Below are 55926 nucleotides of genomic sequence, written 5' to 3'. Positions count from 1 at the left end.
GGGAAAGAAGAATGGTGCTTGCGGCGTTCACGGGCGGCTGTCCTGGGTAAACCTGGGAGTGTGGGCGGATTGACATGCGCCCGTTTGAGGATAATGTCTTTTATCGTGAAAAAACATTTTTGCGTCAATTGTTTTTTCATCGCGCGCCGCGCGCCGTTGAGTGCATGGCCGCCCGTTTGGTAAAGCCGGCGAAATTCGTTCCGCATTTCGGAGGCTTGCGCTAGGAACACCGATCATATTGCGCTTTCGGCCGGCTGCCGCAAGCGTTGGGGATACGGGGCATGTCGAAGAGCAACAACGTCTACAAGGACGCCTTCAACCGCGGACTGCGGCTGCTCGACGAAACCAGGAGCCTGCCGTCCGAGCCCGAGCTCGGAACGCTGCTCGGCGTCAGCCGCACCACGGTGCGCAGCATTCTTTCGCGCATGGAAGAAACCGGGCTGATCGCCTGGAACAAGCGCAACAAAACGGTGCTGCGGGCGCCGAAGGCGGAAGATTTCTTCCCCGAGGAAGAGACCGACTCGCTGGCCGAGATCATCGAGCGCTCCTTCATGCGCCGGCTGCTCGCCGGCGGCGCGGAAGCAGGCATGCAGATCAACGAGCTCGAGCTGGCGCGCGAGATCGGCGTCGGCACCACCAGCGTGCGCGAATTCCTGATCCGCTTCTCGCGCTTCGGTTTGATCGAGAAGCGGCGCAACAGCCACTGGGTGCTCAAGGGCTTCACCCGCGCCTTCGCGCTTGAGCTGACTGAGATCCGCGAGATGTTCGAGCTGCGTTCGGCGGCTGCCTTCGTCGCGCTGCCGCAGGAAAGCGCGGTCTGGGCCGATCTTGACCGGCTGGAGATCGAACATCGCCAACTGGCGAGCGAGATCGCGACGCGCTTCAACGAATTCTCCGAGCTCGATGAGCGCTTCCACCGGCTGATCCACCGCGCCTCGCACAACCGCTTCATCGTCGATTTCTACGATGTGATCGCGATGATCTTCCACTACCACTACCAATGGAACAAGGCGCAGGAACGCGAGCGCAACGAGGTCGCGGTCCAGGAGCATCTCGCCTATATCGCGGCGCTGAAATCGCGCGATCCCGCCAAGGTGGACGCCGCCTGCCGCAAGCATCTGAAGTCGGCGCGCCAGACGCTGTTGAGCTCCATTCCGGAAGGGCGGCAGGTGCAGCCCGCCTGATCAGGCGCGTCGCGCCGCGTTGCCGCAGCCCGGTTTTGCCGATTTTCCGGCCGCCGCCCCCATGCTAGGCTCGGTCGAATTGCTGGAAAGAGGCAGGTCATTTGAATATCCGGCTGAGACGATGGAGCATGCCGGCCGCGTTCGTCGCGGCGCTGCTGCTGTTGCTTCAGTCGGCGCTTGGCGCCTTCGCCTTTGGCGCGCCTTCAAAGCTCGATGCCTTCGGCAACGTCATCTGCACGCATGACGGGGCGGTCAAGCTTCCGGGTAACGATCCGCACCGGCAGCACATGCCGGCCTGCTGCCTGGCTGGCTGCAGCATGGTTTCGCCGGCGCATCTGCCGCCGCCGGATACCCGTGCGCCCGCCAGGGTGCTGGTGTTCGACGCGGTCGCTTTCCCGCCTTTGGCCTTCCGGCATCTCGATTTTGCCCGCGACCGCTCTCCGGCCAATCCGCGCGCGCCGCCGGCCGCAGTCTGACAAAAACCCGCGAAACCTTTCGCGGGCGCATTCATCCAAGATCAGACTGCTCGCGGCCGGATCACGGCGCGATCCCATACTCATGGAGCAACCATGTCCAATCTTCTTCCCGCATCGCGAGCGCAAGCTCGTCCGCGCGGTTTCGAACGGCTCGGCCTTGCCGTGTTCGCTCTTCTTCTGTTCGCATGCGTTCCCGGCGCCCAGGCGCATGAATTCAAGGCCGGTGACCTGGAAGTCGGACACCCGTGGTCCCGCGCAACGCCGCCCGGCGCCAAGGTGGCCGGCGGCTATTTCACCGTCACTAACAAGGGCGGCTCGCCCGACCGGCTGCTGTCGGTTTCCTCCGACATCTCCGACAAGGCCGAATTGCATGAGATGAGTGTCAAGGACGGCGTCATGACTATGCGGCCGGTGAGCGGCGGGCTCGTGATCCCGGCCGGCGGCAAGGTCGCACTGAAGCCGGGTGGCTATCACCTGATGTTCATCGGCCTGAAGCGACAGCCCAAGCAGGGCGAGAAATTCCCTGCCACGCTGACCTTCGAGAAGGCCGGCAGCATCAAAGTCGAGTTCGCCGTCGAGGGCATGGGCGAGATGGGCAGCATGGACGATCACGCCGAGTGATCATTTCGAAATTAGAGGGACAATTCATGAAGAAGTATCTTTTGGCGGTGGGCGCGGTTCTGGCGCTCGGAACAAACGCCGCGCTTGCGCACATCACGCTCGAAACCCAGGAAGCGGCCGTCGGCTCGACCTATAAGGCCGTCCTGCGCGTGCCGCATGGCTGCGAGGGCAAGGCGACGACCGCGGTGCGCGTGCAGATTCCGGAAGGCGTCATTTCGGTCAAGCCGATGCCAAAGCCCGGCTGGACGCTGCAGACCAAGAAAGGCCGATACGAGAAATCCTACCAGCTCTATGGCGAGACGCTGACCACCGGCGTCAAGGAAGTCGACTGGAGCGGCGGCAACCTGCCGGACGAATTCTATGACGAGTTCATTTTCCGTGCTTCGCTCGCCGCCGATCTTCCGGCCGGCCAGATGCTCTATTTCCCGGTGGTCCAGGAATGCGGCGATGCCGCCGATCGCTGGATCGAGATTCCGGCGGCGGGACAGGATGAGGATGCACTGGAAAATCCGGCGCCCGGCATCAAATTGCTGCCGAAGAAATGATCTCTCGATGGCGCGTCCCATTCGGGCGCGCCGTCCCTTCTCGAAAGACCGCATGAACGCAGCAGCAACTTTCCCAATCCGCCTGACGGGCATGCGCATCGGGCCAGTCGCCAGCGGCCTGTTCGCGGCTTTCGTACTCGTGCTGCTGCTGGTGCTACCCGGCCGCGCCCTCGCGCATGCGGCCTTGGTCGCGACCGATCCGCCCGATGGTGCGGTGCTGTCGCAGAGTCTGGCGCGGTTCTCGCTGACCTTCAGCGAGCCGGTTTCGCCCCTGGTGCTCACTCTGGTGCGGCCGGACGGCACGCAACTTTCGCTGACCTCCTTCCGGCTCAACGATCAGACCGTCGAGATCGATAATCCGGAGACGCTCAAATCCGGCACGCATGTGCTGAGCTGGCGGGTGATTTCGGAGGACGGCCATCCGGTCGGCGGCTCGGCGCTGTTTTCCGTCGGCGCGCCAAGTGCTGCGCCGGTAGCGGGCGACGCCGTCGATTTGTCGCTGCGCACGGCAATCTGGATCGGCAAGCTCCTTCTCTATGCCGGGCTGTTCCTCGGCGCCGGCGGCGCCTTCGCGCTCGCCTGGCTCGCTGGAGACTGTCGCTGCGGCCAGGGTTTCGTTATCGGCGCTCTTCTGTGCGGACTGGCCGCCGCCCCGTTCTCGCTCGGATTTCAGGGGTTGGACGCGCTCGGCGCGCCGCTCGCCCGGTTTGCGGCGCCCACCGTGTGGGAGACCGCGCTTGCCACCAGCTTCGGCTGGACGGTGCTTGCCGCCCTGATTGCACTCGGCCTTGCCTTGCTGTCCCTCGCCGGACCGCGCGCTCTTGGCAAGCTGCTTGCGCTCGCCGGGCTCGTCGGTGTGGGCACGGCGCTTGCGGCAAGCGGCCACGCCAGCGCCGCCGAGCCGCAATGGCTGACGCGGCCGCTCGTTTTCCTGCATGGCACAGCCATCGCCTTCTGGAGCGGCGCGCTCGCGCCGCTCGGCCTTGCGTTGCGCTATCAGCCGGCGGAGGCCAAAATCTTCTTGCGCCGGTTTTCGCGCGCGATCCTGCCCGTGGTTGCCGTGCTTGCGATAAGCGGCATCGTGCTGGCGATCATCCAAGTGCGCGAACCGGCAGCGCTCATCAACACCGCCTATGGCCGCCTGCTGCTGCTGAAACTGGCCCTGCTTTTGTTCCTGTTCACCCTTGCCTCCGTAAACCGATGGACGCTGACCGCGCCGGCCGAAACGGGCGACACGGAAGTGCAGCGGCGGCTGGTGCGTTCGATCGGCATCGAGACGCTGATCGTGCTTGCCATCTTCGGCGTCGCCGCCGGCTGGCGCTTCACGCCGCCGCCACGCGCGCTGGCGATCGCCGCAGCGCAGCCGGCCTCGATCCACATCCACACCCTGCAGGCGATGGCCGATCTCAGCATCACGCCCGGCCATGCCGGCCAGGTTGCCGCCTCGATGGTGATCATGACCGGCGATTTCGGCCCGATGGATGCCAAGCAGGTGACCCTGGTGCTGTCGAAGCCGGATTCCGGCATCGAGCCGATCAAACGGCCGGCGACGAAACGCGGCGACGGCACCTGGCGCGTCGAGAATCTCGTCATCCCGCTGCCCGGCCGCTGGAACGCCCGGCTCGACATCCTGGTTTCCGATTTCGAGATGGTGAAGATTGAAGCGCCAATTGATATCAGAGCCGACTGACCTAGCAGGCTGTTGAAGAAGTGCATTTGCGGGCGATGAAATTAGCATCGTCGCCGTTGTGGAAGCAGATTTGGCCCATGATCGAGCCGTCAGGTTGGATTTCGGCCCAGCCGTCGCCCTGAGCTTCGTCCATCTCGTCGTTGCCTTGCCAGGAGAATGCGACATGATTGCCGTCGGCCCCATCGAATATCTGCCCGGTGACGCAGCCGAAGGCGAATTCGCCGGAGCCATCTGCCGCGAACTCGATGTAGGCGGGCTCCATCATGTCGGCATAGTCCTCGACATAATCGGGCATTTCAACAATCCGCCAGCGGCCTGCGATGCTCATGCCGGCGCTGCCAGAAGCTTTGGCAAGCGGACCAGATTGTAGGCCGCAAGGTTCAGGGTGAAGGCCGCGCCCACACGGGCGCATCCTCGCAGCTTGACCTTGGCCTTGCCAGCAGAGGCTTTGATCCAACCGAACACTTCCTCGATCCGCTTTCGGCGGCGCTGGCTGACGGCATAGCCGGCGTGACAGCGCGTGCGGCCGTCGATAGCCGTTACGCGCGGCTTGCCGGTCTTGCTCAAATGGCCGTCGACGGCGATGTGCGGCGTGACCTTGCGCTCGCGCAGGTCCTTGACGAACTGGATTACATCATAGGCCTTCTCGGCCCCGAGCGTGATGCGCCGCCGCGATGGTCTGCGGTCCAACATGGCGAGCGCGGCCTCGCGCTCGGCTGTACCCGTGGCCTGGGTAATGCTGCCATCGACCGCCAGCCCGTGACGGTTCTCCATCAGCGCATGTCCCAGATAGCAGAGCTTCGCCGGCTGCCCGTCGCCCTTCTTGTAGAGCCGCGCCTGCGGATCGCTCGTGCTCTGGTGCGTGTCGTTGGAGCGCTTCTCCTTATGAAAGCCACGCTCGGCGTTACGGCCCATTCCATCCGGATCGTTGTCGCTGCCGTCCTTGCGGCGAAAGCTCTTGATCGAAGCCCAGGCCTCGATCAGCGTCCCGTCCACCGAGAAGTGATCCGACGACAACAGCCGCTTCACCCTTGGTTGCGCCAGCACCGCGCGCAGAAACTTCGCCGCGATCTCTCCTTCCAGCAGCCGATCACGGTTCTTGGTGAAGCTCGAATGATCCCAGGCGGGCTCGTCAACGCCCAGCCCAACAAACCAGCGGAACAGAAGATCAAACTCCATCCGCTCCATCAGCTGACGCTCCGAGCGAATGCCATAAAAGGCCTGCAACAGCATCGCACGCAGCAATCGTTCCGGCGCGATCGAGGGCCGGCCGAGCCCAGGCGGATAAAGCACCGCAAAATCGCTGTCCATCTCTACGAGAGCCGCGTTCACAATCTCCCGTATCACCCGAAGCGGATGATCCCGCCGAACCCGCTCCTCAAGGTTCACATAGGAAAACAGTGAACCTGTCCGTTCGTCCAATCCCCGCATCCACGGTCCCCAAATCATCAGGGCAACCAGTGAATCACGCTCCAAACAACCGCGCCAGAACTTCTTCAACAGCCTGCTAGACCGCGACACAATTCGGCGAGGCGGTTGACGCCGTCGCGAAGGCCCGTCAATCATCCGTCCAAAACGCGGCTTCAACAAAAGTTCGAAAGCAGGGAAGAAACGATGGAAAAAGCCGAAATCGGCCTGATCGGCCTTGGCACGATGGGCTCCAACCTGGCGCTCAACATCGCCGAGCACGGGCACCGCATCGCCGTCTTCAACCGCACGCCGTCGCGCACCGGCGCCTTCGTCGAAAACGCCGGTCCGCTGAAGGACATGGTTGTGCCCTGCTACAGCCTGGAGGAACTCGCCGCAGCGATCCGGCCGCCTCGGCCGATCATCATCATGGTGCTGGCCGGCAAGCCGGTCGACGAGCAGATCGCGGCGCTGCGCGGCGTGCTCTCCGACAACGACATCGTCATCGATGCCGGCAATGCCAATTTCCGCGACACGATGCGGCGCTTCTCCGAGCTGTCGGGCTCCGGCCTGACGTTTATCGGCATGGGCGTGTCGGGCGGCGAGGAGGGCGCGCGCCACGGGCCGTCGATCATGGTTGGGGGCACGGAAGACTCCTGGAAGCGTGTCGAGAAAGTGCTGATGGCGATCTCCGCCCAGTTCAAGGACGAGCCTTGCGCCGCCTGGCTCGGCACCGACGGCGCCGGCCATTTCGTCAAAACCATCCACAACGGCATCGAATATGCCGATATGCAGATGATCGCCGAGATCTACGGCATCCTTCGCGACGGCTTAGGCATGGGGCCGAAGGAGATCGGCAAGGTCTTCGACGGCTGGAACCAGGGTCGGCTCAACTCCTACCTGATCGAGATCACCGCCAAGGTTCTCGCAGCCGACGATCCCAAGACCGGCAAGCCGGTGGTCGACGTCATCCTCGACCGCGCCGGCCAGAAGGGCACCGGCAAATGGTCGGTCATCGAAGCGCAGCAGCTCGGCATTCCGGCGACGGCCATCGAGGCTGCCGTAGCGGCGCGCGTGCTGTCGTCGATCAAGGACGAACGGCAGGCGGCGGAAAAGGCCTACGGCAATATCGGCGTCGAGAAGATTTCCGGCGACAAGGCGGCGCTGCTGAAGGATCTCGAGCTGGCGCTGTTTGCCGGCAAGATCGCGGCTTACGCGCAAGGTTTTGCTGTGATGAGCGGCGCCTCAAAGGAATTCAACTGGAACCTGCCGATGCCGACCATCGCCAAGATATGGCGTGCCGGGTGCATCATCCGCTCGCAGATGCTGGACACGATTGCGGAGGCCTTCGGCTCAGGCGGCGCCTCGACCAATCTCCTGATGGCGCCGGCCTTCATCGCCATGATGAAGGAGGCGCATCCGTCGCTCAGGCGCATCGTGGCGCGGGCCTCCGAGGCCGGCTCACCGGTGCCGGCGCTGTCCTCGGCGCTCGCCTATTTCGACAGCTATCGCCAGGGCCGCGGCACGTCGAACCTGATCCAGGCGCAGCGCGATTTCTTCGGCGCGCACGGTTTCGAGCGCATCGGCGAGGAGGGGGCGTTCCATGGGCCGTGGGGAAGCGGCGCCGCCTAGAGTCAGGTTATGCCAGGGTGCAAAGGCGGCTTCCTGCGCTCTCGGTGCTACTCAAGCACGCTTCCGGTTCTCTGAAGCCGCCAACTCAGCCTGACCTGACTCTCAAGTCGCGCCAGTTCAACCCCGATAGGGCAGGACCTCGCTCGGTTTGCTCAGCGATTGCAGCGAGCCAGGTTCCTTGCCGCCGATCCAGCCGAGCACGGCGCGGGCAAGCTCGGAGCCGGCGAGCCGGAAATTCTCGTTCACGACCAGCAGTTCGCGCCGGAACAAATGCAGCAGTTCCGAGGACTGTTTCGACACCACGTCGACATCGCGGCCGAGTTTCAAGCCGGCGTCCTCGATGCCTGCAACAACGGCGAGCGTAGCGGCGGCGGCGCTGCTGACGATGCCGTCCGGACGGCTCTCGCGGCGCATGAGCTGCGCGGTTCGCATCCTGATCTGCTCGATCGTGTGGTCGATGGAGACGGTGTTGAACGGCACCTCGCTGGCGCCGACCTCGCTCAGCGCATCGGCAAAACCGTTCACCGTGTGGTCGTAATAGGTGAGGCCGACCGGCGGCGTCACCAGAGCCAGCCGGCGCCGGCCCATGCCGGCGAGATGGCGGACCGCCTCGCCGGCGAAAGCATAGTTGTCGAAGTCGTGATAGGGATGCACCAGCCCCATGTCGGTGCGGCCATGCGTGGCAAATGGGATGCCGCGTTCCAGCATATAGCGGGCGCGCGGGTCGTTGGGCTGCGTGCGTGAAATGATGACGCCGTCGGCCGAGCCCGTCTCCACCAGATAGCGGACCGGATCCAGCGGGTCCTGCGAGCGCGAATAGGGCGTGACGATCAGGTGATAGGGCGTGTCGGCGATCACCTCGGTGACGCCGTAGATGATGTCCGAGACGAAGCTCATCAGCTCGTGCTCGGTGTTGAGCACCAGGCTGATAACGTTGGTCTTGCCGGTCCTCAGCCTCACGCCGGCGCGGTTCGGGCGATAGCCGATCTGCTTGGCGACGAGCTGCACGCGCCGCCTGGTCTCGGCGCCGATCTCAGGCGCGTCCTTCAGCGCGCGCGAGACGGTGGTGACGCCGAGCCCGGTCATGAAGGCAAGCGTCTTCAGCGTCGGCCGTCCCTTAGCCGACGTGTCGTCGTCCTTCTCGGTTGCTCGTCTGTCCATTCGTCCCGCCCATCAGGCGCATAGCAGCCGCGAAGCCGGCCGGCAATCGCGCCCATCCATTTGCGCGGCCTTCAGCCCGTGACACGGTGCAATATACTGAAACGTTACAGATTGCCAACGCCCGTGATCATCGGGCAGGTCGCACTCGTTGTGGTCAGCGCCACAGGGGTGGGCTGAAAGCTGCTGAAATCATAAACAAATCTCGATTTAGCTCTGCTTTTTGTATCGATTGGCCGCACCAGCGACTCCCCGACAGGCCCTTTGGAGAGGATTTTGTTCACGCCTCGAAGAAATCTCATGCCGTCCCATTCGAGGGGTTGCCTATATTGGGCATTTGCCGTATCGAAAATCTGTAACGTTTCAGATTCTGGGAGGAACCGAAATGCGATACAAATTCCTGACCGCCGCGTTCGCCGCGACGGCCGCGCTGAACTTCGCCGGACCGGCGGCCGCGACCGATCTCGAAGTCACCCATTGGTGGACTTCGGGCGGCGAGGCGGCGGCAGTGGCCGAACTGGCCAAGGCGTTCGACGCGACCGGCAATCACTGGGTCGACGGCGCCATCGCCGGTTCCGGCGGCACGGCGCGGCCGATCATGATCAGCCGCATCACCGGCGGCGATCCGATGGGCGCCACCCAGTTCAACCACGGCCGGCAGGCGGAGGAGCTCGTCCAGGCCGGGCTGATGCGCGACCTCACCGATCTCGCCACCAAGGAAAAGTGGACGGAAATCGTGCGGCCGAAGAGCCTGCTCGACTCGTGCACCATCGGCGGCAAGATCTATTGCGTGCCGGTCAACATCCATTCCTGGCAGTGGCTGTGGCTGTCGAACGAAGCCTTCCAGAAGGCCGGCGTGCCAATGCCGAAGGACTGGAATGAATTCGTGGCGGCTGCGCCGGCGCTGGAAAAAGCCGGCATCATCCCGCTCGCCGTCGGCGGGCAGCCCTGGCAGGCGTCCGGCGCCTTCGACGTGCTGCTTGCCGCCGTCGGCGGCACCGACGCCTTCCTCAAGGTCTACAGGGACAAGGACGCCAAATTCGCAGGCGGTCCCGAGATCGCCAAGGTGTTCAAGGCCGCCGACGACGCCCGTAAGATGGCCAAGAACACCAATGTGCAGGACTGGAACCAGGCGACCAATCTGGTCATCACCGGCAAGGCCGGCGGCCAGATCATGGGCGACTGGGCGCAGGGCGAGTTCCAGGTCGCCGGCAAGACCGCCGGCAAAGACTACACCTGCCTGCCCGGTCTCGGCCTGAACGAGGTCATCGCCACGGGCGGCGACGCGTTCTACTTCCCGCTGCTCAAGGATGCCGACAAGGCCAAGGCTCAGGAAGTTCTGGCCGAGACGCTGCTCGACCCGAAGACCCAGGTCGCCTTCAATCTCAAGAAGGGCTCGCTTCCGGTGCGCGGCGACGTCGACCTCAACACGGCGAACGACTGCATGAAGAAGGGCCTCGCCATCCTCGCCAAAGGCGCGGTGATCCCGTGGACCGACCAGCTCTTGTCGCAGGACAGCCAGAAGCAGAAGGAGGATCTGTTCTCCGAATTCTTCGCCAAGCCCGACATGACGCTCGAAGAGGCGCAGAAGCGCTTCGCCGACATCATCGCGTCGGCCGACTGATCAACGGCGCCCCCGCCAGCTCCCGGCCCCCGCCTATCCGGGGTCGGGAGCGTGATGTCCTCATTGTCCCAGCCCGGCTGCCGAGATGAGCAACAGCGAACGCCCCAACCAGCTTTTACGCAACCTCAACGCCAAGGTCGCATCGATCCCGATGATCCTGACCGCGCTGGTCGTCTTCGTCGGCGGCACGGCCTGGACGGTGCTCTATTCCTTCACCAATTCGAAGCTCTTGCCGCGGCTGAACTTCGTCGGCCTCGACCAATATTACCGGCTATGGGCGACGCCGCGCTGGCTGGTGTCGATCGAGAACCTTTTGATCTACGGCGTGATCTCGCTGTTGTTCTCGCTGGTGATCGGCTTCATCCTCGCGGCATTGCTCGATCAGAAGATCCGCTTCGAGGACACGTTTCGCACGATCTTCCTCTATCCTTTCGCACTTTCTTTCATCGTCACCGGGCTGGTCTGGCAGTGGCTGCTCAATCCCGATTTCGGCATCCAGCGCGTCGTGCGCGACCTCGGCTGGACGAGCTTCAGCTTCGATCCGCTCTACAATTCCAGCATCGTCATCTACGGCATTTCGATCGCGGCGCTCTGGCAAGGCACGGGACTGATCATGTGCCTGATGCTCGCCGGCCTGCGCGGCATCGACGAGGACATCTGGAAGGCCGCACGGGTTGACGGCATACCGATGTGGAAGACCTATCTCTTCATCATCATCCCGATGATGCGGCCGGTCTTTATCACCACCTTGGTGATCATCGCCGCCGGCATCGTCAAGGTCTACGACCTTGTGGTGGCGCAGACCAGCGGCGGTCCGGGCATCGCTTCCGAAGTGCCGGCGAAATACGTCTACGACTACATGTTCTTCGCCCAGAATCTCGGCCAGGGTTTTGCCGCCTCGACCATGATGCTGCTCTCGGTGGTGATCGTCATCGTGCCATGGGCCTACCTCGAATTCGGAGGCAAGAAGCATGGCTGAAGCTGCTGCCTCCATGTCCAGTGACGCTCTTCGGCGCGAAGCCTCGTCGCGCGATGCATCGGGGCCGAGCGGAACGAAGCCGCGGCACGCGCTATCGCGCCGCAACATCTTCCTCTACGGCACGCTGATCGTCGTGGCGCTCTATTACCTGCTGCCGCTCTACGTGATGATCGTCACATCGCTGAAGGGCATGCCGGAAATCCGCCTCGGCAACATCTTCTCGCCGCCGCTGGAGATCACCTTCGAGCCGTGGGTCAAGGCGTGGTCGCAGGCCTGCACCGGGCTCAATTGCGACGGGCTGTCGCGCGGCTTCTGGAACTCGGTGCGCATCACCGTGCCGTCGGTTCTGCTGTCGATCGCGATCGCGTCGGTCAACGGCTATGCCTTGGCCAACTGGCGCTTCAAGGGCGCCGACACCTTCTTCATCATCCTGATCGTCGGCGCCTTCATTCCCTATCAGGTGATGATCTACCCGATCGTCATCATCCTGCGCGAGATCGGCATCTACGGCACGCTGACCGGCCTGGTGATCGTGCATTCGATCTTCGGCATGCCAATCCTGACGCTCCTGTTCCGCAACTATTTCACGTCCATGCCGGAGGAACTGTTCCGCGCCGCGCGCGTCGACGGCGCCGGTTTCTGGGGCATCTATCTACGCATCATGCTGCCGATGTCGCTGCCGATCTTCGTCGTCGCCATCATCCTGCAGGTGACAGGCATCTGGAACGACTTCCTGTTCGGCGTCGTCTACACCCGCCCCGACACCTATCCGATGACGGTGCAGCTCAACAACATCGTCAACTCGGTACAGGGCGTGAAGGAGTACAACGTCAACATGGCCGCAACCATCCTGACCGGCCTTGTGCCGCTCATCGTCTACTTCGTTTCCGGCAAGCTCTTCGTGCGCGGCATCGCCGCCGGCGCGGTGAAAGGATGATGATGGCAGCAGCGATCGCCAATCCCAGCGTTTCGATCCAGGACCTGTCGCTGAATTTCGGCGTCATGTCGGTGCTGAAGACGCTCAATCTCGACGTAGCCGAGGGCGAGTTCATCGTGCTGCTCGGGCCATCCGGCTGCGGCAAGTCGACCTTGCTGAACTGCATCGCCGGCCTGCTCGACATCTCCGAGGGCCGCATCTTCATCAAGGGCAAGAATGTCACCTGGGAGGAGCCGAAGGATCGCGGCATCGGCATGGTGTTCCAGTCCTACGCCCTCTACCCGCAGATGACGGTGGAGAAGAACCTTTCCTTCGGCCTGCGCGTCGCCGGCGTGCCCAAGGACGAGATCGCCAAACGCATCGCGCGCGCGGCGGAGATCCTGCAGATCGAGCCGCTGTTGCAGAGGAAGCCGTCGGCGCTTTCCGGAGGCCAGCGGCAGCGCGTGGCGATCGGGCGGGCACTGGTGCGCGACGTCGACGTCTTCCTGTTCGACGAGCCGCTCTCCAACCTCGACGCCAAGCTGCGGTCGGAATTGCGCGTCGAGATCAAGCTTTTGCACCGCAGGCTGCAGAACACGATGATCTACGTCACCCACGACCAGATCGAGGCGATGACGCTGGCCGACCGTATCGCGGTGATGAAGGGCGGCGTCATCCAGCAGCTCGATGCGCCCCAGACGATCTACAATCGCCCGGTCAACCGCTTCGTCGCCGGCTTCCTCGGCTCGCCGGCGATGAATTTTATCAAGGGGCACCTGGAAGCAAGCGACGCGCCGGTGTTCAAGGCCGACGGTGTTTCGGTGCCGCTCGGCCGTTATCAGTTCGACAACGAAGGCGGGCGCGCCGCCAAGCCCTGCGTGTTCGGCATCCGACCGGAGCATATCGCTTTTGGCGAAGCGGCGAGGGCCATGCCGTTCACCGCCGAGTCAACTGTCGAGATTGTCGATCCGATGGGCTCCGACACGCTGGTGTGGACGAAGCTCGGCGGCCAGATCCTCTCCTTCCGCGTCGAAGCCGACAAGACGCTGCGCAGCGGCGACGCGATCCGCATCGGCTTCGATCCGGCGCGCGCCTCGCTGTTCGACGCCGAGACCGACAGTCGCCTTTAACCTCCCAGACCACAACCTCCCGGAACCATCAAACAGAACGGACAGACAGATGAACTGGTCATTCCAACTTTACAGTGCCCGCAACTTCCAGCCATGGGACGGCGTGCTGAAAATGCTCGGCGAACTGGGCTACAAAGAAGTCGAAGGTTTCGGCGGCGTCTATGACGATCCCAAGGCTTTCCGCGCCGAGCTCGACAAGAACGGGCTCGCCATGCCGACCGGGCATTTCTCGATCGATGCGCTGGAGAAGGATTTCGACGGCGTGCGCAGGATTGCCGATGTGCTCGGCATCTCGCTGCTCATCTGCCCCTACCTCATGCCCGATGCGCGGCCGGGCGATGGCGCCGGCTGGCGCGGCTTCGGCGAGCGGCTTGCCAAGGTGGGCGACACCGCGAAGAAGGCCGGCTACGGCTTTGCCTGGCACAACCATGATTTCGAGTTCAAGCCGCTCGTCGACGGCTCGCTGCCGCAGGAGCACATCCTGTCCGCCGCGCCCGACATCGGCTGGGAGATGGACGTCGCCTGGGTGGTGCGCGGCGGCGCCGATCCGCTGCCCTGGATCGAAAAGCACGGCAAGCGCATCAGTGCCGTCCACGTCAAGGATATGGCGAAGCCGGGGGAGGGGCTGGACGAGGACGGCTGGTCGGATGTCGGCCACGGCACCATCGACTGGGCCGGCCTGATCAAGGCGTTGCGCGCGAAAAGCGCGACGAAGTACTTCGTCATGGAGCAGGACAACCCCAACGACATCGAGCGCTTCGCCCGTCGCTCGATCCAATCCGTCAAGAATTACTAGGACATACCATCATGGCAAACAAACTTGGCGTAGGCGTCGTCGGCTGCGGCAACATCTCGAAGGCGTATTTCTCGCTGGCGCCGCTCTTCCGCGGCATCGAGATGCGCGCCTGCGCGGACATCAACATGGACGCGGCGAAGATGCGGGCGAAGGAGTTCAAGCTTCGCGCCGAGACGGTCAACGACCTTCTCAAAGATGACGACATCGATATCGTCGTTAATCTCACCATTCCGGCCGTGCACTATGACGTGTCGAAGGCGGTGCTCGACGCTGGCAAGCACGTCTATTCGGAAAAGCCCTTCGTGCTGTCGGTCAAGGAAGGACTGGATCTCAAGAAGCGGGCGGAGAAGAAGGGGCTTCGCATCGGCTCGGCTCCCGACACGTTTTTCGGCGGCGCGCATCAGCTGGCCCGCGATCTGATCGACAGCGGCAAGCTTGGCAAGATCACCAGCGGCACCTGCCATGTGATGGGCCATGGCATGGAACACTGGCACCCCAATCCCGACTTCTTCTTCCAGCCGGGCGCCGGTCCGGTGCTCGACATCGGCCCGTACTATGTCACCAACCTGATCCAGCTGATCGGGCCGGTGAAGCAGGTCGCGGCTTTCGCGGCGACGCCGGCCAAGGAGCGCACCATCAGCTCCAAACCGCGCGCGGGCGAAAAAATCCCGGTCAACACGCCGACCACCATCCATGCGCTGCTGGAATTCGCGAATGGCGCGGTGGTGACACTCAACACCTCGTGGGACGTGTGGAGCCACGGCCATGCGCCGATGGAGCTCTACGGCGAGGCGGGCACCGTCTTTGTGCCGGACCCGAATTTCTTCGGCGGCGAAGTCCGCTTCACCGATGCGACCAAGCCGGTGAAGAAGCTTCCCAAGTGGGATCATCCGTTCGGCGTGCCCAATGAGATGCACAGCCAAGGCATGATGGCCAACTACCGCACGGCAGGTCTTGCCGACATGGCGATCGCGATCGGCGAAGGGCGGCCGCACCGCTGCTCGATGGAGCTTGCGCTGCATGCCGTCGATGTCATGACCGGCGTCCTGCGCTCCGGCGAAAGCGGCAAGTTCGTCGCCATGCAGACGACATGCGAGCGGCCGGCGGCGCTCGGCATCAAGGAAGCGAAGGCGCTGCTGGCGAAGAAAAAGTAGGTGGCAACCCCTCTCCCCGTTTCGGCGGGGAGAGGGTAAAGGTGCGGGGCGAGCATCGATTCAAGTCACCTAGCGGCGATCCCGGCCGCCTCTCCCAAGGATTCCCTATGCCCTATGTCGCCGCCGAGAATCGCTACGAGAAGATGATCTACAACCGCTGCGGACGGTCCGGCCTCAAGCTGCCGGCCATCTCGCTCGGGCTGTGGCACAATTTCGGCAATGACACGCCGCACAGGACCAAGCAGGCGATCGTGCGCAAGGCCTTCGACCTCGGCATTACGCATTTCGATCTCGCCAACAATTACGGCCCGCCGCCCGGCTCGGCCGAGACCGCCTTTGGCGAGATCCTGCGCACCGATTTCGCCGCCTATCGTGACGAGCTGATCATCTCGACCAAGGCCGGCTACGAGATGTGGGCCGGCCCCTACGGCGAATGGGGCAGCCGCAAATATGTGCTCGCGAGCCTCGACCAGAGCCTCAAGCGGATGGGGCTCGATTATGTCGATATCTTCTATTCCCACCGTTTCGATCCCGAGACGCCGCTGGAAGAAACGATGAGCGCGCTCGACCATGCGGTGCGCTCGGGCAAGGCGCTCTATGCCGGCATCTCCTCCTACAATTCGCAGCGCACCCGCGAGGCGGCCGACATCCTGCGGCGGCTCGGCACGCCCTGCCTGATCCACCAGCCGAGCTATTCCATGCTCAACCGCTGGGTCGAGGAAGACGGGCTGCTCGATACGCTGGAAGGGCTCGGCATCGGCTCGATCGTGTTCTCGCCGCTGGCGCAGGGCATGTTGACCGATAAATATCTCGGCGGCATCCCGGAAGGCAGCCGCGCATCCCAGGGCAAGTCGCTGCGTCCGGCCTTCATCAACGATAAGTCGGTCACCAACATCAAGGCATTGAACGCCATCGCTAGCCGGCGCGGCCAGACGCTGGCGCAGATGGCGCTGGCCTGGGTGCTGCGCAAAGGACGCGTGACGACGGCGCTGATCGGCGCCAGCCGGCCGGAACAGGTCGAGGATTGCGTCGGCGCTCTCAAGGCGCTCGACTTCAGCGACGCCGAGCTTGCCGAGATCGACACCTATGCGCGCGAGGCCGACATCAATCTTTGGGCGGCCTCCGCCGAGCGCAAGGGGCGTCCGCCACGCAAGTAGTGGCCCGCGCCGGGCCGCCAGCTGCGGAAACAGTGGCAAAGATGCGCGTTCGTCGCTATCTCATGGACCAAAGGCCGTTCGCGTGCGCAGTCGGCACGCGAAACGACGCGACGACCGGAGACAAGATGACGGCAAGGGATGCGCTGACCAAGAACCAGCTGTGGGTGCTTGAGAAGCTCGAAGCCGCCAGCGGGCCGCTGAGCGCTTATATGCTGCTCGACCAACTGCGCGAGCGCGGGTTCCGGGCGCCGCTGCAGGTCTACCGCGCGCTGGACACGCTGGTGAAGTCGGGCTTCGTGCACCGGCTCGAAAGCTTGAACTCCTTCGTCGCCTGCGCCGAGCCGCACGACCACAGTCATTCGATGACCGCATTCGCCATCTGCGACAGCTGCGGCCAGGTAACCGAAATGTCCGACCATGATGTCGACCACCGGCTGGACGAATGGGTGCGCTCGACCGGCTTCGCCGCCAAGAAGGCGGTGATCGAGTTTCGCGGGGTTTGCGCGAAGTGTAGAGCTGAGGCGGCTTAGCCCTCGAGTCGTCATCCTCGGGTCAAGCCCGAGGATGGCGAAGGTATCAGTGCGCCTCGTCCCAGTTGTCGGCGGCCCGCGCATCGACATGCAGCGGCACCGACATCGAGACCGCCGGCATCGGCGCGTTCTCCATCACGCGGCGCACCACGGGAATTGTCGCTTCGACTTCTGCTTCCACCGTCTCGAAGATAAGCTCGTCATGCACCTGCAAGAGCATGCGGGCCGACAGCTTCGCCTTCTCCAGCGCCTCTTCCATGTGCACCATGGCGCGGCGGATGATGTCGGCCGCAGTGCCCTGGAGCCTCGCATTGATCGAAGCGCGCTCGTTGAAGGCGCGAACCGACGGGTTGGAGGACCTTATCTCCGGATAGTGGATGCGGCGGCCGAAGATCGTTTCGACGAAGCCGTATTCGCGCGCATAGGCCTTGGTTTCCTCGATATAGTCGCGGATGCCCGGGAAGCGCTCGAAATAGCGCTTGATGTAGGCGCTCGCCTCCTCGCGCGGGATCGACAGCTGGTTCGCCAGACCGAAGGCCGAGATGCCGTAGATGATGCCGAAATTGATCGCCTTGGCACGCCGCCGCACTTCCGAAGGCATGCCTTCTACCGGCACGTTGAACATTTCGGACGCGGTGATGGCGTGGATGTCGGCGCCGTCCGCAAAAGCCTGCTTGAGCTGCGGGATTTCGGCGACATGGGCCAGCACGCGCAATTCAACCTGGCTGTAGTCGGCCGAGACCAGCTTGTGCCCCTTTTCGGCGATGAAGGCGGTCCTGATCTTGCGGCCTTCGGCGGTGCGCACCGGGATGTTCTGCAGGTTGGGATCGGACGATGATAGACGACCGGTTGTCGTCGCGGCCAGGGCATAGGAAGTGTGGACGCGGTTCGTCCCGGGATTGATGAAGCCGGGCAAGGCGTCTGTATAGGTCGATTTCAGCTTGGTGAGCTGGCGCCAGTCGACGATCTTGCGCGGCAGCTCGTGGCCTTCGGCGGCGAGATCTTCCAGCAGCTGCGCCGAGGTCGACCACTGGCCGGTCTTGGTCTTGGAGCCGCCCGGGAGGCCCATCTTGCCGAACAATATATCGCCGAGCTGCTTCGGCGAGCCGATGTTGATGCGCTCGCCGACGATCCCATAGATTTCTTCCTCGGCGCGGGCGGCGCCTTGCGCCAGCTCACCCGAGAGCCTGGAGAGAATCTGGCGATCGACCGAAATGCCGCGCTGCTCCATGCGGGCGAGCACGGGCACAAGCGGCCGCTCCAGCCTTTCATAGACGGAGACGAGACCCTTGGCGGCGAGCCGCGGCTTCAGCAATTGCCACAGCCGCAGCGCCAGATCGGCCTGCTCGCCGGCATAGGCGGTCGCCCGCTCGATGTCGACCTGGTCGAAGCCGACCGCGCTCTTGCCCGAGCCGGCAAGCTCCCTCTTCGTGCCCGGCGCATGGCCGAGCCACTTCTCCGACAGCGAGGCGAGGTCGTGCCCGCCGGATGTGCCGGCGTCGAGCACGTAGGAGATCAGCATCGTGTCGTCGAACGGGCCGACCTCGATACCATGCCGGCTCATCACGACGATGTCGTATTTCATGTCCTGGACGATCTTCAGGACCGACCGGTCCCCGAGCAGGGGCTTGAGCAAGCCCAGCGCGTCGCGGACCGGGAGCTGGTCCGCCAGCATGCCGCCGCCAAGCAGGTCGCCATTGCCGCTCGTGTGGGCGAGCGGCACGTAGGCGGCGCGGCCCGGCGCGATCGCTATGGACAGGCCGATCAAGTCGGCCTGCATCGGGTCGGACGAAGAGGTCTCGGCGTCGAAGGCAAGGATGCCGGCTTCCCTCGCTTCGGCGATCCAGGCCTTCAGCGCGGCCATATCGCGAATGGCGACATAGGCCGAGGGATCGATCTTGCGCGCCGTCGCCTGCTCCAGCCGCAGCGCCGAGAGCAGGGAAGGCGTATCGCCCTGGGGTGGGGCATCCTCGGGCCTGACCGGTGCTGCAGGCTTCGCGGCGCCGTTCGGCGTCGCCGCCGGTCTTGAGGCAGCCGGCGCGCCGGCCCCGACATCGGGACCATGTGCGGTGTCGGCGCGCTCGATGGTGACACTGGAAGCCTGGACGTCGCCGATCTCGGTTGCAGTCGCTTCCGCCACGCGACGTGTCAGCGTGGTGAATTCCATCGTCTTCAGGAAGCCGATCAGCTTCGGCCCGTCCGGGGCATGCAGCACAAGGTCGTCCAGCCCCTCCTTGAGCGGCACGTCGTTCTTCAACGTCACCAGCTCGCGCGAGATGCGCGCCTTGTCGGCATTGGCGATGATCGATTCGCGCCGCTTTTCCTGCTTGATCTCGCCGGCGCGCGCCAGCAGGCCGTCAAGGTCTCCGAACTGCTCCAGAAGTTGCGCCGCGGTCTTCGGGCCGATGCCGGGCACACCGGGCACGTTGTCGACGGAGTCGCCGGTCAGCGCCTGCAGGTCGATCATCTTTTCCGGCGGCACGCCCCATTTCTCGATCACTTCGGGAATGCCGATCTGGCGATCCTTCATTGGGTCGTACATTCCGACGGTCGGGCCGACCAATTGCATCAGGTCCTTGTCGGAGGAGATGATGGTGGTGTCGGCGCCGACCTCGCAGGCCAGCCGGCAATAGGTGGCGATGATGTCGTCAGCCTCGAAACCTTCCATCTCGATGCAGGGCAGGTTGAAGGCCACGGTCGCCTGGCGGATCAGGCCGAATTGCGGGATCAGGTCTTCCGGCGGCGCCGAGCGGTTGGCCTTGTATTCGGGATAAAGGTCGCTGCGGAAGGTCTTCGCCGAATAGTCGAAGATGACGGCGAAATGGGTCGGCACGATGCCTACGTTCGTGTTGCGGGCGTCCTGCATCAGCTTCCATACCATGTTGCAGAAGCCGAGCACGGCGCTGGTGGGCAGGCCGTCGGATTTGCGGTTGAGCGGCGGCAGCGCGTGGTAGGCGCGGAAAATGTAGCCGGAGCCGTCGACAAGAAAGAGATGATCGCCTTTTTTCATGCCGGCAGGGATAGCGCGGCCAAGCTTCGCGGTCCATGCCAAAGGCTGCGCAAACGGCCGGTTCCGGCAACACCCCTGACAGACACTGTCTCGGACAAATTCAGCCGCTCACGAGCATGTTACAAAAGTGTAATCTTCGTGCCCTTGAATCGCCATTTTCACAGACCCAAATAGCTGTCATCGGCATTTTTCGCCGAAGTCCGGAGTAAGGCCCGTCCCCCGCCTATCCCGGGCAACTGCGGCAGCCTATCCCCCCTCTCCGGGCTGCCGCAACGTTTCGAGTAAAGACCGCCGTGGTTCCCCCTCCACCACGGCGGTTCTTTTTTGTCTCCCAGCCCGCGTGTTACCGACGCCGGAACGCGTGGTCCAACGATCGCGGCTTTGCGTTTTCTGCTCGCCCCTTTAGGGTCGGGCCAGAATCGAAAGGCTGAAGAAATGTCCAGACTCTCCCCCGTCCTTGACCGTCTCGACCAGAACCTCGACCAGAGCCTGGAGCGGCTTTTCGGCTTGCTCGGTATCAAGTCGATCTCCACCGACCCGGCCTTTGCCGCCGATTGCCGCAAGGGCGCCGAATGGCTGGCGGCCGAGCTCAAGCTGATCGGCTTCGACGCCAGCGTGCGCGACACGCCCGGCCACCCGATGGTGGTGGCGCATCACGAAGGACCGGCCGGCGCGCCGCATGTGCTGTTCTACGGCCATTACGACGTGCAGCCGGTCGATCCGATCGAGCTGTGGGAAACGGATCCGTTCGCGCCGTCGATCAAAGAGGTCGAGCCCGGCCGCAAGGTGATCGCCGGGCGCGGCTCGGCGGACGACAAGGGTCAGCTGATGACCTTCGTCGAGGCCTGCCGCGCCTGGAAGCAGGTGCACGGCAATCTGCCGTGCCGCGTCACGATCCTGTTCGAGGGCGAGGAAGAGTCCGGCTCGCCGTCGCTCAAGCCCTTTCTCGAGGCCAACGCCGCCGAGCTGAAAGCGGATTTCGCGCTGGTCTGCGACACCAGCATGTGGAACCGCGAGACGCCGTCGATCTGCGTGTCGCTACGCGGCATGGTCGGCGAGGAAGTCACCGTCAAGGCAGCCAGCCGCGACCTGCATTCAGGCCTCTATGGCGGCCCGGCCGCCAATCCGATCCGGATCCTGACCAAAATCCTCGCCGACATCCATGATCAAGACGGCCGTGTCACCATCCAGGGCTTCTATGACGGCGTCGAGGAGACGCCCTCGCAGGTGCTGAAATCCTGGGAGGGGCTCGGCGAGACCGCCGAGACCTTCCTCGGACCGGTCGGGCTTTCCATTCCCGCCGGCGAAAAGGGCCGCTCCGTGCTCGAACTCACCTGGGCACGGCCGACGGCCGAGTTCAACGGCATCATCGGCGGCTATACCGGCAAGGGCTTCAAGACGGTGATCGCGGCGGAAGCATCGGCGAAAGTGTCGTTCCGGCTCGTCCACAAGCAGGATCCGAGAAAAATCCGCGCCGCCTTCCAGGCTTTCGTGCGCGATCGGATTCCCGGCGACTGCTCCGTCGAATTCCATCCGCATGGCGGCTCGCCGGCGATCCAGCTTTCCTACGACTCGCCGTTCCTGGCCAAGGCCAAGGATGCGCTCTCCGACGAATGGGAAAAGCAGGCTGTCACCACCGGCGGCGGCGGCTCCATCCCCGTGGTCGGCGATTTCCAGACCTATCTCGGCATGGAATCGCTGCTGGTCGGCTTCGGCCTCGATGACGACCGCATCCATTCGCCCAACGAGAAGTACGAACTCACCTCCTTCCACAAGGGGCAGCGTTCCTGGGCGCGCATTCTCGATGCTCTGACACGCTGAGGTGAACCCGCGCGGACCGCGAAAATCAACTTTCTGTTGATTTTTTTCCGGATCGCGGCAAGGACGGGCGTGATAGCGCAATGCGCGGCGCCTTCGCGTCCAAAAACGGGTGCGCCGCTGGCCGCGATCCGGAGAAGAGAATGACCGACATCCGTTTCCACAAGCACGATCTGCCAGACCTTTCCCGCTACAATGTCGGTGCGGTCGCCATCGACACGGAAACGCTGGGCTTGAACCCGCATCGTGACCGGCTCTGCGTGGTTCAGATCTCGCCCGGCGACGGCAGCGCCGACGTCATCCAGATCGCGCCAGGCCAGAAGGAGGCGCCCAACCTCGTCAGCCTTCTCAGGAACGACGCCGTGGTGAAGCTGTTTCACTACGGCCGTTTCGACATTGCCGTCCTTTATCACGCTTTCGGCGTCATGGCCGAACCGGTTTTCTGCACCAAGATCGCCTCGCGGCTGACCCGTACCTACACCGACCGCCACGGGCTGAAGGATATATGCAACGAACTGCTCGGTATCGGCCTCTCCAAGGCGCAGCAATCGTCGGACTGGGCGGCGGAAACACTGTCGCCCGAGCAGCTCGAATATGCCGCCTCCGACGTGCTTTACCTGCACCGGCTGCGCGAGGTGCTGGCCGCGCGGCTTGCGCGCGAGGGTCGCACCAAGGAGGCCGAAGCCTGCTTCCGCTTCCTGCCGACGCGCGCCAAGCTCGATCTGATGGGCTGGGCGGAAGAGGATATCTTCGCGCATAGCTGACGACCCGGCGCGTCGAGCGACGTTCCTGCCGGTCCATTGTCGGCGTGAGATGGGAGGGAATGAATGGCAGAGCGCAAACCGATAGCGAGCGCGCCGAAGGACGGCTCGAAGGTAACGATCCTGTGGAACGACGAGCACGGCGTGGTCAACGAATCCGTCGGGCAATATCGCGACGGCGGCTGGTGGGTCTACACCGACAGCAACACCCAGAAGAAAGTCGAGCCGACCAGTTGGCGGCCTGCATCGGCCAATGATGACAGCGACCAGTGAGCGACCGCCGCAGGGCCTCGAAGCAGGCGCGAGACTCGGCAGCAAGAAGGGGGCGAGATGAGACAGAATATGCTCTACCTCATCATCGGCGCGTTGGTCGTCGTGGTCATCGCGCTTGGCATCTACATCTACCGCGAGCAGACCAGGCCGAAGGGCGTGGAGCTCAAGATCGACGACAAGGGCATTTCGATCCAACAGAATTGATCTCACCTCGTCCGCATCTCGCGGACTTGACCGGTCGGCTCCGGATAGCGCCTATTGCATCCGGGTCCGCTCGCTGGAGCGGCGGTGGTTTTTGATATGATTCCCCGGATCGATTTCGAGGCCACCGGTGCCGTGAACGATGCGCTCGCCGCGATCGGACGGACCGAGGACCTGCGCTTTTCGCCCGACAACCGCTTGCTTGCGGTCGCCGGATATGGTCGCAGGCAATGCCTGATGCTGCGCATCGACATAGAGCCGACGGCCGGTGCACCGAGCATCGTTATCCGTGGCTTCGTGGAGCTCAGATCGGACAGCATGGGCGAGGTGCATGGCCTCGATTTCATCGACAACAGGACTTTTGTGGTTGCCAATCGCGATGGGCTGGTTGCGGTCTTCGCCCTGCCGCAAGGCGAACCGGCCGGACAAGGGCACGAAATCTCGCCGCTTCGCGTGATCAAAGGCAGCCGATTGTGCAGATTGAGAACGCCCGGCTCGGTCGCCGTCAGGCGTGAGTCACATGGCCGGCTCAGCCTGCTGGTCTGTAACAACTACACGCATCGGGTGACCCGCCATGTGATTCACCGGCGATGGGGATACCGCGACCTGTGGAATCAGCTTCTCCTGGAGCAGGGCCTCGACATCCCGGACGGCATCGCGCTCAGCCATGACGGGCGGTGGGTCGCCGTCAGCAGCCACGGCACCAACGACGTGAAGATCTACGACATGTCGGAACCGCTTGGCCCTGAAACCCGGCCCGCCGGTGTCCTGGAAAATGCCAACTACCCGCATGGCCTGCGCTTCACGCAGGACGGCAGCCACATTCTTGTCGCCGACGCCGGCAGCCCGATGGTTCACGTCTATGCAAGCGACGAAGGCTGGAAGGGGCGCCGCACGCCGTCGCGTTCGGTCGCCGTGCTCGACGACGAAAGCTTTCTGCGCGGCAGGGCCAGTGTCGAGGAGGGCGGGCCGAAGGGCCTGGACATAGACAAGTCGAACAGCGTCGTGGCGGTGACTTGTCAGGAACAGCCGCTGGCTTTCTACGGCCTGTCGTCGATCGTCGGTCGAAAGGCGGCGGAGCCCGAGTTCAGCATTCTTGGACGTCCAGGATGAGCCTGTGATTTCGGCTCCATATTCTGGCGACGGCATGAAGAAACACGGGGGCCGCGCGCAGCCCATCAAATCTTGCGGGGGTGGATGGCAAACGGATGACGTCCGCGCGGTTCGGCGATATCATGCTGCGCATAGGGAGTTTTGGGGCCGACCAACCTAGCCTCTAGGAGGTTGCCATGAAGCACCAAACACTGGACCAGTTGCACGCCGTTGCCGAGGTCCGCACCGCCAAACCCGTCATGAGCCGAACCCAGCGCCTCGCACGTTGGGCGGAGCTTCTCGAACGTGAGCCAAACCGGCTCCTGACCGCGCTGATCGGCACTGAATATCGTGCCCCGCGGGAACGCAATGTCATGCGGGGCGCCGGCTCGCCCATATCCGTCGCCCTGGAAGACCCCGTTCTGCACGACGAGGGTTTGAAGAACGACACCTACGGCGAAGCAAAACGCTTCTTCGAGCTGACGGACTATCAGCTGCACGAGATCGTCTGCTACTGCCATGTCGGCGATGTCATGCGGGCATCGAGAGCTGCGCTCTCGGTCCGTGCCGTGCTCGACTAGTCCGAGCCGACTCGCCCGCCTATGCAAACTCTGGAGCGCGGCCGGAATGCCACGCCGATCGCGCTCCGTCAGGTGGCCGCTTACCAAACATTTGATTTTCAATCACTTCGATTTTTCCCCACTTAACGCGCCTTTAAACCGCCGCATCTACTCTGCAACCCGAGCGCCATCGGCATCGGGGACAGCAAGCACAGCGCAATGGCGAACCGCAGAGACAGTCGCATCGAACCGAGCTTCGAGGGCTCGCCGCGGGCGAAATCCTCCGACGGCTTTTCGGTCAGCGAGGAGGATCGCGTCGTGCCGGCAAGTCGTAAATCCGCAGCGAAACGCAAATCCGCCAAGGCGAAATCGCGCGGCCGGGGGCGCGATCGCAGCCAGCGCGGGCTGTTTTCCATCTTCGGCCGCCTGCTCTACTGGTGCTTCGTTTTCTGCATCTGGGGCGGCATCGCGGTGGCCGGCGTCGTCGTCTATTACGGCGCCAAGATGCCGGCGGCGACCACATGGTCGATCCCCGACCGCGCGCCCAACATCAAGATCGTCTCGGTCGACGGGCAACTCATCGCAAATCGCGGCATGAGCGGCGGCGAAGCCGTCGGCCTCAATGAAATGTCGCCCTATATTCCCGAGGCCGTCGTCGCCATCGAGGACCGGCGGTTCTATTCGCATTTCGGCATCGACCCGATCGGGCTGACGCGCGCCATGGTCACCAACGTCCTTGGCGGTCATTTCTCGCAGGGCGGCTCGACGCTGACGCAGCAGCTAGCCAAGAACCTATTCCTGACGCCGGATCGCACGCTGGAGCGCAAGGTGCAGGAAGTGCTGCTGGCGCTGTGGCTGGAGCACAAGCACAGCAAGGACCAGATCCTCGAAATGTATCTCAACCGGGTCTATTTCGGGTCCGGCGCCTATGGCGTGGAGGCCGCCTCGCGGCGGTACTTCGGCAAGAGCGCGCGCGATGTCACGCTTTCCGAGGCAGCGCTTCTGGCCGGTTTGCTCAAGGCGCCGTCGCGGCTTTCGCCGGCGCGCGATCCCAAGGCGGCGGAAGAACGCGCACAGCTCGTGCTCGCCGCCATGCGCGAGGAAGGCAAGATCGGCGACAAGGAATACAAAATGGCGCTGAGCGCGCCGGCGACGCGCTCGCCCTCCTACTGGACCGGTTCGGAGAATTACGTCGCCGACACGGTCATGGAGGAGCTTCCCGACCTGATCGGCGACGTGCGCGGCGACATCATCATCGACACCACCGTGGATCTGACGCTGCAGAAGCTCGCCGAGCAGTCGATCCGCCGGCTGATCGACGAGAGCGGCAAGAAGCTCAACGTCACCCAGGGCGCGTTGGTGTCGATCGATGATTCCGGCGCCGTTCGCGCCATGGTCGGCGGTTACGACTATTCGACCAGCCAGTTCGACCGCGCCTCGGAAGCGCGGCGCCAGCCGGGATCGGCCTTCAAGCCTTTCGTCTACACGGCGGCGCTGGAAGCAGGCCGCACACCGGACAGCGTGCGCAACGACGCCCCGATCAGAATAGGCAAATGGACACCGGAGAATTATGGCGGCAAATATTATGGCAAGGTGACGCTGGCCACCGCACTGGCGAAGTCGCTGAACTCGGTGGCGGCGCAACTCACCATGGAGGTCGGCCCCGACGCCGTGGTTGAGGCCGCGCACCGCATGGGCATCCAATCCGACCTGCAGTCGAACACCTCGATCGCGCTCGGCACCTCGGAAGTGACGCCGCTGGAACTGACCGCCGCCTATGTGCCTTTCGCCAATGGCGGCTACAAGCCGGATATCCATTTCATCCAGCGCGTCACCACGGCTAGCGGCAAGGTGCTCTACGAAAACAATGGCGGCAGCGCGCCGCGCGTCCTCAAGGCCGACATCGTCGGCATGATGAACTCTATGATGACGGGCACGGTCGAAGTCGGCACCGCCAAGAAGGCGGCCTTCAACTGGCCCTCGGCCGGCAAGACCGGCACCAGCCAGAATTCACGCGACGCCTGGTTCGTCGGCTATACCGCCAACCTCACGACGGGTGTGTGGTTCGGCAATGACGACGGGAGCCCGATGAAGAAGGTGACCGGCGGCGCCTTGCCGGCGCAGGCCTGGCACGAATTCATGGTCGCCGCGCATGAAGGCTTGCCGGTCAGGCCGTTGCCCGGCACGTGGAAATCGACGCCGCCCGATACGGTCGTGCCGGACGAGATACCCTCGGCCGACAACTCGCAGCCGGCGCCGCCCGCCCCCGTCGGCCAGTCGAGCCCTGTCGCCCAGGCGACCGCACGGCAGGCGCGTCCAGCCCAGACGGTCGATGCCGACGGCTTCGATATGCCGAGCGACGGCGGGACTACCGCCTCGGTCGGGCATCCGGTGCCGCCCGGCGATGTCGGCGGCCCGAAGAAAAGGCGGCAGACGTCGATCCTCGACATCCTCAGCGGCGGTTGAGCGGCAACTCGCCTCTCGCAATGGCTGGCGCCTTCGGCTACATGTCCGGCCGGAGATCAAGCCATGGCCGAAATCGACAGCAGAAAAACCATCGTGCTCACCGGCGCCAGCCGCGGCATCGGCCATGCGACGGTGAAACGCTTTTCACGCGAGGGCTGGCGCGTCATTACCTGCTCGCGACAGGCCTTTGCCGAGGACTGCCCATGGCCGGCCGGTCCCGAGGACCACATCAAGGTCGACCTTGCCGATCAGGAGGATGTCGGCATTGCCGTCTCGGAAATCCGCCACCGGCTGGAGGCGCATGGCGGGCAGTTGCACGCGCTGGTCAACAATGCCGGCATCTCGCCCAAGCTCAAGGACGGCGGCCGGATGAACTCGATCGAGACGCCGATGCATGTCTGGCGCGACGTGTTCCAGGTCAATTTCTTCGCGCCGATCATGCTGGCGAGAGGGCTGTTCAAGGAACTCGCCGCCGCCAAGGGCTCGATCGTCAACGTCACCTCGATCGCCGGCACGCGCGTGCATCCATTTGCCGGCACGGCCTATGCGACGTCGAAGGCGGCGCTGGGTTCTCTGACGCGCGAGATGGCGCATGACTTCGGGCCGCACGGCATCCGCGTCAATGCGATCGCGCCGGGCGAGATCGACACGGCGATCCTGTCGCCCGGCACCGACAAGATCGTCGAGACGATCCCGCTGAGAAGGCTGGGCGCCACGTCGGAAGTGGCCGACATCATCTTTTTCCTGTGTTCGGGCCAGGCGTCCTACGTGACCGGCTCGGAAATCCACATCAATGGCGGCCAGCACGTGTGACTTCCATCTCAGCGACATCGCTTCCGTTATTCGTTTCCTGATCCGCTTGGTTTGTGCAGGCGAGCGTCAGGCAGGCTGCGGCCTGATCTCGGCAGCGGCGTCGTCCAGCCGAGCGGGTGACATGCCGGTAACCGCCTCGACGATGCCGCGTGCTATTTCGCGCTCGCCCATGATCACGATGTCGGCGCCGAGAGCCTTGAGATGCTCGACCTCGGCATCGGAATGGGCGCGCGCAATGACGCTGATGCCGGGATTGGCCGCGCGCGCCCGCAGCACCACCTGTCCCGCCTCGAATGCGTTGGGGATGGCGAGGATCAGCCGTTTGGCGCCTTCCGGATTGGCGGCCGCGAAGACGTCCGCATTGGCGGCATTGCCGGCCACCGTTTCGACGCCCTCGGCCCTCAGCTTCGCCAGCGTCTTGTCGGCATCCTCGACGACCAGGAAGGGCAGGGCGGCTTGTTTCAGCGCGGCACCCACGAGGCTGCCGACACGTCCATAGCCGATGAGGATGGAATGGCCGGTGAGGCCTGTCCGCGGCGGCAGACCATTCTCGCTTTCAGACGCTGCCGCCGCCGAGGCCACCTGGCCGGGCTCGGTCGCCGGGCCGATCGGCCTTGATTCCTCGGGCTCTGCCGTTTTGCCGGCGCGCTTTTCCAGCCACGGCTTGATCCTGTCGACGATCAGGAACATCAGCGGGTTGAGCAGGATCGACAGGATGGCGCCGGCCAGAATGAGGTCGCGGCCCTGTTCGGGCAGAAGCTTCAACCCGACGCCGAGCTCGGCCAGGATGAAGGAGAATTCGCCGATCTGGGCAAGGCTGGCCGAGATCATCAGCGCGGTCGCGACCGGATAGCGGAAGGCGATCACGATGACGAAAGCGGCGAGCGATTTGCCGATGAGGATGATGGCTAAGGTCGCCAGGATCGGCAGGCCGTTGCTGACCAGGCTGAACGGATCGAACAGCATGCCGACGGAAACGAAGAACAGCACGGAAAAAGCGTCGCGCAGCGGCAGCGATTCTTCCGCCGCCCGGTGGCTGAGCTCGGACTCGCTCATGACCATGCCGGCGAAGAAGGCGCCCAGCGCCAGCGAGACGCCGAACAGCTTCGCCGCGCCGAAGGCGACGCCGAGCGCGATGGCAAGCACCGAGAGCCGGAACAGCTCGCGTGAGCCGGTATGGGCGACATAGTGCAGGATCCAGGGGATGACCCTGCGGCCTACGACCAGCATGACGACAACGAAGGCGACGACCTTGGCCAGCGTTATGCCGACCACGCCCCATATGCCGTGGCTGGCGGGCAGCGAAATCAGGCTCGGATGGTCGTCGGCTTGCGGCTGGCCGCCAAGCACGCCGGCGAGCGCCGGCAAAAGCACCAGCGCCAGCACCATGGCCAAATCCTCGACGATCAGCCAGCCGACGGCGATGCGGCCGCGCTCGGTCTCGATCAGCCGCCGCTCCTGCATGGCGCGCAGTAGGACGACGGTCGAGGCGACGGAGAGCGCGAGGCCGAAGACAAGGCCGGCGCCGAGCGACCAGCCAAGCAGCCAGGCAAGGCCGACGCCGAGCAGCGTGGCAAAGCCGATCTGCACGACGGCGCCGGGCACAGCGATCGCGCGGACCGACAAAAGATCCCTCAGCGAGAAATGCAGGCCGACGCCGAACATCAGCAGGATGACGCCGATCTCGGCGAGCTCGTTGGCAAGGCTGGCGTCGGCGACGAAGCCCGGCGTGTTCGGCCCGACCAGCACGCCGGCCACGAGATAGCCGACCAGCGGCGGGATGCGGAATCGGTTGGCCAATGCTCCGAAAACGAAGGCAAGCCCCAAACCGGCGACGATGGTGGCGATCAGGGGCGTGTCATGCGGCATTGTCTATGGAGCGCCTTCCGAGAATTCACGATGTCGATAAGCGCCGCCCGAGGGCCGCCGCCCCTTCCCAATATGATCGGGGGAGGGGCGGTGACGCAACCACCGCTAGACGGAATTCGGCGCCGCGATCGGACGCCGGATGAGAAAATCAGCGAGCCGCCATCAGGGGCCACGGCATCAATCCCCTGCACTGTGCGTTCCTGTGTGCCGCTCAGGCCGCTTTGAGCAGATTCTCGATGTCGAAGACGGTATGATTGGTCAGCGTCTTGGGGATTTCGGCCTGGACTTTTTCGCTGACTTCCTTGTGCAGCTTCTGACGCATCTCGCCGAGCACCTGCGGCGGCGCGATCAGCACGAGCTGGTCGAACTCACCCCGATGCGCAAGCTTGTAGAGCCGGTCGGCAATATCGCTTGCGAAACGTTCCTTGCCGAGGCGATGCCAGTCGGTCTCTTCGATCGCGCTGCGTGGCCCTTCGGCATATCGGCCCGGTTTATCGGTGCCTTGCTCCCGGGTGGCGGGATTTTCCTGCTCCATCTCCTGAACCACCTCGAGGTTCGGAAACTTGCTGTCGCCTTCATTGCGGAGGAAAAGCGCCTTCTCGCCGTCGGCCACGACCACCCAGAGACCGCGTTTAAGCTTGATGTTCATAATTTTCCTCCTTGCCTTGAGCCCATCGAGCCCGCGAGAGCGGCTCGACCGACGGGATGGATCGTTAGCGAAACGTGCCGCCGAGCATGATAGTTCCGGATGAACCAACGACTGGAGGATGTGCTGCAGGCGGCAGCGACCTCACCCACCAGCAAGACCGCGTCTTAATCTACTAGTTAGTAGAATTTAGAAAAAAACGTTTTGCCGTGTCGGCTGCACGGCGCTAAAAACTATGCCGGATCAATAGCTCTCGGAGAGGTGCCTGACCACCTCAAGCTCCGGCGTAGAATTTTTTTCTCCTGCCTTTCGCGGCTGCGAAAAAGCGATTGCCTGCCATCAAGGGATGCGCGAGTGCTTGCCTTCTGGTTTTTCCCAGGCCCGCATAAACTGCCAGACTGTTCTCGTACTGTTTATCGCCATGTCGCCAGCCAATGCCAAGCTCAACGCCTTCCCCGTTTTCCTGCGGGTCGACGGCGAAGCCGTGGCCATCGTCGGCAACGGCGAGGAGGCACTGGCCAAGGCCAGGCTGCTTGCTCAGTCAAACGCGACGCTGCGCATCACTGCGGACAATGCCGATCCCGAGCTTCTGAATTTCATTGCAACCACCGGCGCTGTCCACGTCGATGTCGCCTACGATGCCGCGCACCTCGAGGACGCGGCCATGGTGTTTGCCGCCAGCGGCGACGAGGCGCTCGACCGCCGCGTGGTGGAAGACGCCCGCCGGCTGGGCATTCCGGTCAACGCCGTCGACCGGCCTGAGCTCTGCGATTTCTTCACACCGGCGCTGGTCAACCGCGCGCCGGTCGCCATCGCCATCGGCACCGAGGGCGCCGGCCCTGTGCTGGCGCAGCTGCTGCGGGTGCGCATCGATCGCATGCTGTCGCCGTCGCTTGGCCGGCTGGCGGCCTTGGCGTCGTCGTTTCGCACTGCTGCCGAGCGGCTGCCGAAAGGCAATCGCCGCCGCCGGTTCTGGAGCGATTTCTTCGCCGGCCTCCCGGCCAAGGCGGTTGAAGCCGGAGAGTTCGCCAGGGCGCATAGTGCTGCGCTCGAACTTCTGACTTCGGACGCGCCGACCGCAGGTCACATCGCTCTGGTCGGCGCCGGCCCGGGCGCGGAGGATCTTTTGACGCTGCGCGCCCACCGCCTGCTGATGGAGGCCGACGCGATCGTCTACGACGCGTTGGTGCCGGAAGCGATCGTCACCATGGGGCGCCGGGATGCCGAGCGCTTGCCTGTCGGCAAGCGCAAGGGCTGCCATTCCAAGAGCCAGGAAGAAATCAACGCTCTGCTCGTCGAGCTTGGCCGCGCCGGCAAGCGCGTGGTGCGGCTGAAATCAGGCGATCCGCTTGTGTTCGGGCGGGCGGGCGAGGAAATGGCAGCACTTCGCGAGGCCGGCATCGCCTATGAGGTGGTTCCGGGCGTGACCGCCGCCTTCGCCGCGGCCGCCGATTTCGAATTGCCGCTGACGCTGCGCGGCGTGACGTCCTCGATGGTGTTCACCACCGGGCATGACCTCAAGGGCAACTCACTGCCCGATTGGGCAAAGCTTGCCATTTCGGGCGCCACCGTCGCCGTCTATATGGGCCGCTCGGTCGCAGCCGAAGTCGCCGGCCGGCTGATCGAAGCCGGGCTGTCGCCCGATACTGCCGTCGCCGTGGTGGAGAATGCCAGCCTTGGCAATCGCCGCCGCTTCCACGGCACGCTCGCCGACCTGCCGTCGCTGGAAGCGCGCGCCGATCTTACCGGTCCGGTCATGACCATCATCGGCGACGCGGTCGCCGGCGCCAATTTCGAACAATCCGAGCCGCTTGCGGCGCACACGCGTGAAGATACGGCCGGCGTAGCGGCCGAAGGAGTTGAGCAATGAAGGTTCTGACCGCGAACAGGCTCTCGGACGGTATCGCAGTCTGGTACGCCGATGGCGGCTGGGCGGAGACCGTCAGTCGTGCCGACATCGCCCATGACAAGGCGGCGGAGGATCGGCTCGAGGCCATCGGCGCCGCGGCCGCTGCCAACAACGAAGTCGTCGACGTCAACCTGATCGATGTGACCGTGATCAACGGCGCGGTCGAGCCGGTGCGGCTGCGCGAGAAGATCCGCGCCGCGGGCCCCACCATCCGCACCGACCTCGGCAAGCAGGCGAGCCCGGCTCCGGCACGGGCGGCATAGACACAAGAAAGCGGGCGGACGCGCCCTGAAAGACGAAGCATGTACCGTTACGACGAGTTCGACCACGATTTCGTAAAGGCCCGCGTCGCCGAGTTCAGCGACCAGGTGCAGCGCCGGCTTGCCGGCGAGATCACCGAGGACCAGTTCCGGCCGCTCCGGCTGATGAACGGCGTCTATTTGCAGTTGCACGCCTATATGCTGCGTATCGCCGTGCCCTACGGCACGCTGAACAGCAGGCAATTGCGCATGCTCGGCCACATCGCCCGCAAATACGACAAGGGCTACGGCCACTTCACCACGCGCCAGAACATCCAGTTCAACTGGCCGGCGCTGTCCGACATCCCGGCGATCCTTGCTGATCTGGCGAGTGTCGAAATGCATGCCATCCAGACCAGCGGTAACTGCATCCGCAACGTCACCGCGGATCATTTCGCCGGCGCGGCCGCCGACGAGGTTGCCGATCCGCGTCCCTATGCGGAGATCCTGCGCCAGTGGTCGTCGGTGCATCCGGAGTTCTCGTACCTGCCGCGCAAGTTCAAGATCGCGGTGACCGGCGCCGAGCGTGATCGCGCCGCCATCCAGACGCACGACATCGGGCTGCATCTGAAGAAGAACGCGGCCGGCGAGCTGGGCTTTGCCGTCTATGTCGGTGGCGGCCAGGGCCGCACGCCGATGGTCGCCAAGAAGATCCGCGACTTCCTGCCGGAAGCCGAGCTGTTGTCCTACTGCACGGCGATCCTGCGCGTTTACAACCTCTATGGCCGCCGCGATAACAAGTACAAGGCGCGTATCAAGATCCTCGTCCACGAGACCGGGGTCGAGGAGATCACCCGCCAGATCGAGGCCGAATGGCAGGAGTTGAAGGACGCGGAGCTGAAGCTGCCGGACGCCGACATCCAGGCGATCAATGCCTATTTCGCGCCGCCGGCATTGCCTGACCGGCCAGAAGGCGACGCGCAGGTAAAGCAGGCGCGGCTCGATTCCAAGAGTTTTTCGGAGTGGCTCGACCAGAATGTGATAACGCATCGCCACCCCGACTATGCGGCGGTGACGATCTCGCTCAAGGGCATCGGCGAGGTGCCCGGTGACGCCTCCGACAGCCAGATGGAGGCGGTTGCCGACATCGCCGAGAAATACGCCTTCGACGAGCTGCGCGTCAGCCACGAACAGAACCTGATCCTGCCGCATGTGGCGCGCGCCGACCTCAAGGCCGTCTATGACGCCCTGGTCGAGATCGACTTGGCGACCGCCAATTCCAACCTGATCAGCGATATCATCTCCTGCCCCGGCCTCGATTATTGCGCGCTTGCCACGGCGCGTTCGATTCCGGTCGCGCAGGAAATCTCGCGCCGCTTCGCCTCGCTGGAGCGGCAACGCGAGATCGGTGAGCTGAAGCTGAAGATTTCCGGCTGCATCAACGCCTGCGGCCACCACCATGTCGGCCATATCGGCATTCTCGGCGTGGAGAAGAAGGGCTCCGAGCTCTACCAGGTCACGCTTGGCGGCTCGGCCGACGAGAACACGTCGGTCGGCGAGATCATCGGCCGCGGTTTCTCTTCGGAAGAAATCACCGATGCCATCGAGCAGATCGTCGACACCTATCTCGGCCTTCGGCTCAATCCCAGTGAACGTTTTATCGACGCCTACCGCCGTGTCGGTCCCGCGCCGTTCAAGGAGGCGCTCTATGCTGGCGAAACCAAGGCCGCTTGACCGGATCGGCGGCGTCGAGGCCGGCGTCGCCGCGGAAGCGGCGGGGCTCGACGCGCTGCTCGGCCATCTGAAGCCGATCGAGATCATCGAGCGCTCGGCGCGTGAATTCTTCCGCGGCGAGGTTGCCGCCGTGTCGTCCTTCGGCGCCGATTCGGCAGTCCTCCTGCACATGATTGCCGAGATCGACCGCTCGCTGCCGGTGATCTTTCTCGACACCGGCAAGCATTTCGAGGAGACGCTGGGCTACCGCGACGCGCTGGTCGCCGATTTCGGCCTGACCGATGTCAGAGTGATCAAGCCGAACGAAGCGGCGCTCGAACGCGTCGATCCGACCGGCCGGCTGCATGAGACCGCTACCGACGCGTGCTGCAACCTGCGCAAGGTCGAGCCGCTGGCGCGTGGCGTCGAGCCGTTCCGCGCCTGGTTCACCGGTCGCAAGCGCTTCCAGGCTTCGACGCGCGCGGCACTCCCGGTCTTCGAGGCCGTCGGCTCGCGCATCCGCATCAATCCGCTCGCGCATTGGACGACATCCGACCAGGCCGACTACATGCGCGCGCATGCGCTGCGTGAAAACCCGCTGGTCGCCTATGGCTATCTGTCGATCGGCTGCTTCCCCTGCACGCAGCCGGTACAGCCAGGCGAGGATGCGCGCAGCGGCCGCTGGGCGGGGCACGCCAAGACCGAGTGCGGCATCCATCTGTCGGGGCTGGAGAAGTCGCTGACCGACGCATCACTTTAAGGACAGCCGCTACTCAGGTGAGGCCGGCCTGCAAATGGCGGGTTCCTGCGCTTTCGGAGCTCGCGTAGTTGAAGTACGCTCCGCTCCCGTTCTCGAAAGCCACCATTTTCGACTCCGGGCCGACCTGAACAGCGACATATCCTTTCATTCTTAGGGCATTAGGATCTTAGGGCATTAGGAATTTTGATGACTGAGCCGACCAAATCGGAAACCCGCCTCTGGACCCCGAACGGTTTCCGCGAGGACGAATGGACCCATGCCGAGAGCGCCGAAGCGCTTGCCGGCAATGGCCGCTTCATCCTCCCGTTGCAGGCCTTTCTCGGGCTCGATGACGATATCCGCAGGTCGGCCAAGGAGCGCCTCGGCGTGCTCCTGCTCCCCGGCGACGAGCTCGACAAGATCGTCGGCCTGCTCGACCAGCTGTCGCTGGTGGCGCTTGCCTTCCCGGCCTTCAACGACGGCCGCTCCTTCTCCAAGGGCGAATTGCTGCGCACCCGGCATAACTTCAAAGGCGCGGTGCGCGCCACGGGCCAGGTCCTGGTCGATCAATTGCCGCATATGCTGCGGCTCGGCTTCGACGAGTTCGAGGTCTCCAATCCGGTGCTGTTGAAGCGGCTGGAGGAAGGGCGCACAGGAGGCTTGCCAGTCTATTACCAGCCGGCGGTAGAGCCGGAAGCCAAGGGCCCGAAATATTCCTGGCGGCGCAAACGCCCGGGCTGAGCCGTCCCCGCGCTGACCGCCGAAGGCAGCCATCCGGTAAACCAAGCGAGCCTGCAGCTTTGGTCTGACCAAGCGTCTTGTTTTCGAGGTCCGCGCGGAGCTGGTCTGCTTGCATACCCTCGTTGAAAACAATCTGGTCAGACCAGTTCTGCGAATTTCACTTCCCCTTTTGCCGCCTTGCCCTTAGGATACGGTGATTATTTCGCGCCCCGAAATAAACCGCCGGCAAGGGAGCAAAACGGCATGGCAGGCAAGAAGATACTGATGCTCGTTGGCGAGTTCAGCGAAGAGTACGAGATTTTCGTTTTTGAACAGGCGATGCATGCGGTCGGTCACACCGTCCATGTCGTCTGCCCGGACAAGAAGGCCGGCGACGTGCTCAAGACCTCGCTGCACGACTTCGAGGGCCATCAGACCTATACGGAAAAGCTCGGCCACGACTATATCCTCAACGAGACATTCGCCGAGGTGAATCCCGCCGATTACGACGCGGTCTACGCTGCGGGCGGACGCGGGCCGGAATATATTCGCATCGACAAGCGCGTGCAGGCGCTGGTCAGGCATTTCCACGACACCGGCAAGCCGATCTTCACCATCTGCCACGGCGTGCAAATCCTGATCGCGGTCGACGGCGTGGTGCGCGGCAGGGAGGTGGCGGCGCTGCAGTATTGCGAGCCCGAGGTGACGCTCGCCGGGGGCACCTATATCGACGTGTCGCCGACCGGCGCGCATGTCGACGGCAATCTGGTTTCGGCAAAGGGATGGCCCGGCCTTGCGGCGTTCATGCGGGAGTGCCTCAAGGTGCTTGGCACCGAGATTCGCCATGGCGAGGCGCTGATGCGCGACGAGCGCAGGGCCGCATAGCTCCTCAGCGCCTTACGCTGTGGAACTAAGGGCGGTCTGCGGCTAGTGCTGCCGCTGGCCGTCCACCTTGTCCGCTTCGGCGCCGTCCAGGCGGTCGAGCAGATCCGTGAACTGCTTTGGGACTTCTTTTTCCAGGCGAAATGCCGGCAGCGTGCGCAGAAGGCGCTTGGTCGTTTCGGTGCCAACCTGTCGCCTGATATCCTCGGCGAGCTTGGCGCGCCTTTCGCCGATGTTGCCCTTCATGGTCCCAAAATCCTGTGTCGGCTTCGAAACTCTCGCAGCCCGGCAATGGTTCCCGCATAGGCCCTTAGTGGCAAGCAAAGCCGTCCGATACGGTAAAATTTGAATTAATTTGGAACGATCGTGGAAGGGTGGTCATCGGTGCTTGCCCCTTGATTTTTGGGCCCTAAACCTCGATATCGGGCGCAAATCCAAACCAATTCGAATGACGGGAAATGGCGATGAGCGACCAGGCAAAAGACGAACGCGTGCCCGAGGAAATCGAAGCCAACCAGGCTTCCGAGGCCCGGGCTTCCGGCGAACGTGCGGAAGGTGGCGTCGACGGCGACTATGAGGCGCTTGTGCGGTTGCTGAAGGAAAACGAGGAACTGAAGGACCGGGCGCTTCGCGTAGCTGCCGAAATGGAGAATCTGCGGCGCCGTACCGCGCGTGATGTACATGACGCACGCACCTACGCTGTGGCCAATTTCGCGCGCGACATGCTGTCGGTGTCGGACAATTTGCGCCGCGCGCTGGACGCCATTCCGACCGAGGCCAAGGCCTCCGGCGATGCCGGCTTCAAGGCGCTGATCGAGGGCGTCGACCTCACCGAGCGCGCCATGCTGGCGGCGCTGGAGCGGCATGGGGTGAAGAAGCTTGCGCCCGAAGGCGAGAAGTTCGACCCGAACTTCCATCAGGCGATGTTCGAAGTGCCCAACCCCGACGTTCCGGCCGGGACCGTGGTCCAGGTCGTGCAACCCGGCTATTCGATCGGCGAGCGCGTGTTGAGGCCGGCGATGGTCGGCGTCTCCAAGGGCGGCCCAAAGGCCGCCGCCGCCGAAGCGCCGGTCGAGCCGGGTCCGGTGAACGAGCAGGCCGAGAAGGATGCGTGAAGGGAGCCAATAGCGAATAGGGAATAGCGAATAGGGAAGGACGGTACCAACCGCACCGCTTCGTGATATTCACTGTGCACTGACTATTCGCCGATCACTATTCGCTCGCCCATGAATCCCATCGAGCTGCTCGACTATGCCGGCGTCGCCGTCTTCGCGGCGACCGGCGCGCTTGCCGCGTCACGCAAAGAGCTCGATATCATCGGCTTCCTGTTTCTGGCCAGCATCACCGGCATTGGTGGCGGAACGCTGCGCGACGTCATTCTCAACCTGCCGGTGTTCTGGGTCGCCAACAGCGGCTATGTGCTGATCTGCGCCGTGATGGCAGTGCTTGTCTTCTTCAGCGCCCATCGTGTGGAATCCCGCTACAAGCTGCTGCTCTGGCTCGATGCGATCGGACTTGCCGCCTTTGCGGTGATGGGGGCTGCAAAGGGCCTGGCGATCACCGGCTCGCCGGTCGTGTCGGTCATCACCGGGGTGCTCACCGCGACCTTCGGCGGCATATTGCGCGACCTGATCGCAGGCGAGCCTTCCGTGCTGCTCAGGCCCGAAATCTATGTCACGGCCGCGCTTGCGGGCGCAGCGCTCTTCACGTTTGGCGATCTCGTTGGCATGTCGGCCCTGCCATCCAGCCTGCTCGGCTTTGCGGCGGCGTTCCTGGTGCGGGGCGGGGCGCTCAAATTCGGCTGGTCCTTCCCGGCCTATAAGAGCCGGCCCGGGCGAAGGCCGGAGGATATTCCGTGATAGCAAACAGCGAATAGCGAATAGAGAGTAGCGAATAGGGAGTAGCGGATAGGGCTGTTGTAATGAGCCTACTATCGTTACTGCCTTCGCTATTCGCTATTCGCTATTCGCCAGACTCACGCCGCGAAACGCTGGCCTTCGCCGCCATAGTAGTTGACGTAGCGGGCGCCGATCTCCTTGACCGGCATGACGACGAAAATGTCGACGGTGGAGAATTCGTGGTCGATGACGCAGCCGTCGCCGATGCGGGCGCCGACACGCAGATAGCCTTTGACGAGCGGCGGCATGGCGGCGATCGCGGCCTTGGCATTGACCGCCTCGATAGGCATCAAGTCCATCGAGCAGTAGCGGCCGGCCACCGCCCGGACATCCCAGGCCTGGTCGGTGCGGCAGTGATGGGCGAGGTAGGTAAGCGCCTCCGCATGCGCCGCCGGCACGATGCCGTGGAAGGACGCGCAGCCGGTCATCACGCCGATGCCATAGTGGTTGATATAGGCCCAGATGCCTTGCCAGAGCGCCTCGATGGTGCGCTTGGAGCGATATTCCGGCAGCACGCAGGAGCGCCCGAGCTCCAGGAAGCGTTGGCCCGGATGGCGCGCCACCAGCTTGGTCAGCTCGAACTCGCCCTCGGAGTAGAAGCCGCCCGCCGCGGTGGCGATCTCCTGCCGCAGCAGGCGATACGTGCCGACGATACGGCGGTGCTCTGGGCCGGGAAGCGAGGTGTCGAAAACCAGGAGATGATCGCAGAGCGGGTCGAAGCGGTCGGCATCGCGCCGATCCTGCGCCTGGAACAAATCCTTCCTCGCGCCGAGCTCGTCATAGAATACCCGATAACGCACTTCCTGGGCGGCGGCGATCTCGGCCCCGTTGCGGGCGAGCCGCACTTCCAGGTTGCCGATGCGGCCCAGCGGTGCGCCGCTTGCGAAAGCGTCGGCGGCACGCGCGCCGAGAAGGGCGCTGGCGTTCGGCCGAGTATCGCATTCAGGCATGACTGTATGCACGAGTGATTCTCCTTCGAGCCATCCCTCTTGGCACGGGGATACGGTGTAGGTGCAACAGGATTGTGACAGTACCGTGATACGGCGATCCCGGCAATACTTCGTCGGCTGGGCAATACCCTCAACCGGCCATCTTATGGCTGCGAAAGCCAAGCAATCCAAGGCGTTCGGGAAAGTCTAAAAAATTCGTTACGCCGCAGCCTGGCTCTCGACGGCCTGGACGAGCGCATCGGGGTCGAGAGGCTTGGTGACGAAGCCGCTGGCGCCGTGGGCCAAAACCGTGTGGCGCGTCTTTTCCTGGCTGTCGGCCGAAAGCACCATGATCGGGATCGGCGGCACGGCAAGCGCTTCCTCATGGCGGCGGATGGCGGCGATCGCGTCCAGCCCGTCCATCACCGGCATGTGGAGATCCATCAGCACGACATCGAAACGATGCTTGAGGCCGGCGTCGGTGACGGCTTCGACCGCGGCCTTGCCGTTGCCGACGATCTTGACGCGATGTCCGGCCTTGAGCAGCGTGGCGCGGGCAAGCATCGCGTTGATGTCATTGTCCTCCGCGATCAGCACGGACAAGCCCTTGTCGCGGCGGCGGACGGACGCGGCGCCGCGCGGTTCCGACCGCGGCTCGACGGGTGCCGGCACATGACTGGTCAACAGCACGCGCAGCAGCGTTTCGCCGCGCACCGGCCGGGCGAGGAACGTCGCGTAGCCGTTGGCGCGGAATTCGCCAAGCATGCCGCGATCGGCGGGTGCGATCAGGGTGATGGCCTGGCAGTCGACAAAACCGCTCTGACGCAGCCGCTTGAGCAGGCGGCCGTCGCTGTTCTCGAGCGCGGCGTCGACCAGAAGCACGTTGCAGCCGGCGGCGAAGGCAATGGCCTGGTCCGGCGTGGCCGCGATCTCGACGGCACCGCCATGCGCGCGGATGGTGCGAGCGATGGCATCGGCCTCGACGGCATTCTTGGACACAATCACCGCGCGTCGGCCCGAGAGGATGTCCCGGCGATATTGTGGCCGTTGGGTTGCCGCGGTCGCCGGAATGTCGAAGACGAATTCGGATCCCTCGCCTAGCCGGCTCGAAACCGAGATCGTGCCGCCCATGGCGATCACCAGGCGCTTGGAGATGGCTAGGCCGAGACCGGCGCCGCCGTGCACCCTGGTCGAAGTCCCGTCGGATTGCTCGAATTCCTCGAAGATGCGCTCCATATCCTCTTCGCGCAGCCCCGGACCGGTGTCGGCGATGGTGAAGCGGATGCGGTCGGTGCTCTCGGTGCTGGCGCGCGCGACGGTAAGCAGCACGCCGCCTGTGTCGGTGAACTTGACGGCATTGCCGATGAGGTTGAGCAGCACCTGGCGCACGCGACCGGGGTCGGCGGTGATCATCTGCGGCACGTCGGGCTCGACGTGACAGCCGAGGCCGATGTTCTTGGAGAAGGCCTTCGCGGCCAGCAGTTCGATGATGTTGTCGGCGATCTCACGCAGGGATGTCGGCTGCGGCTCGGGATCGAAGCGGCCGGCCTCGATCTTGGAGTAGTCGAGCAGATCCTCGATCAGCGCCAGCAACGAGCTTGCGGAAGTCGAGACGGCGCCGACATAGGTACGCTGCTCGGGCGACAGGTCGGTGTCGGCAAGCAGCTTCGCCATGCCCATGATGCCATTCATCGGCGTGCGGATCTCGTGGCTGACGGTGGCAAGGAAGCGCGACTTGGCCTGGCTGGCGTATTCGGCCCGCTCGCGGGCGGTGATCAGCGACGATTCGGCGCGCTTGCGGGCGGTGATGTCACGGGCGATCGCCCGGTGCGAAACAGCACCGGTGTCCCTGTCCCGCACCGAGAGCTCGATCCAGGAGAACCAGCGCGGCCCGTTCGGCGTGCGGATGGCGACATCGGTGGAGCTCAGGCATTCATGATCCGAAAAGGCGGCCTCTGGCACGACGCCGACGTCGATGCCGAGCTCGGAAAGCGTCTTGCCTGCGAGGTCGCGCTGATCGATCTCGACGAGCGAGGCGAACACCTTGTTGGCGTAGACGATGTGGCCGTCGCGGTCGCGATGGACAACGAGGTCGCCGAGCGCATCGATCAGACCGCGAAAACGCTCTTCGCTCTCCTGCATCTCCCACATGCGATCGGCGAGGGTCTCGATCTCGGCGCGGCTACGGGCGGCCGTCTCGTCGAGAAGTGCGGCGGTGCGCCGCTCGGCGCGCTGGTTGCGCAGATGCATCATCAGGCCGCCCAGACCCGTCGCCAGGAGGCCTATGGTGATGAAGATCGGCGCTCCGGTGAGATGCGCCAGCCCGGCCAGGACGACTATGGCGACGATCGTCAGGAACGGCAGGCCTTCATGACTGTCCGCTTGCAATGCGGGGACCAGCGGCGGCGCGGCAAGCACCTGCCGCTTCGGCGCGTCAGGACCCAGTCCGTCGTCGCCTGCGGCTTTGCTGTCCTGTCTGAAGTCGGAGTCCGCGAGCATGCGGAAAACCTTGCCAGACAGAGATTATGGAAGATTGCGGCGGATCGTTCGAATTTTAGTCGTCCATGCCGATAACCGGCAGTTTTGCCTGGTTTTGGGCGCCTTGGACGCGAAATCGCCGAACTCTATTCCTGGAATTGCCCTATAGATCGACGACCACGCGGCCTCTGATCTTGCCGTCGACGATGTCGCGCGCGGCGCCGATGATGCCGTCGAAGCCGATCGAGCGCGACAGGGTCGACAGTTTCTTGAGGTCGAGGTCGGCGCCAATGCGGCGCCACGCCTCGAGGCGGACCGCTTTCGGCGCCATGACGGAATCGATGCCGAGCAGCGAGACGCCGCGCAGGATGAAGGGGGCGACGCTCGTCGGAAGGTCCATGCCGCCGGCCAGGCCGCACGCGGCGATCGCGCCGCCATAGGACGTCATCGCCAGCACGTTGGCCAGCGTATGGGTGCCGACCGAGTCGACGCCGCCGGCCCAGCATTCCTTGGCCAGCGGCTTGGCCGGCTGGCTGAGCTCGTCGCGTGAGATCACCTCGGCCGCGCCGAGGTCGATCAGATAGGGGCTTTCGGCATTGCGCCCGGTCGAGGCGATCACATGGTAGCCGAGGGTGGAGAGGATCGAGATGGCGACCGAGCCGACGCCGCCGGCGGCCCCCGTCACCACCACCGGTCCGCGATCCGGCACGATGCCATGCCGCTCCAGCGCCATCACGGCGAGCATTGCCGTATAGCCGGCGGTGCCGACTGCCATCGCATCATGCGGGCTCATGCCGTCGGGCAGCGGCACCAGCCAGTCGCCCTTGACGCGGGCGCGGGCGGCAAAGGCGCCGTAATGCGTCTCGCCGACGCCCCAGCCATTGAGGATGACCTTGTCGCCCTTGCGCCAGTCGGGGTGCGAAGATTCGATGACAGTGCCGGCGAAATCGATGCCGGGCACCAGCGGCCAGCGGCGCACGACCGGGGCCTTGCCGGTGATGGCCAGCCCATCCTTGTAATTCACCGTCGTCGCCTCGACGGCGACGGTGACATCGCCTTCCATCAGGTCAGCTTCGGTGAGGTCGACGATCTCGACCGACTGCTTCTTTTCGGCGTCGCGCGAAACGAGGATGGCTTTAAAGGTATCGGACACTTTGGTCTCCTCGTTTTGTTTGAAACAAATTTGCGGCGGTGGCCACGCCAGGTCAATTGCCTGGATCCTGGGACCTGGTTTCCCGCCGCCAGCCGATCAGCTCGTCGAAGACGACCAGCGCGGCGCCGACCGAAATGAAGGCGTCGGCAAAGTTGAACACAGCAAAGGACCAGACCGGCGTGTGGAAAAGAATATAGTCGATCACGTGACCGTAGACCGCGCGGTCGATCAGATTGCCGAGCGCGCCGCCGACGATCAGGGCGAAGCCGATCCGGGCAAGGACGTGACCGGGGGGCGTGCGCACCGCCAAATAGAGCACGAAGGCGACGACGAGCGCGGCGATGACCACCAGGCCGGTGTCGCCGAAGGAGGAAAACATCGAGAAGGCGATGCCGGTGTTGTAGGTGCGAAACAGCGCCAGGAAAGGAAGCAGATCCACCTTTTCCTGGAAGGCGAGGCCGTTTTCCACCAGCTGTTTTATCCACTGGTCGAGTGCGATAGCGAGCACGACCAGCAGGGCGTAAGGTGACCAGGATTTCACGATTTCGCAGCCCTCATCGCGTGTCGGCAGCAGGGTCGAGCTTCAACGCGCCACGCCGGATTTCGAACAGCATGACGCCGGTAGCAACCGCCAGATTGAGAGAATCGGCGCGTCCGGCCTGCGGGATCCTGAGCAGCCGGTCGCAACTGTCGGCAAGGCTGTCGGGCAGGCCCTGCTGCTCATTGCCCATCAACAGCAGCACCGGGCCTCTCGAAAAGTCGACCGACCGGTAGTCGACCGCGCCCTTCAGATGCGTTCCGGCGACGAGGCCCGGAAAGTCGCGCCGCCAGGCCAGAAAAGCCTGCTCCGTCGCCTTCGCGACCGGCACGGCAAAGATCGAGCCCATGGTGGCGCGCACGGTTTCCAGCGAAAACGGATCGGTGGTGTCGCCAACCAGGATGACGCCCTTGGCGCCGACGGCGTCGACGGTGCGGATGACGGTGCCGAGATTGCCGGGATCGCGAACGCGGTCGAGCGCGACCCAGACGTCGCCGTCCGTGGCGCGGATATCCTTCAGCGGCAGCGTCTGCTGGACGAAGACGCCGACGACCATTTGCGGGTTTTCCCGGCGGGTGATTGCCGCCAGCACCTTTTCCGAGACTTCGAGCACGGTGCCGCCGGCGGCGACAGTGCGCGCCGCGACCTTTTCTATCGCCGCGTTGCCGCGCCCGGCCTTGGCGAAGACGAGCGTCCTGATCGACCAGCCGAGGTCGAGTGCGTCGATGACCAGCTTCAGGCCTTCCGCCATGAAGGCGTTCTGCTGGTCGCGGAACTTCTTCAGCGCCAGCGCCTTGATGTCCTTGACCAGCGGATTGGCGAGGCTGGTGACTTCCTTGACCTGCCCGACGGGCCGGGCGCCATCATGCGGGACCATTCAAGCCACCCAGCGCGAGAACAGCGAGGTCGACAGCGCGCGGCCGGCGGATTTCTCGCGGATGATCAGCTCGCCGGATTCGACCGTGCCGCCCATGCCGGCGAAGGCGTCCCGCATCAAGGCATGGATGGCGAAGAAGGAGGCGCGGATCGAATAGGCGGTCAGCACCACGGCGATCGGCTTCGGCGTCAGGATCGAGCGGCAGAGATCGGTGAGCCCCGGCAGATCCTCGAACAATTGCCAGACTTCCCCCTTGGGACCGCGGCCATAGGCGGGCGGGTCGAAGAGCACGATGTCATAGTGGCTGCCACGGCGCTCCTCACGCTCGGCGAACTTAACCGCGTCCTCGACGATCCAGCGGATCGGCTTGTCGGAGAGGCCGGCTCTCTCCTGGTTCTCGCGCGCCCATCCGATCGCCTTCTTCGAGGCGTCGACATGAGTGACCTCTGCGCCGGCGCGCGCCGCCACCAGCGAGGCAAGGCCTGTGTAACCGAAGAGGTTCAGCACCTTGATCGGTCGCTTTGCCGCGGCGATCAGGCCGGCCATGTGGTCCCAATGCGATGCTTGTTCGGGAAAGACGCCGACATGGCGGAATGAGGTGAAGCGGCCGAGATAGTCGATGCCGTCATGCTTCATCGGCCAGGTTTCGCCGAGCGGCGTTTTTGGAAAACGCCAGCGGCCGATGCCTTCCTCGTCGGTGTCGCCGGTGAAGATGGCGTCGGCGCGCTGCCATTCCTTGGCGGGAAGCGCCCGCTGCCAGATCGCCTGGCCTTCGGGGCGCACGATGCGGTAGGGCCCATACTGCTCCAGTTTTTCGCCGGCGCCGCTGTCCAGCAGAGCATAGTCGGCGTTGGGCGCGACCTCGAGGATCAGCGGCAGGCGCTCGGCGGGCAACGGGCCTTCGCGGCGGGCGAGGGGGCGCTGCGCTGGTTCTGCTGCCTGACGACGATGCGGCTCCGGCCTCTCCGGCGAAGCCGCCTCCCGCAGGCGCGACTGGCTGGAGGGATTCGCCGGCTGGCGCGGACGGTTGTCGCGGTTTCGGTCGCGAAAGGACTTCAAGAACAATCTCCGGAACGGCACGCCGCTTTTGGCATAGGCCCATGACCTTCGCAACCGCATGGTCCGGCGCTGTTCTGTCGCGATGCGATGGACCTCGCCCGAAGAAACGGGCAAGTCTCCGGTCATGTCCCGTTCCGAACGCCTGCTCGACCTGATCCAGATTCTGCGCCGCCACCGCCGGCCGGTCAGCGGCCGCACGCTTGCGGAGGAAATGGGCGTGTCGATCCGCACGCTCTATCGCGACATCGCGATGCTGCAGGGGCAGGGCGCGCCGATCGAAGGCGAGGCGGGGCTGGGCTATGTGCTGAAGCCCGGCTTCATGCTGCCGCCGCTGATGTTCACCGACGAGGAGATCGAGGCGATCGTGCTCGGCTCGCGCTGGGTGGCGAAACAGCCGGACAAGCGGCTGGCCGCGGCGGCGGCGGATGCGTTGTCCAAGATCGCGGCGGTCTTGCCGGACGATCTGCGTGAGGATCTCGACGCCACGACGCTACTGGTCGGGCCAAATTCAGCGAGCGGCGAGACGATCGATCTAGGCATCGTCAGGCAGGCGATCCGCAGCGAGCGCAAGCTCGGCTTCCTTTACCGCGACGCCGGTGGCGCGACCTCTGAGCGCATGGTCTGGCCGTTCGCGCTCGGCTTCTTCGACAAGGTGCGGGTGGTGGTTGCGTGGTGCGAGATGCGCCAGGATTTCCGGCATTTCCGCGCCGACCGCATGGCCAATCTCGCAGCCACCGAGATCCGCTATCCGCGCCGCCGCCAGGCGATGCTCAAGGAATGGCGAGCGACGCACGATGAATCGGCCCGGAAAACGGCGCAGGAGCCTGCTGGCCGATCGCTGCTGCCAGAATCTGACAGTGGGATGATCTAGCTTGGCCAAGGTTCAAACACCTTGGAGACCGACATGACCACGCCCAATTTCGTCATCCTCTATGTCGACAGCCCCGAGAAGAGCGGGGCGTTCTACGCCTCGCTGCTCGGGCGCCAGCCAGTAGAGGCCTCGCCCACCTTCGCCATGTTCGTCCTCGACAACGGCTTCAAGCTCGGCTTGTGGTCGCGCCACACGGTTGAACCGGCGGCCGCCGCCGCGGGCGGGGGCGGCGAGTTCGTGCTTGCGATGGAGAATGCGGCCGCGGTCGACGCCACGCACGCGGACTGGGCGGGACGCGGGTTGAAAATCCTGCAGGCTCCGGTCGATCTCGACTTCGGCCGCACCTTCGTCGCGCTCGATCCCGACGGTCATCGGCTGCGGGTTTATTGGCCGAACGAGGCAGCAGGGCAGTAGGCGTAAGGTGTGAGCTTCGTTATTGCCTTACTGCCCTATTCCCTACTGCCTTGTGCTGAGCGCCTTGTAGACGGCGATGCCGGCGGCGAGATCTTCAAGCGCTGCGCCGACCGACTTGAACAGCGTGATCTCGCTATCGCTTTGCCGGCCCTGTTTCTCGCCACGCGCCAGTTCGTGCAGGTCGGCGATGATCGCTGCAGGCTTCAGGACGCCGGAAGCCAATGGCTGCACGATGTCGCCGGCCTCCTTGGTGGCGCCGGCGCGGGTATCGACATAGACGCGGGCGCGGGAAATGGCATCGTCGTCGCTCTCGCGCATCTGCGGCGTGAAGCCGCCGACCAGATCGACATGGGCGCCCGGCTTCAACAGCGCGCCCTTGATCAGCGGCGCGGTCGTGATCGTCGCCGACGAGATGATGTCGGCCTCGCCAAGCTCGGTTTCGAGGTCGCCTGCCACGCTTGCTGGAAAACCTTCGGCGCGCAGTGCTGCCGCGACCTTTTCGGCATTGGCCGGCGTGCGGTTCCAGATGCGGATGGAGGTGATCGGCCGAACCGCCGAATGCGCCTTGGCAAGGAAAGGCGACAGCGCGCCGGCGCCGATCACCAAGAGCCGCGAGGCGTCCGCGCGGGCGAGATAGGATGCGGCGAGCGCCGAGGCACAGGCGGTCCGCCATTGCGTCAGCCGCTGGCCGTCGATCAGGGCCTGGGGTTCGCCGGTCACGCCGTCGAGCAGCAGATAGAGGCCCATCACCGCCGGCTTGCCGATGGCGTTGTTGTCCGGCGAGACGGTGACGATCTTGACGCCGATATGGCCGCCGGCCGAGGTGCCGGCGGCGTCGAAGTCGGTCCAGGCCGGCATCAACAAAAGCGTCGAGGCGGCGCCGTCCGGCCGCTCGACCGCGTGATGGTGGCGCACCGGCTGCACGGCGCCTTCGCGGAAGGCGGTGCGCAGTGTCTCGACCAGACCTGAAAAGGTCAGCGCGCGGTCGACCTCGGCGGCCGAAATAGTCAGCATGGAAAGCTCCCTAAGGCGCTGTTTAGTTCGTCGGCTTGGGCAGCGCCGGTCCTTTCGGCGCAGCGGGTGCGCGGCTCACTGCCTGGCGCAGGTTCTCGGCCTCCAGCCCGCGCTGGCGCGCGAGCTTGCGGTAGCGGCCCTGCTTCACCCAGGTAGCCATGCTGCCGACGATCATGCCGAAGGCCAAAGCCAGGAACAGGAAGATGAAGAGCGGCAAATTCAGCGTCAGCGCTGGATTGCCAGGATGGAACGGGTCGAGCGTGAAGGCGACGAGGCCGCGATTGGCGACGGCAAGCGCGATCAGGATGACGGCCAGCGGCACGAAGACCACGACGAGCATGACGCGATTGAACATCAAATCTCCTGGAGGTGGCTTAAGCGCCGAAACGTCGTTTCCCGACCTGCCGGCGCAGCGCCTATTTGCCGCCGTTCAACCTTTCGCGCAACTCCTTGCCGGTCTTGAAGAACGGCACCCACTTCTCCTCGACCTCGACGGATTCGCCGGTGCGGGGGTTGCGGCCGGTGCGGGCAGGACGGTTTTTCACCGAAAAGGCACCGAAACCGCGCAACTCGACCCTGTTGCCTTCGGCGAGCGCGTCGGTGATCTCGTCAAAGATCGCGCCGACGATGTTTTCAACGTCGCGGAGGAAAAGATGGGGGTTGCGCGCGGCAATGATCTGCACAAGCTCGGACTTGATCATGAACGTTCCCCGTAAACCACTGCGGTCAAATATCAGGATGATTTTATTGCTTTATTTGGCTCGTCCCAATGGTTGTCAAGGGTGCCAGACCGAAACGAGACCGTCAAGGAACAAGCGGTCGGCGCCAAGCTCGTGAATGATGTCGCCGCCGGCGTCCGGCAGGCCGAGCGCATTGGCGACGGCTTTGGTCATGCTTCTCGAAAACAGGAGGCCGTGCCCCTCCGTATCCTTCCATTCGACGACCTTGAGCTTGCTGTCGACCCCTTTGGTCGCCAGCCAGTTGATCGCCTCGGGTTCGCCGCCAACGGCATCAACCAAGTGATTGGCGAGCGCCTGGCGGCCGGTGAAGATCGAACCGTCGGCCAGCGCCTGCGCCTGCTCGCGGGTCATCTTGCGCCGTTCGGCGACAATGCCGACGAACCAGTCATAGCTGTCGAGGATGAGCTTGCGCACCATGGCGCGCTCGTCGTCATTGGTCGGCTTGAACGGCGAGGGCGCAGCCTTGAGCGGCGAGGACTTCACTTCCTCGAGCTTGATGCCGAGCTTGTCCATCAGGCCGCTCACGTCGGGATACTGGATCAGCACGCCGATCGATCCGACGATCGAGGTCTTGCGGGCGACGATGTGGTCGGCCGCGCTTGCGATCATATAGCCGGCGGACGCGGCCAGCGTGCCGACCTCGGCCACCACCGGCTTGTCGGCGGCGAGCTTGCGCACTTCCTCATAGATCGACTCGCCGCCGACCGTGGTGCCTCCGGGCGAATCGATCGACAGGATGACGCCCTTCACCGTTGCGGATTTGCGGATCGTCTCCAGTCTTTTGATCAGCTCCTCGTCCTCGGTGATGGTGCCTTCAATCTTGACCTTCGCGATGTGGTCGATCGCCTGACCGGTGAAATCGTCACCATAGATCCATGCCGAAAACGCGATCAGAGCTGCCGCCACAATCACAAACGCGGTCACGCGCCAGAACGTCAGCTTGCGGCGCAAGCGGCGGCGGTCGATCAGGTCGTCGGCTCTCATTGCCATGGTCAGCCTCACATTCGGTGGGAAAGGACGCTTTTAAAGCAACCATCCGCGCGGGGCTACCGTTTCCTGATGCCCTGGCCCTGACAGGTCTTGGCGCAACGCGGCGGTCACGACGACCTCACGAAAAATTAACGCAGCCCGTTCCTATCTGCTATGAAGAGCTGGCAGTGCAGCCGGATTCGTCCTAGTCGTACGGTAGTAGCCGTCACATTTTTGCAGTTTTCCTCCGCTTGTGCTTGCTTGCGGGGACCGGCATACCACCTATAGGCGGTGTTTGGCGGGGCAAGGGCTCATTAGAAAACAGTCATGTTGGCGCGATCTGACGAAACGAGCGATGCCGAAACGGTATCGGCTGCCGCTGGCGAAAGCGGCACGCGCGGCGATGCGTTCGATCGTGCGCAGCGGCATTCGCGCCGCGTGCGCGTGTTGAAATTCGCCGTGCCGCTGCTGGCGGCGGCAATTGCGATCGCCTTTCCGGTCTATTCTTATCTCGCCGCGCCGGTGTCGATCTCGGTACAGGCCGACGGCACGGCCTTTTCGGACGGCAAGCTGGTGATGGCCAATCCCAAGCTCAACGGCTTCACCAAGCAGAAACTGCCTTATTCGCTGACGGCGACCAGGGCGACCCAGGATGTCGGCAAGCAGGGTATCATCGACCTCGAAGGCATCAACGCCAAGCTGCCCGTCGCCAGCGACAATGTGGTGGCGGTCAACGCCGCGCATGGCATCTACGACCGCGACGCCAACACGATGGACCTCACAAGCGATGTCCTGGTGACGACGAGCGACGGCATGGAAGCCAAGTTCAAATCGGTCTTCCTAGACATGGGCAAAGGCTCTATGAAGACCGACAATCCGGTCGATGTCAGCCGCGGCGGATCGCGCATCACCGCCGACTCGATGTCGGTGGAAGAAAACGGCAAGGTCGTGGTCTTCGAGAACCGGGTGCGCGTCAACATTGACGCGGCAAGTCTGAAGGCGGCAGAGGCAAAGGGCGGAGAGCAGAATGCGTCGCAGTAGTTCGGCAAGGCTTGCAGCGGCGGCCTCTCTCTTCATGTTGCTCGGGGCGGCGCCGGCGCTTGCCCAATCCGGCGGCACCAGCCAGATGTCCGGCCTGAAATTGTCAGGCGACCAGCCGATCCAGATCGAAAGCGACAAGCTCGAGGTCCGTCAAGCCGACAGCGCGGCGATCTTCAGCGGCAACGTCACCGTCAATCAGGGGCCGACGCTGCTCAAGGCCGGCAAGATGACGGTCTATTACGTCAAGGACCCAAACGCTCCCAAGGGCGCGGCGGCGGGCGCATCGGCGATGACCGGGGCAGCCAACATCGACCACCTCGTGGTTGAGAACAAAGTCTATATCAAATCGAACGACCAGATCGCCACCGGCGACAAGGGCACGTTCGACATGAAGACCCAGGTGCTCGTTCTTTCCGGCAGCGAAGTCGTGCTCTCGCAGGGCGACAACGTGCTCAGGGGTTGCAAGCTCACCGTTCAGATGAAAAGCGGCCTTGCCAATGTCGACGGTTGCGGCACCGGCGGTCGGGTCATCATGTCGATCACGCCGCAGAAGCAGGGCGCGCCCCAAAAGGGCACGGCCCAGCAGGGAGCGTCGAGCAACTAATGGCCGGCGTATCGTCGCTGCTGGCCCGCCTCCCGGGGCGGACAGCCGCAAAAACGTCTGCGTCGGCAACGATCGGCGCCGACAAGGCGAAGTTCAAGGGCACCCTGATCGCCAAGGGCCTGACCAAGAGCTATAAGGGCCGCAAGGTGGTGAGCGGCGTGACGCTCGGCGTGCGGGCCGGCGAGGCCGTCGGACTGCTTGGTCCCAATGGCGCCGGCAAGACCACCTGTTTCTACATGGTCACCGGTCTCGTGCCGGTGGACGAAGGCACGATCGAGATCGACGGCTTCGACGTCACCTCGATGCCGATGTACCGGCGCGCCCGCCTCGGCATCGGCTATCTGCCGCAGGAAGCGTCGATCTTCCGGGGCCTCAACGTCGAGCAGAACATTCGCGCCGTTCTGGAAGTGGTGGAAAAGAGCCGCAAGGAACGTGAGCGCACGCTCGACGAGCTGCTCGAGGAATTCCACATCAGCCATCTGCGCAAGGCGCCGTCGATGTCGCTGTCCGGCGGCGAAAGACGCCGCCTCGAGATCGCGCGGGCGCTGGCCACACGGCCGGCCTATATGCTGCTCGACGAACCCTTCGCCGGTATCGATCCGATCGCGGTCGCCGACATCCAGCAGCTCGTCCGCCATCTGACCGCGCGCGGCATCGGCGTGCTGATCACCGACCACAATGTGCGTGAGACGCTCGGCCTGATCGACCGCGCCTATATCATCCATGCCGGCCAGGTGCTGACGCATGGCCGCGCCGACGAGATCGTCGCCAACGCCGATGTGCGGCGGCTCTATCTCGGCGAGGGTTTTACGCTCTAAACGCGAAAATTCCGGTTCCGCGGCAATTTCTCGCTGAATTTTCCGGCTTTATGCCTGCTCTGCCCGCGAATAACGCCCCGGTAAGCCGTCTCTGCTAGCGTTTGCCTTGACAAGCAAAAGCCGGGCCAGTTTCTATGCCCGACCGAAAACGGCAGCTCGATGCGTAGACGAGGCGTTTGAATCCAACCATGGCGCTGGCGGCCAAACTGCAGCTCAGACAGTCCCAGTCGCTGGTGATGACGCCCCAGCTGATGCAGTCGATCCGGCTGCTGCAGCTCACCCATGTCGAGCTCGAGCGCTTCATCGACGAGGAAATCGAGCGCAATCCGCTCTTGGAGCGGGCCGAGCCGCAGGACGATGCGGGCGGCGACCAGCCGCAGAAGAGCGAGACCGCTCCGGAACCCGCCGCCGGGGACGACTGGTTCGAAAGCGAGACGGAATGGAGCGCCGAGGCGATCTCGGAAAAGCTCGACTCTTCGCTGGAGAACCTGTTTCCCGACGATCCCGGCACGAGCGAAAAGCTCGGACCGGATCTCACCGCGCAGTGGAAGTCGGCATCCGCGGGCAGCGCCGGCAGCGCTTCGTCGGAAGGCTTCGACGTCGGCGAGATGGCCGCGACCATCGTGACGCTGCGCGAGCATGTCGGCGAACAGATCGCGCTTGCCTTCGCCAAACCCGGCGAGCGCCTGATTGCCGGCGAGCTTGCCGATAGCCTCGACGAAGCGGGCTATCTGCGCGCCGATGTGGAAGAGATTGCCGCGCGGCTGGGGGCGGACAAGGGAGCGGTGGCGCGAGCGCTCACGGTCTGCCAGACCTTCGAGCCGGCCGGCCTGTTTGCCCGCGACCTCGCCGAATGCCTGTCGCTGCAGCTTGCCGCACGCGACCGGCTCGATCCGGCGATGAAGGCCCTGGTGGCTAATCTCGAACTCCTGGCGCGGCGGGATTTCCAGACGCTGAAACGCATCTGCGGCGTCGACGAGGAAGACCTTCTCGACATGCTGGCCGAGATCCGGGCGCTCGATCCGCGTCCCGGCACCGCGTTTTCGGGCGGCGCGAGCGACGCCATCGTCGCCGACGTCGAGGTGCGGGCCGCTGCCGACGGCAGCTGGGCGGTGGAGCTCAACGCCGACACGTTGCCGCGCGTTTTGGTCGATCATGTCTATTTCGCCCGAGTTTCCGGCCATGCCAAGGACCAGGCGGAAAAGGAGTTTCTGGCCGAATGCCTGCAGAACGCCAACTGGCTGACGCGCAGCCTCGACCAGCGGGCGAAGACGATCCTGAAAGTGGCCTCGGAAATCGTGCGCCAGCAGGACGCGTTCCTCGTCCATGGCGTGCGGCATCTCAAGCCGCTCAACCTGCGCACGGTGGCCGACGCGATCGGCATGCATGAATCGACGGTGAGCCGCGTCACTGCCAACAAATACATGCTGACGCCGCGCGGCGTGTTCGAGCTGCGCTATTTCTTCACCGCTTCGATCGCCTCGGCGGAAGGCGGCGAAGCGCATTCGTCGGAAGCCGTGCGTGACCGCATCAAGCAGCTGATCGACGAGGAAAAGCCCGCCGACGTGCTTTCCGACGACGCTATCGTCGACATGCTGCGGGAAAGCGGCGTCGACATCGCCCGCCGCACGGTCGCCAAATACCGGGAAGGCATGAACATTCCTTCATCGGTGCAGCGGCGCCGGGAGAAGCGGGCGCTGGCCAACGCCGGGCGATAGGGCAGTTGATATTCATCGGGCCTGACCTAGTTTGGTCCGAGCTGAGGAATGGCGATTTTTCACAGTTTTCGTGTTTCATTGACAAGCTGCAATGAAGTGTCTAGAAGCCCGCCCGCATGAGCCGGGCCGTGATGCCCGCCTCGCGAATGGCTCCGTCAAAGCGAAGGCCTCGGACGGCCAGAAGGCGACTTGTGATCAACCGGAAAGTTCGGGTCTAAAATCGGCGCGCGTGCCGCCGCAAAGCTTGTGCGCGCGCACCACGGGTATAAACTTGGGACAGTTTGAAGCCTGAGCAGGGAAGGTCAGTTTTCAGATGAATCTGCGCATTTCGGGAAAACACATGGACATCGGCGATGCGTTCCGTACGCGCATCAACGATCGTGTCAACGAAGCGATTGAAAAATATTTCGATCGGGGTTTTTCAGGACATGTAACGGTCATCAAAGCAGGGTCGCGCTTCTCGGCCGATTGCATGATCCGCCTCGATTCCGGCGCCTCGCTGCAGGCGACCGGGGACGCCCAGGATCCCACGCTTGCCTTCGAGGCGGCCGCCGATCGCCTCGAAACGCGGCTCAGGCGCTACAAGCGCCGGCTGAAGTCGCACAATTCCAGCAACGGCAATGGCGAATCCACCGACATCGCCTACGCCGTGATGGAGCCGCTCGCCGACGACGAAGAGGAAATCCCGGAGAACTTCGCTCCGGCCATCGTCGCCGAATCGACCGTGACGCTTCGCACCATGTCGGTGGCGTCTGCCGTCATCGAGCTCGATACCAAGGACAGCCCGGTTTTCGTCTTCCGCAACGCCGGAAACGACCATGTCAATATCGTCTACCGCCGGCCGGATGGAAACATCGGCTGGATCGATCCGTCGACCACCAAAGTCGCGCAGGGATAAGAAAGCCGGCCGCGCGAGGGGGACGACCGGCGCGGTAGGCGAGCAAGGGATTTTTCAAGCATGGATCTCAGCGATCTCATCAGCGTCCCGGCTATCATGCCGGCGTTGAAGGCGAATTCCAAAAAACAGCTTCTGCAATTGCTGTCGGAGAGGGCGGCGGCGATTTCAGGCATTCCGGAGCGGGAAGTGTTCGACACCATCCTGCAACGCGAGCGGCTGGGCTCCACCGGCGTCGGCAACGGCATCGCCATTCCGCATGGCAAGCTCGCAGGGGTCAAGCGGATCGCAGGCGTGTTTGCCCGGCTGGAGGCGCCGGTCGATTTCGAGGCGCTCGACGACCAGCCGGTCGACCTGGTGTTTCTGCTGCTTGCGCCCGAAGGCGCCGGCGCCGACCATCTTAAGGCGCTGTCGCGCATCGCGCGCGTGCTGCGCGATGGCGATACGGTGGCCAAGATCAGGGGGACGCGCGACGCAGTGGCGATCCACGCTCTGCTGTCGGATACCCAGGCCTCGCACGCGGCCTGAGGTTGGGTGAAGCTGGTCTTTGGATAAACCCGGTTTTTGGGATATAACCTTGAGGGGCCGCCGGGAGCGGCCCTTTCCAATTCAGGCAACGACCCCAAATTCAAATAGTGATTGGGTCAGTGGATGGCGACCGTGGTCAGATCATTCTCCAGCGCACCCGCCAGGGCCCGGTCACGGGCATCGGAAAGCAGGATCGGCTGACCGTTGGCGGCAAACAGCGCCCACAGTTCCAGCCCGGGCGCGATTTCGCCGAGGCCGGGGAAGCGGCCGCGCAAATCGTCGCTCGATATTTTCCTCAGATATGCGACCGAACCTTCGCCGAGATGGGCGAATTCGCCGCTGGTCATGGTCAGGGTTTCGTCAATTCTGGTCATTACAAGCCTCCTTGGCGCAAGGACGCCACTTCCGGCCGTCCCGCATTAGAGCCATCGGCAAAGATCAGTCTTTCACCGATATGTTTATTTTCCGTACCAGCCGCTCGGCCTCCGGACGGTCGAGATCGATCGACAACAGGCCGTTCTTCAATTCCGCGCCGACCACCCGCATGCCGTCGGCCAGCACGAAGCAGCGCTGGAACTGGCGAGCGGCGATGCCGCGGTGGAGGAACTCACGCTCGGTGTCGTCGGTCTGACGGCCGCGCACGATCAACTGGTTTTCCTCGGTGGTGACATC

The 55926-nt window shown here is 64.0% G+C and carries 58 protein-coding genes (2 of these 58 cut by a window edge); 38 read left to right on the top strand and 20 right to left on the bottom strand.

The genetic code is table 11. The features are described from left to right. Nucleotides 1–31: the start of an altronate dehydratase family protein gene (locus CK218_RS03255; RefSeq protein WP_067004128.1), read on the bottom strand. 1475 nt of this gene lie to the left of the window's left edge; 31 of the gene's 1506 nt are visible here — the first part of the coding sequence; the start codon lies at nt 29–31; its stop codon lies beyond the left edge, outside the window. A 250-nt stretch (nt 32–281) separates the two neighbouring features. On the opposite strand from CK218_RS03255, the gene CK218_RS03250 reads away from it, so the two are divergent. The 5 genes from CK218_RS03250 to CK218_RS03230 all read left to right on the top strand — a co-directional run bounded on the left by CK218_RS03250 (nt 282) and on the right by CK218_RS03230 (nt 4516). After that, the gene (locus CK218_RS03250) at nt 282–1184 is read left to right on the top strand and encodes a GntR family transcriptional regulator (RefSeq protein ID WP_095780099.1); all 903 of its coding nucleotides are present in this window, start codon (nt 282–284) and stop codon (nt 1182–1184) included. A gap of 128 nt (nt 1185–1312) precedes the next feature. Continuing rightward, a complete protein-coding gene (locus CK218_RS03245; protein WP_095826808.1) occupies nt 1313–1660 on the top strand; it encodes a hypothetical protein in 348 nt (115 codons plus the stop codon). 93 nt (nt 1661–1753) lie between these two features. Next, complete coding sequence (locus CK218_RS03240) at nt 1754–2281, top strand: copper chaperone PCu(A)C (protein ID WP_095826807.1); 528 nt, start codon at nt 1754–1756, stop codon at nt 2279–2281. A gap of 26 nt (nt 2282–2307) precedes the next feature. Then, on the top strand, nt 2308–2826 hold the full coding sequence (locus tag CK218_RS03235; RefSeq protein ID WP_095780096.1) for a YcnI family protein: 519 nt from the start codon (nt 2308–2310) through the stop codon (nt 2824–2826). Between the two features lie 52 nt (nt 2827–2878). Further along, entirely contained in the window at nt 2879–4516 is a 1638-nt protein-coding gene (locus CK218_RS03230) for a copper resistance CopC/CopD family protein (RefSeq protein ID WP_095826880.1), read from the top strand. A gap of 1 nt (nt 4517) precedes the next feature. Here CK218_RS03230 and CK218_RS03225 read toward each other — a convergent pair whose 3' ends face one another. Next, nucleotides 4518–4844 carry a hypothetical protein gene (locus CK218_RS03225; protein WP_095781908.1) on the bottom strand — a complete coding sequence of 109 codons (327 nt, stop codon included), beginning with the start codon at nt 4842–4844 and terminating at the stop codon, nt 4518–4520. After that, on the bottom strand, nt 4841–5947 hold the full coding sequence (locus tag CK218_RS03220; protein ID WP_095826806.1) for an IS5 family transposase: 1107 nt from the start codon (nt 5945–5947) through the stop codon (nt 4841–4843). Before CK218_RS03220 ends, CK218_RS03225 begins: the two co-directional genes overlap by 4 nt. 183 nt (nt 5948–6130) lie before the next feature. Here CK218_RS03220 and gndA point away from each other — a divergent pair, with 183 nt between their 5' ends. Further along, nucleotides 6131–7555, top strand: coding sequence for an NADP-dependent phosphogluconate dehydrogenase (gene gndA / locus CK218_RS03215; protein ID WP_095826805.1), 1425 nt, complete (start codon nt 6131–6133; stop codon nt 7553–7555). Nucleotides 7556–7672: 117 nt separating this feature from the next. Here the strand turns inward: gndA and CK218_RS03210 are convergent, their stop codons facing one another. Continuing rightward, a complete protein-coding gene (locus CK218_RS03210; protein ID WP_067318936.1) occupies nt 7673–8716 on the bottom strand; it encodes a LacI family transcriptional regulator in 1044 nt (347 codons plus the stop codon). Between the two features lie 382 nt (nt 8717–9098). Here CK218_RS03210 and CK218_RS03205 point away from each other — a divergent pair, with 382 nt between their 5' ends. The 8 genes from CK218_RS03205 to CK218_RS03170 all read left to right on the top strand — a co-directional run bounded on the left by CK218_RS03205 (nt 9099) and on the right by CK218_RS03170 (nt 16999). Continuing rightward, entirely contained in the window at nt 9099–10337 is a 1239-nt protein-coding gene (locus CK218_RS03205) for an ABC transporter substrate-binding protein (RefSeq protein WP_067318935.1), read from the top strand. 85 nt (nt 10338–10422) lie between these two features. After that, a complete protein-coding gene (locus CK218_RS03200; protein ID WP_067004111.1) occupies nt 10423–11316 on the top strand; it encodes a sugar ABC transporter permease in 894 nt (297 codons plus the stop codon). A 13-nt stretch (nt 11317–11329) separates the two neighbouring features. Further along, the gene (locus CK218_RS03195) at nt 11330–12253 is read left to right on the top strand and encodes a carbohydrate ABC transporter permease (protein WP_095783605.1); all 924 of its coding nucleotides are present in this window, start codon (nt 11330–11332) and stop codon (nt 12251–12253) included. Continuing rightward, nucleotides 12253–13362 (top strand): ABC transporter ATP-binding protein, encoded by a 1110-nt coding sequence (locus tag CK218_RS03190; protein WP_176478014.1) that lies wholly within the window; start codon nt 12253–12255, stop codon nt 13360–13362. The genes CK218_RS03195 and CK218_RS03190 overlap by 1 nt, the downstream gene beginning before the upstream one ends. Nucleotides 13363–13411: 49 nt before the next feature. Beyond that, nucleotides 13412–14158 (top strand): sugar phosphate isomerase/epimerase, encoded by a 747-nt coding sequence (locus CK218_RS03185; RefSeq protein WP_095826804.1) that lies wholly within the window; start codon nt 13412–13414, stop codon nt 14156–14158. Nucleotides 14159–14169: 11 nt separating this feature from the next. Beyond that, nucleotides 14170–15312: a Gfo/Idh/MocA family oxidoreductase gene (locus tag CK218_RS03180; protein WP_095783546.1), complete on the top strand. Its 1143-nt coding sequence runs from the start codon at nt 14170–14172 to the stop codon at nt 15310–15312. A gap of 107 nt (nt 15313–15419) precedes the next feature. Then, nucleotides 15420–16469 (top strand): L-glyceraldehyde 3-phosphate reductase, encoded by a 1050-nt coding sequence (mgrA, locus tag CK218_RS03175; protein WP_095826803.1) that lies wholly within the window; start codon nt 15420–15422, stop codon nt 16467–16469. 125 nt (nt 16470–16594) lie between these two features. Continuing rightward, complete coding sequence (locus tag CK218_RS03170) at nt 16595–16999, top strand: Fur family transcriptional regulator (RefSeq protein WP_095826879.1); 405 nt, start codon at nt 16595–16597, stop codon at nt 16997–16999. 46 nt (nt 17000–17045) lie between these two features. Here the strand turns inward: CK218_RS03170 and polA are convergent, their stop codons facing one another. Further along, nucleotides 17046–20009, bottom strand: a complete 2964-nt coding sequence (gene polA, locus CK218_RS03165) for a DNA polymerase I (protein ID WP_179294418.1) — start codon at nt 20007–20009, stop codon at nt 17046–17048. A 435-nt stretch (nt 20010–20444) separates the two neighbouring features. On the opposite strand from polA, the gene CK218_RS03160 reads away from it, so the two are divergent. The 8 genes from CK218_RS03160 (at nt 20445) to CK218_RS03125 (ending at nt 27993) form a co-directional block, all read left to right on the top strand. Next, complete coding sequence (locus tag CK218_RS03160; RefSeq protein ID WP_095826801.1) at nt 20445–21830, top strand: M20/M25/M40 family metallo-hydrolase; 1386 nt, start codon at nt 20445–20447, stop codon at nt 21828–21830. A 140-nt stretch (nt 21831–21970) separates the two neighbouring features. Further along, complete coding sequence (locus CK218_RS03155) at nt 21971–22591, top strand: ribonuclease D (RefSeq protein WP_095826878.1); 621 nt, start codon at nt 21971–21973, stop codon at nt 22589–22591. A gap of 63 nt (nt 22592–22654) precedes the next feature. After that, complete coding sequence (locus CK218_RS03150) at nt 22655–22861, top strand: hypothetical protein (protein WP_067004099.1); 207 nt, start codon at nt 22655–22657, stop codon at nt 22859–22861. Between the two features lie 57 nt (nt 22862–22918). Next, nucleotides 22919–23065 (top strand): hypothetical protein, encoded by a 147-nt coding sequence (locus tag CK218_RS03145; protein WP_082980768.1) that lies wholly within the window; start codon nt 22919–22921, stop codon nt 23063–23065. Nucleotides 23066–23149: 84 nt separating this feature from the next. Continuing rightward, nucleotides 23150–24175, top strand: coding sequence for a beta-propeller fold lactonase family protein (locus CK218_RS03140; RefSeq protein WP_245434860.1), 1026 nt, complete (start codon nt 23150–23152; stop codon nt 24173–24175). Nucleotides 24176–24351: 176 nt separating this feature from the next. Further along, the gene (locus CK218_RS03135; protein ID WP_067004095.1) at nt 24352–24735 is read left to right on the top strand and encodes a hypothetical protein; all 384 of its coding nucleotides are present in this window, start codon (nt 24352–24354) and stop codon (nt 24733–24735) included. A gap of 198 nt (nt 24736–24933) precedes the next feature. After that, nucleotides 24934–27180 (top strand): transglycosylase domain-containing protein, encoded by a 2247-nt coding sequence (locus CK218_RS03130; RefSeq protein WP_095826799.1) that lies wholly within the window; start codon nt 24934–24936, stop codon nt 27178–27180. A 63-nt stretch (nt 27181–27243) separates the two neighbouring features. Next, entirely contained in the window at nt 27244–27993 is a 750-nt protein-coding gene (locus CK218_RS03125) for an SDR family oxidoreductase (protein ID WP_067004093.1), read from the top strand. A 66-nt stretch (nt 27994–28059) separates the two neighbouring features. Here CK218_RS03125 and ybaL read toward each other — a convergent pair whose 3' ends face one another. Continuing rightward, complete coding sequence (gene ybaL, locus CK218_RS03120) at nt 28060–29862, bottom strand: YbaL family putative K(+) efflux transporter (RefSeq protein ID WP_245434857.1); 1803 nt, start codon at nt 29860–29862, stop codon at nt 28060–28062. Nucleotides 29863–30073: 211 nt separating this feature from the next. Further along, nucleotides 30074–30514, bottom strand: a complete 441-nt coding sequence (locus CK218_RS03115; protein ID WP_164747059.1) for a host attachment family protein — start codon at nt 30512–30514, stop codon at nt 30074–30076. 415 nt (nt 30515–30929) lie between these two features. Here CK218_RS03115 and cysG point away from each other — a divergent pair, with 415 nt between their 5' ends. The 6 genes from cysG (at nt 30930) to CK218_RS03085 (ending at nt 36713) form a co-directional block, all read left to right on the top strand. Continuing rightward, complete coding sequence (cysG, locus tag CK218_RS03110) at nt 30930–32378, top strand: siroheme synthase CysG (protein WP_095826798.1); 1449 nt, start codon at nt 30930–30932, stop codon at nt 32376–32378. Then, on the top strand, nt 32375–32680 hold the full coding sequence (locus tag CK218_RS03105; RefSeq protein ID WP_095826797.1) for a DUF2849 domain-containing protein: 306 nt from the start codon (nt 32375–32377) through the stop codon (nt 32678–32680). The genes cysG and CK218_RS03105 overlap by 4 nt, the downstream gene beginning before the upstream one ends. A 39-nt stretch (nt 32681–32719) precedes the next feature. Then, a complete protein-coding gene (locus CK218_RS03100; RefSeq protein WP_095778721.1) occupies nt 32720–34390 on the top strand; it encodes a nitrite/sulfite reductase in 1671 nt (556 codons plus the stop codon). After that, a complete protein-coding gene (locus CK218_RS03095; RefSeq protein WP_067004081.1) occupies nt 34365–35129 on the top strand; it encodes a phosphoadenylyl-sulfate reductase in 765 nt (254 codons plus the stop codon). Before CK218_RS03100 ends, CK218_RS03095 begins: the two co-directional genes overlap by 26 nt. A gap of 186 nt (nt 35130–35315) precedes the next feature. Next, entirely contained in the window at nt 35316–35849 is a 534-nt protein-coding gene (locus CK218_RS03090; RefSeq protein ID WP_067318908.1) for a DUF934 domain-containing protein, read from the top strand. 243 nt (nt 35850–36092) lie between these two features. Next, entirely contained in the window at nt 36093–36713 is a 621-nt protein-coding gene (locus CK218_RS03085; protein WP_095778722.1) for a DJ-1/PfpI family protein, read from the top strand. Nucleotides 36714–36755: 42 nt separating this feature from the next. Here the strand turns inward: CK218_RS03085 and CK218_RS03080 are convergent, their stop codons facing one another. After that, a complete protein-coding gene (locus CK218_RS03080; RefSeq protein WP_067004075.1) occupies nt 36756–36956 on the bottom strand; it encodes a hypothetical protein in 201 nt (66 codons plus the stop codon). Nucleotides 36957–37174: 218 nt separating this feature from the next. On the opposite strand from CK218_RS03080, the gene grpE reads away from it, so the two are divergent. Together grpE and CK218_RS03070 are read left to right on the top strand one after the other, a co-directional pair. After that, nucleotides 37175–37825, top strand: a complete 651-nt coding sequence (gene grpE / locus CK218_RS03075; protein ID WP_067004211.1) for a nucleotide exchange factor GrpE — start codon at nt 37175–37177, stop codon at nt 37823–37825. Between the two features lie 111 nt (nt 37826–37936). After that, nucleotides 37937–38569 carry a trimeric intracellular cation channel family protein gene (locus CK218_RS03070; RefSeq protein WP_095778725.1) on the top strand — a complete coding sequence of 211 codons (633 nt, stop codon included), beginning with the start codon at nt 37937–37939 and terminating at the stop codon, nt 38567–38569. A gap of 116 nt (nt 38570–38685) precedes the next feature. On the opposite strand, the gene CK218_RS03065 is transcribed toward CK218_RS03070, so the two are convergent. From CK218_RS03065 to CK218_RS03040, 6 genes are all read right to left on the bottom strand, one after another. Then, the gene (locus CK218_RS03065; protein ID WP_095826796.1) at nt 38686–39570 is read right to left on the bottom strand and encodes a GNAT family N-acetyltransferase; all 885 of its coding nucleotides are present in this window, start codon (nt 39568–39570) and stop codon (nt 38686–38688) included. Nucleotides 39571–39756: 186 nt separating this feature from the next. Then, nucleotides 39757–42036 (bottom strand): PAS domain-containing hybrid sensor histidine kinase/response regulator, encoded by a 2280-nt coding sequence (locus CK218_RS03060; RefSeq protein ID WP_095826795.1) that lies wholly within the window; start codon nt 42034–42036, stop codon nt 39757–39759. Between the two features lie 142 nt (nt 42037–42178). Beyond that, nucleotides 42179–43168: an MDR family oxidoreductase gene (locus CK218_RS03055; RefSeq protein ID WP_095826794.1), complete on the bottom strand. Its 990-nt coding sequence runs from the start codon at nt 43166–43168 to the stop codon at nt 42179–42181. 52 nt (nt 43169–43220) lie between these two features. Continuing rightward, nucleotides 43221–43709 carry a signal peptidase II gene (lspA, locus tag CK218_RS03050; RefSeq protein WP_067004065.1) on the bottom strand — a complete coding sequence of 163 codons (489 nt, stop codon included), beginning with the start codon at nt 43707–43709 and terminating at the stop codon, nt 43221–43223. A 13-nt stretch (nt 43710–43722) separates the two neighbouring features. Next, nucleotides 43723–44583 (bottom strand): RNA methyltransferase, encoded by an 861-nt coding sequence (locus CK218_RS03045; protein WP_095826793.1) that lies wholly within the window; start codon nt 44581–44583, stop codon nt 43723–43725. Then, nucleotides 44584–45642, bottom strand: coding sequence for a class I SAM-dependent rRNA methyltransferase (locus CK218_RS03040; RefSeq protein WP_095826877.1), 1059 nt, complete (start codon nt 45640–45642; stop codon nt 44584–44586). 124 nt (nt 45643–45766) lie between these two features. On the opposite strand from CK218_RS03040, the gene CK218_RS03035 reads away from it, so the two are divergent. Then, the gene (locus CK218_RS03035) at nt 45767–46513 is read left to right on the top strand and encodes a YafY family protein (RefSeq protein ID WP_095826876.1); all 747 of its coding nucleotides are present in this window, start codon (nt 45767–45769) and stop codon (nt 46511–46513) included. 33 nt (nt 46514–46546) lie between these two features. Continuing rightward, nucleotides 46547–46927 carry a VOC family protein gene (locus CK218_RS03030; protein WP_095826875.1) on the top strand — a complete coding sequence of 127 codons (381 nt, stop codon included), beginning with the start codon at nt 46547–46549 and terminating at the stop codon, nt 46925–46927. Nucleotides 46928–46969: 42 nt separating this feature from the next. Here CK218_RS03030 and CK218_RS03025 read toward each other — a convergent pair whose 3' ends face one another. From CK218_RS03025 to sppA, 4 genes are all read right to left on the bottom strand, one after another. Next, nucleotides 46970–47941: an ornithine cyclodeaminase family protein gene (locus CK218_RS03025; RefSeq protein ID WP_095783528.1), complete on the bottom strand. Its 972-nt coding sequence runs from the start codon at nt 47939–47941 to the stop codon at nt 46970–46972. Between the two features lie 22 nt (nt 47942–47963). Further along, complete coding sequence (locus CK218_RS03020; protein ID WP_095783527.1) at nt 47964–48296, bottom strand: DUF1049 domain-containing protein; 333 nt, start codon at nt 48294–48296, stop codon at nt 47964–47966. A 61-nt stretch (nt 48297–48357) separates the two neighbouring features. Further along, entirely contained in the window at nt 48358–48642 is a 285-nt protein-coding gene (locus CK218_RS03015) for an integration host factor subunit beta (protein ID WP_027165368.1), read from the bottom strand. Between the two features lie 75 nt (nt 48643–48717). Continuing rightward, nucleotides 48718–49671, bottom strand: coding sequence for a signal peptide peptidase SppA (gene sppA / locus CK218_RS03010; RefSeq protein ID WP_067318883.1), 954 nt, complete (start codon nt 49669–49671; stop codon nt 48718–48720). A 306-nt stretch (nt 49672–49977) separates the two neighbouring features. On the opposite strand from sppA, the gene lptC reads away from it, so the two are divergent. The 6 genes from lptC (at nt 49978) to ptsN (ending at nt 55254) form a co-directional block, all read left to right on the top strand. Further along, nucleotides 49978–50691 (top strand): LPS export ABC transporter periplasmic protein LptC, encoded by a 714-nt coding sequence (lptC, locus tag CK218_RS03005; RefSeq protein ID WP_067004053.1) that lies wholly within the window; start codon nt 49978–49980, stop codon nt 50689–50691. Next, the gene (locus CK218_RS03000) at nt 50678–51295 is read left to right on the top strand and encodes an LptA/OstA family protein (protein ID WP_095826792.1); all 618 of its coding nucleotides are present in this window, start codon (nt 50678–50680) and stop codon (nt 51293–51295) included. The genes lptC and CK218_RS03000 overlap by 14 nt, the downstream gene beginning before the upstream one ends. Next, on the top strand, nt 51295–52113 hold the full coding sequence (gene lptB / locus CK218_RS02995; RefSeq protein ID WP_095826791.1) for an LPS export ABC transporter ATP-binding protein: 819 nt from the start codon (nt 51295–51297) through the stop codon (nt 52111–52113). The genes CK218_RS03000 and lptB overlap by 1 nt, the downstream gene beginning before the upstream one ends. Nucleotides 52114–52301: 188 nt before the next feature. Then, the gene (gene rpoN / locus CK218_RS02990; protein WP_095826790.1) at nt 52302–53831 is read left to right on the top strand and encodes an RNA polymerase factor sigma-54; all 1530 of its coding nucleotides are present in this window, start codon (nt 52302–52304) and stop codon (nt 53829–53831) included. A gap of 313 nt (nt 53832–54144) precedes the next feature. Continuing rightward, the gene (gene raiA / locus CK218_RS02985; protein ID WP_067004045.1) at nt 54145–54729 is read left to right on the top strand and encodes a ribosome-associated translation inhibitor RaiA; all 585 of its coding nucleotides are present in this window, start codon (nt 54145–54147) and stop codon (nt 54727–54729) included. Between the two features lie 60 nt (nt 54730–54789). Beyond that, a complete protein-coding gene (gene ptsN, locus CK218_RS02980) occupies nt 54790–55254 on the top strand; it encodes a PTS IIA-like nitrogen regulatory protein PtsN (protein WP_067004043.1) in 465 nt (154 codons plus the stop codon). Between the two features lie 116 nt (nt 55255–55370). Here the strand turns inward: ptsN and CK218_RS02975 are convergent, their stop codons facing one another. Together CK218_RS02975 and CK218_RS02970 are read right to left on the bottom strand one after the other, a co-directional pair. Then, nucleotides 55371–55628 carry a DUF1150 family protein gene (locus CK218_RS02975; RefSeq protein ID WP_067318876.1) on the bottom strand — a complete coding sequence of 86 codons (258 nt, stop codon included), beginning with the start codon at nt 55626–55628 and terminating at the stop codon, nt 55371–55373. Between the two features lie 64 nt (nt 55629–55692). Continuing rightward, nucleotides 55693–55926, bottom strand: partial view of an Hsp20 family protein gene (locus CK218_RS02970; protein ID WP_067004038.1) — the 3' portion only. Its footprint extends 192 nt past the window's final position; the window shows 234 of its 426 coding nt (coding positions 193–426); the start codon falls outside the window, past its right edge; its stop codon occupies nt 55693–55695.

Source organism: Mesorhizobium sp. WSM3879 (assembly GCF_002294915.1).
Classification (GTDB): Bacteria; Pseudomonadota; Alphaproteobacteria; order Rhizobiales; family Rhizobiaceae; genus Mesorhizobium.
The sequence above is the reverse complement of the archived record's forward strand: the minus strand, read 5'-3'. Positions and strand labels throughout refer to the sequence as shown.

Coding starts and splice junctions, on each gene's coding strand:
- CK218_RS03180 (WP_095783546.1), top strand. CDS start 14,170: ATGGCAAACAAACTTGGCGTAGGCGTCGTCGGCTGCGGCAACATCTCG.
- CK218_RS03250 (WP_095780099.1), top strand. CDS start 282: ATGTCGAAGAGCAACAACGTCTACAAGGACGCCTTCAACCGCGGACTG.
- CK218_RS03210 (WP_067318936.1), bottom strand. CDS start 8,716: ATGGACAGACGAGCAACCGAGAAGGACGACGACACGTCGGCTAAGGGA.
- CK218_RS03225 (WP_095781908.1), bottom strand. CDS start 4,844: ATGAGCATCGCAGGCCGCTGGCGGATTGTTGAAATGCCCGATTATGTC.
- grpE (WP_067004211.1), top strand. CDS start 37,175: ATGAGCGACCAGGCAAAAGACGAACGCGTGCCCGAGGAAATCGAAGCC.
- CK218_RS03235 (WP_095780096.1), top strand. CDS start 2,308: ATGAAGAAGTATCTTTTGGCGGTGGGCGCGGTTCTGGCGCTCGGAACA.
- CK218_RS03245 (WP_095826808.1), top strand. CDS start 1,313: ATGCCGGCCGCGTTCGTCGCGGCGCTGCTGCTGTTGCTTCAGTCGGCG.
- raiA (WP_067004045.1), top strand. CDS start 54,145: ATGAATCTGCGCATTTCGGGAAAACACATGGACATCGGCGATGCGTTC.
- CK218_RS03030 (WP_095826875.1), top strand. CDS start 46,547: ATGACCACGCCCAATTTCGTCATCCTCTATGTCGACAGCCCCGAGAAG.
- CK218_RS03000 (WP_095826792.1), top strand. CDS start 50,678: ATGCGTCGCAGTAGTTCGGCAAGGCTTGCAGCGGCGGCCTCTCTCTTC.
- CK218_RS03160 (WP_095826801.1), top strand. CDS start 20,445: ATGTCCAGACTCTCCCCCGTCCTTGACCGTCTCGACCAGAACCTCGAC.
- CK218_RS03080 (WP_067004075.1), bottom strand. CDS start 36,956: ATGAAGGGCAACATCGGCGAAAGGCGCGCCAAGCTCGCCGAGGATATC.
- CK218_RS03145 (WP_082980768.1), top strand. CDS start 22,919: ATGAGACAGAATATGCTCTACCTCATCATCGGCGCGTTGGTCGTCGTG.
- CK218_RS03185 (WP_095826804.1), top strand. CDS start 13,412: ATGAACTGGTCATTCCAACTTTACAGTGCCCGCAACTTCCAGCCATGG.
- gndA (WP_095826805.1), top strand. CDS start 6,131: ATGGAAAAAGCCGAAATCGGCCTGATCGGCCTTGGCACGATGGGCTCC.
- CK218_RS03200 (WP_067004111.1), top strand. CDS start 10,423: ATGAGCAACAGCGAACGCCCCAACCAGCTTTTACGCAACCTCAACGCC.
- CK218_RS03220 (WP_095826806.1), bottom strand. CDS start 5,947: ATGCGGGGATTGGACGAACGGACAGGTTCACTGTTTTCCTATGTGAAC.
- CK218_RS03150 (WP_067004099.1), top strand. CDS start 22,655: ATGGCAGAGCGCAAACCGATAGCGAGCGCGCCGAAGGACGGCTCGAAG.
- CK218_RS03205 (WP_067318935.1), top strand. CDS start 9,099: ATGCGATACAAATTCCTGACCGCCGCGTTCGCCGCGACGGCCGCGCTG.
- rpoN (WP_095826790.1), top strand. CDS start 52,302: ATGGCGCTGGCGGCCAAACTGCAGCTCAGACAGTCCCAGTCGCTGGTG.
- CK218_RS03230 (WP_095826880.1), top strand. CDS start 2,879: ATGAACGCAGCAGCAACTTTCCCAATCCGCCTGACGGGCATGCGCATC.
- CK218_RS03090 (WP_067318908.1), top strand. CDS start 35,316: ATGACTGAGCCGACCAAATCGGAAACCCGCCTCTGGACCCCGAACGGT.
- CK218_RS03070 (WP_095778725.1), top strand. CDS start 37,937: ATGAATCCCATCGAGCTGCTCGACTATGCCGGCGTCGCCGTCTTCGCG.
- CK218_RS03060 (WP_095826795.1), bottom strand. CDS start 42,036: ATGCTCGCGGACTCCGACTTCAGACAGGACAGCAAAGCCGCAGGCGAC.
- cysG (WP_095826798.1), top strand. CDS start 30,930: ATGTCGCCAGCCAATGCCAAGCTCAACGCCTTCCCCGTTTTCCTGCGG.
- CK218_RS03135 (WP_067004095.1), top strand. CDS start 24,352: ATGAAGCACCAAACACTGGACCAGTTGCACGCCGTTGCCGAGGTCCGC.
- ybaL (WP_245434857.1), bottom strand. CDS start 29,862: ATGCCGCATGACACGCCCCTGATCGCCACCATCGTCGCCGGTTTGGGG.
- CK218_RS03170 (WP_095826879.1), top strand. CDS start 16,595: ATGACGGCAAGGGATGCGCTGACCAAGAACCAGCTGTGGGTGCTTGAG.
- CK218_RS03125 (WP_067004093.1), top strand. CDS start 27,244: ATGGCCGAAATCGACAGCAGAAAAACCATCGTGCTCACCGGCGCCAGC.
- CK218_RS03015 (WP_027165368.1), bottom strand. CDS start 48,642: ATGATCAAGTCCGAGCTTGTGCAGATCATTGCCGCGCGCAACCCCCAT.
- CK218_RS03045 (WP_095826793.1), bottom strand. CDS start 44,583: ATGGTCCCGCATGATGGCGCCCGGCCCGTCGGGCAGGTCAAGGAAGTC.
- ptsN (WP_067004043.1), top strand. CDS start 54,790: ATGGATCTCAGCGATCTCATCAGCGTCCCGGCTATCATGCCGGCGTTG.
- CK218_RS03190 (WP_176478014.1), top strand. CDS start 12,253: ATGATGGCAGCAGCGATCGCCAATCCCAGCGTTTCGATCCAGGACCTG.
- lptC (WP_067004053.1), top strand. CDS start 49,978: ATGTTGGCGCGATCTGACGAAACGAGCGATGCCGAAACGGTATCGGCT.
- CK218_RS03025 (WP_095783528.1), bottom strand. CDS start 47,941: ATGCTGACTATTTCGGCCGCCGAGGTCGACCGCGCGCTGACCTTTTCA.
- CK218_RS03035 (WP_095826876.1), top strand. CDS start 45,767: ATGTCCCGTTCCGAACGCCTGCTCGACCTGATCCAGATTCTGCGCCGC.
- CK218_RS03085 (WP_095778722.1), top strand. CDS start 36,093: ATGGCAGGCAAGAAGATACTGATGCTCGTTGGCGAGTTCAGCGAAGAG.
- CK218_RS03155 (WP_095826878.1), top strand. CDS start 21,971: ATGACCGACATCCGTTTCCACAAGCACGATCTGCCAGACCTTTCCCGC.
- CK218_RS03105 (WP_095826797.1), top strand. CDS start 32,375: ATGAAGGTTCTGACCGCGAACAGGCTCTCGGACGGTATCGCAGTCTGG.
- polA (WP_179294418.1), bottom strand. CDS start 20,009: ATGAAAAAAGGCGATCATCTCTTTCTTGTCGACGGCTCCGGCTACATT.
- mgrA (WP_095826803.1), top strand. CDS start 15,420: ATGCCCTATGTCGCCGCCGAGAATCGCTACGAGAAGATGATCTACAAC.
- CK218_RS03100 (WP_095778721.1), top strand. CDS start 32,720: ATGTACCGTTACGACGAGTTCGACCACGATTTCGTAAAGGCCCGCGTC.
- CK218_RS02975 (WP_067318876.1), bottom strand. CDS start 55,628: ATGACCAGAATTGACGAAACCCTGACCATGACCAGCGGCGAATTCGCC.
- CK218_RS03130 (WP_095826799.1), top strand. CDS start 24,934: ATGGCGAACCGCAGAGACAGTCGCATCGAACCGAGCTTCGAGGGCTCG.
- sppA (WP_067318883.1), bottom strand. CDS start 49,671: ATGGCAATGAGAGCCGACGACCTGATCGACCGCCGCCGCTTGCGCCGC.
- CK218_RS03095 (WP_067004081.1), top strand. CDS start 34,365: ATGCTGGCGAAACCAAGGCCGCTTGACCGGATCGGCGGCGTCGAGGCC.
- CK218_RS03020 (WP_095783527.1), bottom strand. CDS start 48,296: ATGTTCAATCGCGTCATGCTCGTCGTGGTCTTCGTGCCGCTGGCCGTC.
- lptB (WP_095826791.1), top strand. CDS start 51,295: ATGGCCGGCGTATCGTCGCTGCTGGCCCGCCTCCCGGGGCGGACAGCC.
- CK218_RS03195 (WP_095783605.1), top strand. CDS start 11,330: ATGTCCAGTGACGCTCTTCGGCGCGAAGCCTCGTCGCGCGATGCATCG.
- CK218_RS03240 (WP_095826807.1), top strand. CDS start 1,754: ATGTCCAATCTTCTTCCCGCATCGCGAGCGCAAGCTCGTCCGCGCGGT.